General features: G+C 56.4%; 53 protein-coding genes and 1 pseudogene (2 of these 54 only partly in view). 33 read left to right on the forward strand and 21 right to left on the reverse strand.

Annotation, left to right across the window (positions count from 1 at the left end; translation table 11 throughout):
• The 4 genes from speB to betA all read left to right on the forward strand — a co-directional run.
• Window positions 1-283: the 3' end of an agmatinase gene (speB, locus tag ACA079_RS12140; RefSeq protein ID WP_497704313.1), read on the forward strand. Its footprint begins 722 nt before the window's first position; 283 of the gene's 1,005 nt are visible here — the last part of the coding sequence; its start codon lies off the left edge, out of view; it ends in the stop codon at window positions 281-283.
• Window positions 284-310: 27 nt separating this feature from the next.
• Complete coding sequence (locus ACA079_RS12145) at window positions 311-1,819, forward strand: aldehyde dehydrogenase family protein (protein ID WP_497703668.1); 1,509 nt, start codon at window positions 311-313, stop codon at window positions 1,817-1,819.
• Between the two features lie 186 nt (window positions 1,820-2,005).
• Window positions 2,006-3,574, forward strand: coding sequence for a purine-cytosine permease family protein (locus ACA079_RS12150; RefSeq protein ID WP_497703669.1), 1,569 nt, complete (start codon window positions 2,006-2,008; stop codon window positions 3,572-3,574).
• Window positions 3,575-3,576: 2 nt separating this feature from the next.
• The gene (gene betA, locus ACA079_RS12155) at window positions 3,577-5,265 is read left to right on the forward strand and encodes a choline dehydrogenase (protein WP_497703670.1); all 1,689 of its coding nucleotides are present in this window, start codon (window positions 3,577-3,579) and stop codon (window positions 5,263-5,265) included.
• Window positions 5,266-5,353: 88 nt separating this feature from the next.
• Here betA and ACA079_RS12160 read toward each other — a convergent pair whose 3' ends face one another.
• Both ACA079_RS12160 and potE read right to left on the reverse strand, forming a co-directional pair.
• Window positions 5,354-7,639, reverse strand: a complete 2,286-nt coding sequence (locus ACA079_RS12160) for an Orn/Lys/Arg family decarboxylase (protein ID WP_497703671.1) — start codon at window positions 7,637-7,639, stop codon at window positions 5,354-5,356.
• A gap of 2 nt (window positions 7,640-7,641) precedes the next feature.
• Complete coding sequence (gene potE, locus ACA079_RS12165) at window positions 7,642-9,045, reverse strand: putrescine-ornithine antiporter (protein WP_497703672.1); 1,404 nt, start codon at window positions 9,043-9,045, stop codon at window positions 7,642-7,644.
• Between the two features lie 184 nt (window positions 9,046-9,229).
• Between potE and ACA079_RS12170 the strand changes: the two genes are divergently transcribed.
• Window positions 9,230-9,559, forward strand: a complete 330-nt coding sequence (locus tag ACA079_RS12170) for a hypothetical protein (RefSeq protein WP_415773924.1) — start codon at window positions 9,230-9,232, stop codon at window positions 9,557-9,559.
• 102 nt (window positions 9,560-9,661) lie between these two features.
• Here the strand turns inward: ACA079_RS12170 and ACA079_RS12175 are convergent, their stop codons facing one another.
• The gene (locus ACA079_RS12175) at window positions 9,662-10,378 is read right to left on the reverse strand and encodes a glycosyltransferase family 25 protein (RefSeq protein ID WP_497703673.1); all 717 of its coding nucleotides are present in this window, start codon (window positions 10,376-10,378) and stop codon (window positions 9,662-9,664) included.
• A gap of 315 nt (window positions 10,379-10,693) precedes the next feature.
• Between ACA079_RS12175 and ACA079_RS12180 the strand changes: the two genes are divergently transcribed.
• The 6 genes from ACA079_RS12180 to ACA079_RS12205 all read left to right on the forward strand — a co-directional run bounded on the left by ACA079_RS12180 (window position 10,694) and on the right by ACA079_RS12205 (window position 16,938).
• On the forward strand, window positions 10,694-11,347 hold the full coding sequence (locus ACA079_RS12180; protein WP_497703674.1) for a peroxiredoxin: 654 nt from the start codon (window positions 10,694-10,696) through the stop codon (window positions 11,345-11,347).
• 551 nt (window positions 11,348-11,898) lie between these two features.
• Window positions 11,899-12,396 carry a hypothetical protein gene (locus ACA079_RS12185; protein WP_497703675.1) on the forward strand — a complete coding sequence of 166 codons (498 nt, stop codon included), beginning with the start codon at window positions 11,899-11,901 and terminating at the stop codon, window positions 12,394-12,396.
• Window positions 12,397-12,855: 459 nt separating this feature from the next.
• Window positions 12,856-13,413, forward strand: coding sequence for a polysaccharide biosynthesis/export family protein (locus ACA079_RS12190; RefSeq protein ID WP_415768510.1), 558 nt, complete (start codon window positions 12,856-12,858; stop codon window positions 13,411-13,413).
• An 86-nt stretch (window positions 13,414-13,499) separates the two neighbouring features.
• On the forward strand, window positions 13,500-14,555 hold the full coding sequence (locus ACA079_RS12195; protein WP_497703676.1) for a hypothetical protein: 1,056 nt from the start codon (window positions 13,500-13,502) through the stop codon (window positions 14,553-14,555).
• Between the two features lie 20 nt (window positions 14,556-14,575).
• Complete coding sequence (locus ACA079_RS12200) at window positions 14,576-16,138, forward strand: GumC family protein (protein ID WP_497703677.1); 1,563 nt, start codon at window positions 14,576-14,578, stop codon at window positions 16,136-16,138.
• A 68-nt stretch (window positions 16,139-16,206) separates the two neighbouring features.
• Window positions 16,207-16,938 (forward strand): CpsD/CapB family tyrosine-protein kinase, encoded by a 732-nt coding sequence (locus ACA079_RS12205; RefSeq protein ID WP_497704314.1) that lies wholly within the window; start codon window positions 16,207-16,209, stop codon window positions 16,936-16,938.
• A gap of 44 nt (window positions 16,939-16,982) precedes the next feature.
• Here ACA079_RS12205 and galE read toward each other — a convergent pair whose 3' ends face one another.
• Complete coding sequence (gene galE, locus ACA079_RS12210) at window positions 16,983-17,960, reverse strand: UDP-glucose 4-epimerase GalE (protein ID WP_497703678.1); 978 nt, start codon at window positions 17,958-17,960, stop codon at window positions 16,983-16,985.
• Between the two features lie 201 nt (window positions 17,961-18,161).
• On the opposite strand from galE, the gene ACA079_RS12215 reads away from it, so the two are divergent.
• The 3 genes and pseudogenes from ACA079_RS12215 to ACA079_RS12225 all read left to right on the forward strand — a co-directional run bounded on the left by ACA079_RS12215 (window position 18,162) and on the right by ACA079_RS12225 (window position 21,078).
• Window positions 18,162-19,808 (forward strand): phosphoethanolamine transferase, encoded by a 1,647-nt coding sequence (locus ACA079_RS12215; protein WP_497703679.1) that lies wholly within the window; start codon window positions 18,162-18,164, stop codon window positions 19,806-19,808.
• A gap of 174 nt (window positions 19,809-19,982) precedes the next feature.
• Window positions 19,983-20,400, forward strand: a pseudogene (locus ACA079_RS12220) (transposase domain-containing protein); the annotation flags it as partial.
• Between the two features lie 60 nt (window positions 20,401-20,460).
• A complete protein-coding gene (locus ACA079_RS12225; RefSeq protein WP_497703680.1) occupies window positions 20,461-21,078 on the forward strand; it encodes a hypothetical protein in 618 nt (205 codons plus the stop codon).
• Between the two features lie 385 nt (window positions 21,079-21,463).
• Here the strand turns inward: ACA079_RS12225 and ACA079_RS12230 are convergent, their stop codons facing one another.
• Together ACA079_RS12230 and ACA079_RS12235 are read right to left on the reverse strand one after the other, a co-directional pair.
• Window positions 21,464-24,088 carry a glycosyl hydrolase family 5 gene (locus tag ACA079_RS12230; protein ID WP_497703681.1) on the reverse strand — a complete coding sequence of 875 codons (2,625 nt, stop codon included), beginning with the start codon at window positions 24,086-24,088 and terminating at the stop codon, window positions 21,464-21,466.
• Between the two features lie 5 nt (window positions 24,089-24,093).
• Complete coding sequence (locus tag ACA079_RS12235) at window positions 24,094-25,617, reverse strand: O-antigen ligase family protein (protein WP_497703682.1); 1,524 nt, start codon at window positions 25,615-25,617, stop codon at window positions 24,094-24,096.
• 95 nt (window positions 25,618-25,712) lie between these two features.
• On the opposite strand from ACA079_RS12235, the gene ACA079_RS12240 reads away from it, so the two are divergent.
• The 12 genes from ACA079_RS12240 to ACA079_RS12295 all read left to right on the forward strand — a co-directional run bounded on the left by ACA079_RS12240 (window position 25,713) and on the right by ACA079_RS12295 (window position 37,529).
• The gene (locus tag ACA079_RS12240) at window positions 25,713-27,089 is read left to right on the forward strand and encodes an oligosaccharide flippase family protein (protein ID WP_497703683.1); all 1,377 of its coding nucleotides are present in this window, start codon (window positions 25,713-25,715) and stop codon (window positions 27,087-27,089) included.
• Between the two features lie 137 nt (window positions 27,090-27,226).
• Entirely contained in the window at window positions 27,227-27,421 is a 195-nt protein-coding gene (locus ACA079_RS12245) for a hypothetical protein (RefSeq protein WP_415768517.1), read from the forward strand.
• A complete protein-coding gene (locus ACA079_RS12250) occupies window positions 27,418-28,887 on the forward strand; it encodes an FAD-dependent oxidoreductase (protein WP_497703684.1) in 1,470 nt (489 codons plus the stop codon). Before ACA079_RS12245 ends, ACA079_RS12250 begins: the two co-directional genes overlap by 4 nt.
• Window positions 28,888-29,023: 136 nt before the next feature.
• Window positions 29,024-29,641 (forward strand): acyltransferase, encoded by a 618-nt coding sequence (locus ACA079_RS12255; RefSeq protein ID WP_497703685.1) that lies wholly within the window; start codon window positions 29,024-29,026, stop codon window positions 29,639-29,641.
• The gene (locus ACA079_RS12260) at window positions 29,634-30,590 is read left to right on the forward strand and encodes a glycosyltransferase family 2 protein (protein WP_497703686.1); all 957 of its coding nucleotides are present in this window, start codon (window positions 29,634-29,636) and stop codon (window positions 30,588-30,590) included. The genes ACA079_RS12255 and ACA079_RS12260 overlap by 8 nt, the downstream gene beginning before the upstream one ends.
• 8 nt (window positions 30,591-30,598) lie before the next feature.
• Window positions 30,599-31,123, forward strand: a complete 525-nt coding sequence (locus tag ACA079_RS12265) for a serine O-acetyltransferase (protein WP_095132884.1) — start codon at window positions 30,599-30,601, stop codon at window positions 31,121-31,123.
• A gap of 43 nt (window positions 31,124-31,166) precedes the next feature.
• Window positions 31,167-32,144 (forward strand): glycosyltransferase family 2 protein, encoded by a 978-nt coding sequence (locus ACA079_RS12270; RefSeq protein ID WP_497703687.1) that lies wholly within the window; start codon window positions 31,167-31,169, stop codon window positions 32,142-32,144.
• 7 nt (window positions 32,145-32,151) lie between these two features.
• On the forward strand, window positions 32,152-33,087 hold the full coding sequence (locus ACA079_RS12275; protein ID WP_497703688.1) for a DUF535 family protein: 936 nt from the start codon (window positions 32,152-32,154) through the stop codon (window positions 33,085-33,087).
• 75 nt (window positions 33,088-33,162) lie between these two features.
• The gene (locus ACA079_RS12280) at window positions 33,163-34,365 is read left to right on the forward strand and encodes a glycosyltransferase (protein WP_497703689.1); all 1,203 of its coding nucleotides are present in this window, start codon (window positions 33,163-33,165) and stop codon (window positions 34,363-34,365) included.
• A complete protein-coding gene (locus ACA079_RS12285; RefSeq protein ID WP_497703690.1) occupies window positions 34,362-35,549 on the forward strand; it encodes a glycosyltransferase family 2 protein in 1,188 nt (395 codons plus the stop codon). The genes ACA079_RS12280 and ACA079_RS12285 overlap by 4 nt, the downstream gene beginning before the upstream one ends.
• Entirely contained in the window at window positions 35,549-36,304 is a 756-nt protein-coding gene (locus ACA079_RS12290; RefSeq protein ID WP_497703691.1) for a WecB/TagA/CpsF family glycosyltransferase, read from the forward strand. Before ACA079_RS12285 ends, ACA079_RS12290 begins: the two co-directional genes overlap by 1 nt.
• A gap of 82 nt (window positions 36,305-36,386) precedes the next feature.
• The gene (locus ACA079_RS12295; RefSeq protein WP_497703692.1) at window positions 36,387-37,529 is read left to right on the forward strand and encodes a hypothetical protein; all 1,143 of its coding nucleotides are present in this window, start codon (window positions 36,387-36,389) and stop codon (window positions 37,527-37,529) included.
• 24 nt (window positions 37,530-37,553) lie between these two features.
• On the opposite strand, the gene ACA079_RS12300 is transcribed toward ACA079_RS12295, so the two are convergent.
• From ACA079_RS12300 to ACA079_RS12325, 6 genes are all read right to left on the reverse strand, one after another.
• Complete coding sequence (locus tag ACA079_RS12300; RefSeq protein ID WP_497703693.1) at window positions 37,554-38,978, reverse strand: undecaprenyl-phosphate glucose phosphotransferase; 1,425 nt, start codon at window positions 38,976-38,978, stop codon at window positions 37,554-37,556.
• Between the two features lie 441 nt (window positions 38,979-39,419).
• Window positions 39,420-40,604, reverse strand: a complete 1,185-nt coding sequence (locus ACA079_RS12305; RefSeq protein ID WP_497703694.1) for an acetyl-CoA C-acyltransferase family protein — start codon at window positions 40,602-40,604, stop codon at window positions 39,420-39,422.
• Between the two features lie 208 nt (window positions 40,605-40,812).
• Window positions 40,813-42,219, reverse strand: coding sequence for a heavy metal sensor histidine kinase (locus ACA079_RS12310; protein ID WP_497703695.1), 1,407 nt, complete (start codon window positions 42,217-42,219; stop codon window positions 40,813-40,815).
• Window positions 42,216-42,887: a heavy metal response regulator transcription factor gene (locus ACA079_RS12315; protein WP_497703696.1), complete on the reverse strand. Its 672-nt coding sequence runs from the start codon at window positions 42,885-42,887 to the stop codon at window positions 42,216-42,218. The genes ACA079_RS12310 and ACA079_RS12315 overlap by 4 nt, the downstream gene beginning before the upstream one ends.
• Window positions 42,888-42,995: 108 nt before the next feature.
• The gene (locus ACA079_RS12320; protein ID WP_497703697.1) at window positions 42,996-43,253 is read right to left on the reverse strand and encodes a DUF2790 domain-containing protein; all 258 of its coding nucleotides are present in this window, start codon (window positions 43,251-43,253) and stop codon (window positions 42,996-42,998) included.
• A 135-nt stretch (window positions 43,254-43,388) separates the two neighbouring features.
• Window positions 43,389-44,153, reverse strand: coding sequence for an alpha/beta hydrolase (locus tag ACA079_RS12325; RefSeq protein WP_497703698.1), 765 nt, complete (start codon window positions 44,151-44,153; stop codon window positions 43,389-43,391).
• Window positions 44,154-44,370: 217 nt separating this feature from the next.
• Here ACA079_RS12325 and ACA079_RS12330 point away from each other — a divergent pair, with 217 nt between their 5' ends.
• Complete coding sequence (locus ACA079_RS12330; RefSeq protein ID WP_149629672.1) at window positions 44,371-44,592, forward strand: hypothetical protein; 222 nt, start codon at window positions 44,371-44,373, stop codon at window positions 44,590-44,592.
• 17 nt (window positions 44,593-44,609) lie between these two features.
• Here ACA079_RS12330 and ACA079_RS12335 read toward each other — a convergent pair whose 3' ends face one another.
• Entirely contained in the window at window positions 44,610-45,512 is a 903-nt protein-coding gene (locus ACA079_RS12335; protein ID WP_497703699.1) for a LysR substrate-binding domain-containing protein, read from the reverse strand.
• A gap of 148 nt (window positions 45,513-45,660) precedes the next feature.
• Between ACA079_RS12335 and ACA079_RS12340 the strand changes: the two genes are divergently transcribed.
• Window positions 45,661-46,962, forward strand: coding sequence for an NAD(P)/FAD-dependent oxidoreductase (locus ACA079_RS12340; protein WP_497703700.1), 1,302 nt, complete (start codon window positions 45,661-45,663; stop codon window positions 46,960-46,962).
• Between the two features lie 51 nt (window positions 46,963-47,013).
• Window positions 47,014-48,102 carry a polyamine ABC transporter substrate-binding protein gene (locus ACA079_RS12345; RefSeq protein WP_282480488.1) on the forward strand — a complete coding sequence of 363 codons (1,089 nt, stop codon included), beginning with the start codon at window positions 47,014-47,016 and terminating at the stop codon, window positions 48,100-48,102.
• A 3-nt stretch (window positions 48,103-48,105) separates the two neighbouring features.
• On the opposite strand, the gene ACA079_RS12350 is transcribed toward ACA079_RS12345, so the two are convergent.
• The 3 genes from ACA079_RS12350 to chrA all read right to left on the reverse strand — a co-directional run bounded on the left by ACA079_RS12350 (window position 48,106) and on the right by chrA (window position 50,345).
• Complete coding sequence (locus tag ACA079_RS12350) at window positions 48,106-48,618, reverse strand: DUF6644 family protein (RefSeq protein WP_497703701.1); 513 nt, start codon at window positions 48,616-48,618, stop codon at window positions 48,106-48,108.
• Window positions 48,618-48,968 (reverse strand): DUF6152 family protein, encoded by a 351-nt coding sequence (locus ACA079_RS12355; protein WP_497703702.1) that lies wholly within the window; start codon window positions 48,966-48,968, stop codon window positions 48,618-48,620. Before ACA079_RS12355 ends, ACA079_RS12350 begins: the two co-directional genes overlap by 1 nt.
• A gap of 168 nt (window positions 48,969-49,136) precedes the next feature.
• Complete coding sequence (gene chrA, locus ACA079_RS12360) at window positions 49,137-50,345, reverse strand: chromate efflux transporter (protein WP_497703703.1); 1,209 nt, start codon at window positions 50,343-50,345, stop codon at window positions 49,137-49,139.
• Between the two features lie 185 nt (window positions 50,346-50,530).
• On the opposite strand from chrA, the gene ACA079_RS12365 reads away from it, so the two are divergent.
• From ACA079_RS12365 to ACA079_RS12375, 3 genes are read left to right on the forward strand one after another with little or no spacing between them, the layout of a single operon-like run.
• Window positions 50,531-51,502, forward strand: a complete 972-nt coding sequence (locus tag ACA079_RS12365) for a tripartite tricarboxylate transporter substrate binding protein (protein WP_497703704.1) — start codon at window positions 50,531-50,533, stop codon at window positions 51,500-51,502.
• Entirely contained in the window at window positions 51,499-51,993 is a 495-nt protein-coding gene (locus ACA079_RS12370) for a tripartite tricarboxylate transporter TctB family protein (protein ID WP_497703705.1), read from the forward strand. Before ACA079_RS12365 ends, ACA079_RS12370 begins: the two co-directional genes overlap by 4 nt.
• Window positions 51,994-52,017: 24 nt before the next feature.
• Window positions 52,018-53,526, forward strand: a complete 1,509-nt coding sequence (locus ACA079_RS12375) for a tripartite tricarboxylate transporter permease (RefSeq protein WP_497703706.1) — start codon at window positions 52,018-52,020, stop codon at window positions 53,524-53,526.
• 269 nt (window positions 53,527-53,795) lie between these two features.
• Here the strand turns inward: ACA079_RS12375 and ACA079_RS12380 are convergent, their stop codons facing one another.
• The 4 genes from ACA079_RS12380 to ACA079_RS12395 all read right to left on the reverse strand — a co-directional run bounded on the left by ACA079_RS12380 (window position 53,796) and on the right by ACA079_RS12395 (window position 55,761).
• Window positions 53,796-54,215 (reverse strand): organic hydroperoxide resistance protein, encoded by a 420-nt coding sequence (locus ACA079_RS12380; protein WP_462005132.1) that lies wholly within the window; start codon window positions 54,213-54,215, stop codon window positions 53,796-53,798.
• 236 nt (window positions 54,216-54,451) lie between these two features.
• Window positions 54,452-54,958, reverse strand: coding sequence for a peptide-methionine (S)-S-oxide reductase MsrA (msrA, locus tag ACA079_RS12385; protein WP_497703707.1), 507 nt, complete (start codon window positions 54,956-54,958; stop codon window positions 54,452-54,454).
• Between the two features lie 55 nt (window positions 54,959-55,013).
• Window positions 55,014-55,265 carry a hypothetical protein gene (locus ACA079_RS12390; RefSeq protein ID WP_497703708.1) on the reverse strand — a complete coding sequence of 84 codons (252 nt, stop codon included), beginning with the start codon at window positions 55,263-55,265 and terminating at the stop codon, window positions 55,014-55,016.
• Window positions 55,266-55,359: 94 nt separating this feature from the next.
• Entirely contained in the window at window positions 55,360-55,761 is a 402-nt protein-coding gene (locus tag ACA079_RS12395) for a GFA family protein (protein ID WP_497703709.1), read from the reverse strand.
• A gap of 137 nt (window positions 55,762-55,898) precedes the next feature.
• On the opposite strand from ACA079_RS12395, the gene ACA079_RS12400 reads away from it, so the two are divergent.
• On the forward strand, window positions 55,899-56,459 hold the full coding sequence (locus ACA079_RS12400) for a nucleotidyltransferase family protein (RefSeq protein ID WP_497704315.1): 561 nt from the start codon (window positions 55,899-55,901) through the stop codon (window positions 56,457-56,459).
• Here the strand turns inward: ACA079_RS12400 and ACA079_RS12405 are convergent.
• Window positions 56,368-56,664 carry the 3' portion of a helix-turn-helix transcriptional regulator gene (locus ACA079_RS12405; RefSeq protein WP_497703710.1) on the reverse strand. It continues 387 nt past the right edge of the window, so the window shows 297 of its 684 coding nt (coding positions 388-684); its start codon lies beyond the right edge, outside the window — the gene reads right to left on this strand; its stop codon occupies window positions 56,368-56,370. The two genes, ACA079_RS12400 and ACA079_RS12405, sit on opposite strands and share 92 nt — an antisense overlap.

Consider the following 56,664-nt stretch of genomic DNA (forward strand, 5'->3'; position numbering starts at 1 on the left):
CGACATCGACGGTTTCGACCCGTCCATCGCCCCTGGCACCGGTACCCCAAGTCACGGCGGCTTCCTCTATTACGAAGTGCTGGAAATCATCCAGGCCCTGGCCAAACGCAGCCAAGGCAACATCGTTGGCATGGATCTGGTCGAGGTTGCACCGGTCTATGACCCTTCCGGCATGACCTCGATTCTGGCAGCGCAACTGCTGCTCAACAGCATCGGTTTCATCTTCCACGAGCGGGCTAAAGCTCGGCAAGTCACGGGCGAAACCACCACGGCCACGGCGTGATCTGACCGCCGCACAGAGGGTATGAACATGGACACGATCGTTAAGCAGTATTTGCAGAAATTTGGTGTATCCGAAGCCACCCAGACCTTCCTCAGCAAGGTTCAGAAAATGTTCATCGGTGGCGCCTTTGTCGAGGCCAGCGACGGGCAGACATCCGATGTTATCGAACCGTCGACCGAGGGCCTGATCACGCGTATTCCGATGGGCACCACCGAGGATCTGGATCGCGCTGTTCAAGCCGCCCGGGCACAGTTTGACGGTGGCGCCTGGCGTCAGGCCAAACCGGCAGAACGCGAACGGCTGATGCAACGCCTGGCGGACCTGATTCAAAGCAACGCCGCCGAACTGGCGGAAATCGAATCGATCGACATGGGCAAGTCAGTCGCCTTCGCGCGGGATGTCGATATCCAGGGCACGGTCGATACGCTGCGTTACTTCGCCGGTTGGGCGACGAAGCTGCATGGCCGAACCGTTGAGCCGTCGTTGCCCGGCAACTACCTGGCCTATACGCGCAAGGAAGCGGTAGGTGTGGTCGGCGCCATCGTGCCCTGGAACTTCCCGCTGCAAACCATGGCCTGGAAGCTCGGCGCGGCGCTGGCAACCGGTTGCACCGTGGTGGTCAAACCCGCCGAACTGACCTCGCTGTCGGCCTTGCGCTTTGCCGAGCTGGTGAAGGAAGCCGGCATCCCGGACGGGGTGATCAACATCGTGACCGGACGCGGCAGCGTGGTCGGTGCGGCCATGGCCACGCACCCCGGTATCGACAAACTCACCTTCACCGGCTCGACCCCGGTCGGCCGTACCGTTGGCCGCGCCGCGCTGGACGAAATGAAGCGACTAACCCTCGAACTCGGAGGAAAATCACCGGTAATCGTATTGGCCGATGCCGACGTGCCGGCCGCCGCCCAGGCCATTGCCAACGGCGTGTTTTTCAACTCCGGTCAGGTGTGTGATGCCGGTACTCGCGCCTACATTCATCGCAGCGTCTACGACGAATTCCTGCGTGAATTGATCGCTTACACCCGCACGCTGAAAATCGCACCGGGCCTGGATCCAGACTGCTTCATCAGCCCGTTGGTCTCGGCGTTGCAGAAGGAGCGAGTGACCGATTACATCGAAACCGGCAAGCAAGAGGGCGCCGAACTGGTCTACGGCGGCCAGCCTGTCGAGGGCCCCGGCTTCTTCGTCGAGCCGACCATTTTTGCCCATTGCCGCAACGACATGCGCATCGTCCAGGAAGAGATCTTTGGTCCGGTGCTGGTCACCGCACCGTTCGACGATGAAGAAGAGGCTTTGGCCCTGGCCAATGACTCGCCTTACGGCTTGGCGGCCGCACTGTATTCCAATGACCTTGGAAAGGTGCACAGCCTGATCCCTCGGCTGAAAGCGGGTTCGGTCTACGTCAACGCCCACGGCACCCTCGACCCGTCGATGCCGTTCGGTGGCTACAAGCAGTCCGGGTTCGGCAAGGACCTGGGCGCGGAGCAGCTCGATTACCTGCTCGAAACCAAGGCGGTCTGGATCACGCTGCCCTGAGGTTCACAGGAAGTTAAGCGTGACACGGAATCTGTGGCGAGGGAGCTTGCTCCCGCTGGGTCGCGAAGCGGCCCCAAAAAAGGGAATGCTGCGCATTCCAACGGGAGCAAGCTCCCTCGCCACAGGGGCGTCCACCCAAAAGAACGCAGTTATCTCGTCATGATCTTCCAAAAATAAGAGTACATCATGAACATTGACGCCAAAGCCGCCCCAAGCGTGTCGCTCCTCGACGACAAACCTATCGTCGAAGGGCATTCAATCGATTTCATCCCGGAGAGCGAGCGCACCGATAAACTGTCGAGCCAGGGCCCGTTCTGGTTCCTCGGCAATTTCACCTTCTTCACCATGACCATCGGCTTCGTCGGCCCGAGCGTCGGCCTGACCGCGCTCTGGACCACACTCGCCGGCACGCTGGGCATCATGTTCGGCACGCTGTTCATGGCGTTTCACGGCTCGCAAGGTCCGCACCTTGGCCTGCCGCAGATGATCCAGTCCCGTGCGCAGTTCGGCTATCGCGGTGTGATCCTGGTGCTGCTGGCGACACTGTTTGTGTTCGCCGGTTTCAACATCGTCAACCTGGTGTTGATGATGCAGGGGCTGCACACGCTGTTCGGCTTCAACCCCGCGGTGATCGCGGTGGCGGTGACGATACCGGCGGCCGTATTGGCGATCCTCGGGCATGACTGGATGCATCGCAGCTTCAAATGGGCGTTGTACCTGTCGCTTCCGCTTTACGGCCTGGTGACGTTGGCGGTGCTGATGGGATGGGTTCCCGACGCAGCTGTGCCGGTACTCGCGGCCGGTGAAGTGGCCCCGGCGCCATTGGGCTTCAACTGGACCGGTTTCATCGCCCAGTTCGCGGCAGCGGCGAGTTACAACATCGCTTACGCCCCGTATGTGTCCGACTATTCGCGTTACCTGCCGAAGAACACCTCCAGCGGCAAACTGATCGCAGTGGTGTTCCTGGGTGCCTCGTTGTCCGGCGCATGGATGATCTCTGTCGGTGGCTGGCTGGCCGATCACCTGCATTCTACGGATGTGCTGGTGGCCCTTGGGCAAGTGGGCAACACGGTGTCGCCGCTGATGGGGACCGTGGTGGTGGTCGTCACGATCCTGGCGTTCCTGCCGGTCATCGCCATGAACATCTACAGTGCGAAGCTGACCACGCTGACCTGCGTCGACTCGATCAAGCACATCGAGCCGACCCGCAAGGCGCGCATCCTGGCGGTTGGTTTCGTGATCCTGCTGCAACTGGGTGTCGCGCTGAGCATTCAGAGTTCGGGTAAAGGACTGTCAGTGTTGGGCATCTACCTGGTGGTGATGCTGTACTTCCTGGTGCCCTGGACCTCGGTCAACCTGACCGACTACTTCTTCGTCCGCAAGGGTCGCTACGCCATCCCGCACTTCTTCATGCCCCACGGCAACATCTACGGCAGCTGGGGCCTGCGCGGCATCGCGGCGTATGCCATCGGCTTCATCTCGATGATCCCGTTCTTCTACATCTACGACGGCGTTGAACAGCGTGAGGTCTATGTCGGCCCGCTCGCCAAAGCGCTCGGCAGCATCGACATCGCCTGGCTCGTCGGGCTGATCGTGTCGGGGCTGGTGTACTACTGGTTCAGCCGCTCGATCGACCTCAAGCGCGAAGAAATCGTCATCCAGCACATCGAAAAAACATCCCCGCAATACACCACCGGCGACACGTTGACCAAGCCGTCGTTGCCCGTTTTCAACAAATCGGCGGTCCGGAGATAATCATGGCTACGCAAAAGTACGACTACATCATCATCGGTGCCGGCTCGGCAGGTTGTGTGTTGGCCAACCGCCTCAGCGAAGACCCAGCCACTTCAGTTTTGGTGCTGGAATTCGGCGGCAGCGATCGCAGCGTGGTGATCCAGATGCCGAGTGCCTTCTCGATCCCGATGAACACCAAGAAGTACAACTGGCGCTACGAAACCGAGCCGGAGCCGTTCCTCAACGGACGTCGTATTCACTGCCCAAGGGGCAAGGTGCTCGGTGGCTCATCGTCGATCAATGGCCTGGTGTACATCCGTGGCCACGCCTACGACTTTGACGAGTGGGAGTCCCTCGGTGCAGAGGGTTGGGGCTATCGCAATTGCCTGCCTTACTTCAAACGGGCCGAGCACTACGAGGAGGGCGGTGACGGCTATCGCGGCGGCACCGGCCCCTTGCACACCACCAACGGCAATCACATGAAAAACCCGTTGTACGGGGCCTGGGTCGAGGCCGGCGCAGAAGCGGGTTACATCAAGACCGAGGACTGCAACGGTTACATGCAGGAAGGTTTCGGCGCGATGCACATGACGGTGAAAAACGGCGTGCGTTGCTCCACGGCCAACGCTTACCTGCGTCCGGCCATGGGACGTCCGAACCTGACCGTGATCACCCATGCGATGACCCGTCAGATCATCCTTGAAGGCAAGCGAGCCGTCGGCGTCATGTATGACCACGAAGGCCAGACACACCAGGTTTATTGCAACCGTGAGGTGCTGATTTCCTCGGGGCCGATCGGTTCGCCGCACCTGTTGCAACGCTCCGGTATTGGTCCGGCCGAGGTCCTGCGCAAAGCCGGGATCGGCGTCCGTCATGATCTGCCGGGAGTAGGGGAGAACCTGCAGGATCATGCCGAGGTGTACATCCAGTTCGGCTGCAAGGAACCGGTGACGCTCAATAGCAAAATGGACCCGCTGAGCAAGTTGATGATCGGCCTGCGCTGGCTGTTGTTCAAGGACGGACTCGGCGCCACCAATCATTTCGAGGCCGGTGGTTTCATTCGCTCGGACAAGGGCCTGCGCTGGCCGGACATTCAGTTCCACTTTCTGCCCGCGGCCATGCGTTACGACGGCAACAAACCGATCAAGGGCCACGGCTTCATGGTGCTCACCGGGCCGAACAAACCGAAGAGTCGCGGTTATGTTCGGGTGCGTTCCGCTGACCCTTACGAACATCCAGAGATTCAATTCAACTACCTGCAACGCGAAGAAGACCGCGAAGGTTTCCGCCGCTGCATCCGCCTGACTCGCGAGATCATCGGTCAACCGGCGATGGATCGCTTCCGCGACGGCGAGATCGCCCCCGGGCCACAGGTGAACACCGACGAAGAAATCGACGCCTTCGTGCGTGAAAACCTCGAAAGTACCTACCATCCCTGCGGCTCGTGCCGCATGGGCGAGGACGAGATGGCAGTGGTTGATTCCGAGCTGCGTGTGCGGGGCATCGCGGGTTTGCGGGTGATCGACTCGTCGGTGTTCCCGACCGAGCCAAACGGCAACCTCAATGCACCGACCATCATGCTGGCCGAGCGGGCTTCCGATCTGGTTCGTGGGCGCACCATGCTGCCAGCGTCCGATGCGCCCGTCGGGCTTGTCCAGGATTGGGAAACCAGCCAGCGATCATCGTTGCCGGGACGCAATGTGAGGGTTTGAACCCGACGGGTTAATCGCTTAGGAAACATGTAAAACGGGCGCCTTCAGGGCGCCCGTTTTTTTCTTCGCAGCACGTACAGGCGTTAACTCATTTCAACACCAGCAAGCTATAAACCCCGCCCTCGCTTTCGATCCCATGGGTGTCATGGGTGAAACCCGGGAAGGATTTGTCGAAGGCTTCCAGCGCCTTGAGATACGCCAGCAACGGCCCGTCCGCAGGCCCGGCATTTTCACCCGGCATCAGCAATGGAATGCCCGGTGGATACGGCACGATCCCGGTCGCGGCGATACGCCCGGCGGCTTCTTCGAGTGTCACCCGTTCGATGTCGTTCCTGACCAGTTTTTCGTAGGCCTCCACCGGGCTGAATTCGGCTTTCGGCAGTGTGCCGAACGCTTGGGCCATGTTGGCGGTGGTTTTGTGTTTCTTCATGGCAGCGAAGATTTCATCGGCCAGGTCCTTGAGGCCCATGCCGGCGTAACGAGTCTGGTTGGCGGCCAGCAGATCCGGCAGGCACAGTTCCAGTTCGACGTTGTCGTCGTAGTCGCGTTTGAAGTCGAGCAGGGCATTGAGCAAGGTGCCCCATTTGCCTTTGGTGATGCCGATGGAGAACAGGAACAGGATGGTGAAGTCGGTGGTTTTTTCGACCACGATGCCCTGACGTCCCAGGTAGGCCGTGAGCACACAGGCCGGGATGCCCGAGTCGAGCAGGTTGCCGTCGTCGCCCATGCCGGGGCTGAGCACCGAGACCTTGATCGGGTCGAGCATGCAGTAGCCTTCTTCGATGTCGCCGAAGCCGTGCCATACCGCGTTGGGATGCAATACCCAGCAGTTCGGCTCGGTTTTCAACAGCACGGGGTCGACTTCATGGAACGGCACGGTGGCCGCGCCAACCTGCACGGTCGGCGGCTGCCAGCAGGTAAAGAACCAGTCATCCTTGCTCAGCATCTCGTTGTGCATGCGCGAGACGACCTGGCGGAAACTGATGGCTTCTTCGATCGATTCGGTGGTGAGGATTTGCCCGCTGGGCGCTTCCATCATTGCCGAGCTGACGTCGCAGGAAGCCATGATCGCGTAGTTGGGCGAGGTCGAGGCATGCATCATGTACGACTCGTTGAAGCGCCCGTGTTCGATCGGGTTGCGGCCGTTACGCACGTGAATCATCGAGGCCTGGGACAGGGCGGCCAGCAACTTGTGGGTCGACTGGGTGGCGAACACGGTCGGCTTCGAGTCGTCGTGATCGTCCGGGCTGCCGTGCATGGCGTGGCGCTCGCGGTACAGCGGGTTGAAACGCGCATAACCGTACCAGGCTTCATCGAAATGCAGACGATCGACGCTTTGCCCCAGCAACTCTTCTACGCGAGTGACGTTGTAGGTCAGGCCGTCGTAGGTGGAGTTGGTGATGATGGCGTGGACGGGTGTCGGGTCGATGCCTTGCTTGACCAGCGGGTTGCTGGCGATAGCGGCTTTCACGCCTTCGGCGCTCAGGGTTTGCGGCAGGATCGGGCCGATGATGCCGTAGCGGTTGCGGGTCGGCACCAGATAGGTCGGAATCGCACCGGACAGGGTCATCGCATGCTCGGCGGACTTGTGGCAGTTGCGGTCACACAGGGCGATCTGATTGCGCGTGACGCTGGCCATGAGGATGACGCGGTTGGACATCGACGAGCCGTTGGTGACGTAGTAGGTGCGATGGGCCCCGAACACTTTGGCGGCGTAGCGCTCGCCCTGGCCGATGGGGCCGCTGTGATCGAGCAGCGAACCGAGTTCACCGACCGAGATCGACAGGTCGGAACGCAGCAGGTTCTCGCCAAAAAACTCGTAGAAGGCGCGCCCCGCGGTGCTCTTCAAAAACGCTGTGCCGCCGGCATGTCCAGGGGTGTGCCACGAGTATTCATAGGTTCGGGAAAACTTCACCAGCGCCCCGAACATGGGGGGCAGTGCGGCTTGGCGATAACGCTCGATGGCCGCCAGGATGCGCCCGCTGAGAAAGCGGCTGGTGTCCTCGGGCAGCCAGATGAAGTCGTCGGCGTGCTGCATGACCACCAATGGAATGTTCGACGCGGTGCTGCGGTCGCTAATCAAGAAAACCGGCACCCGGGTGTTGCGCTCACGCAGGCTGACCAGCAGTTGGATGCATTCCTCATGGCCTTCGCTTTTGTCCATTTCCCAGCTGAGCAGCACACATTGAATGGCCGGGTCCGAGCGTAGGATCGACGTGGCGTCGCTCAGGGTTTCCGACGCCAGTACGCGGACGGCGCGTTCCTCCACATCGTTGATCAACTGATCCAGGGCGCGACCAAAGACGGTGCGCTTGTCCGGCGGGCTGCTGACCAACAGCGTGAGCATTCCGAGCGAATGTCTATATTCCGTCATGATTAAGCCTCCACTCTTACTGCTTGCAAGTTATTGACCGGCACCGGCTCGCCCGTGATGTGCTGAGCGCTGACGGTCTGTGTCGGTACGCTGTTATTGAGCGCTTCGAGACGGATCAGGCGGTTGTTGACGAAGCCAAACAGCGTGTAACCGAAGATGGTCGCCACGCCGCCGAGCATCAGCGCCTGCGCGCCCGAACTGTAGAGCGCCAGGTAGCTGTAAGCCGCCGCCACCCACGCAATGATGTTGGTTATCAGCGCCGTGCCCGCCGGAACGTTGGAGACCTTTTGAATGGTCATCAACGCAGCCATGGAGAGGATGTAGGGCACCAGGTTGGTGACCACCGCGAGGTTGACGAGAGTGTCGAACTGTTTGCTCAGGTCAGGGCTGATGGTGAGAAAAGCCAGCGCCGTCTGCACTGCCAGTAGCACCAGCATGCCGACAATGGGTGTTCCGGCCTTGTTGGACTTGGCAAAGATCGACAGGAAATAGCCGGTGTCCGCGGAGCTTTTGTAGACCTGAGCGATGGTGAATTGCCAGCCCAGCAGCGAACCGATGCACGCCAGCACCATCGCGGCCATCACAATGTCGCCGACCATAGGGGTGAACATCTTGGCAAAGACCAACCCGAACGGTGCAGTGGAGGAGGCCAGTTCCGGGTTATCGACGATACCGGCGATGACGTTGGTGGAGACGATGTAGATCACCGCCGCACCGAGGGTGCCGCCAAGTACCGCAATCGGTACGTTCCTCTCCGGATTTTCCACGGCATCGGTGTTGGCGCACGCCGACTCCAGGCCGAGGAATGCCCACAAGGTGATCGCCACCGATGCACCTGCGGCTTCGAACCAGCCCATGTTGTGCGGGTTCCAGCCGGCGGCGTAGACACTGCTGTCGAACCAGAACCAGCCAATGGTGGACACCAGCACCACCGGCGCTATCACCCCCCAAACCGTAATCGCACCGATCCGGCCGGTAATCCGCGCGCCGCCGAAGTTGGCGAAAGTGGTGATCCACAACAGAGCGATGGTCGCCAGACCCACTTGCAGTGAGCCCAGTTCAACATGGAACAGCTCCTGGATATAGCCGACCGCGGTAATACTGATCGCCACGTTGGCAATCAACAGCGAGAGGCCATAGGTGTAGTTCGTGATGTAGTTGCCCGCCTTGCCGAAGGTGTATTCGGCATAGCCGCCCATGCCCCCGGTCTTTCGGCTGAGCATGCCGCAGCGCGCAAAGGCATAGGCCAGCGCCAGGGAGCCAGTGGCCGTGATCAGCCAGGAAAGGATTGAAATACCGCCGACTTCGGCAAGTTTTGTGGGGAGCAGCACAATGCCGGAGCCCAACATGTTGACGGCTGTCAACATCGTCAGTTGCCCCACTGTCATTTTCTTTGCGACTGACATTCCGTTGCCTCATTCGTTGGCGGGAGAGAGTGTTAGCTATAGCAAAGGATTGAAATGCCGCAAGAAATGTCCGTAAGGCACTGGAAAAACAGGCTATAGCTTAGTTAAGGCATTTTGCTGGCCCCGAAGTCCGAAGATTTTGACCAAAATCAATTTATTTTCAGATAGTTGGGATCGAAAGCAAATGCGGAATGTGATGGTTGCGTTGATTTCGTTAGGCCTGGCGAGCGTTGCTGCCTCTGTCCAGGCCAAAGAACTGGCATCGAATGATCGTTACCTTTGCAGCTGGGGCGCAGGTACCGCGGCGAGAGCCCAGGAACTCAAGCTGTCCGGGGTTTCACTGTATGCAGCGCGGCAGAAGTTACGTACCTACAAGTTCAGCAAGCCGTGGATGCACATGATGGCGATGGGCATTACCGAGCAGACCTATGACAGTAATTCGCGGATGAAGCCCGCAGCCCTGCGCGAGAGCTTCTACGAGGAGTGCGTCCGGTACAAATTGGCGCGTAAATGAGGAGGGCGGTCCGCCACAATCACCCGGACACGGCTCCTGCGCCGTGCCGGGTTGGTTACGTCAGGCATTGGGTACTTCAGACCTTCCCTGATAGAGAGGAAACTATCGGGTTCTTCTCAGGTTTTTTGCCTTTAACCTCCTGAGCATACCTATTACCGGCCGCAGGAGAGGCACCCTGTCAAAGATGGAAAGCTCATGCAGGTCCGTCCGCGAGGGCCTTTGATAGCCACAATTCCAGGTGAAATAGTAAGCCAGAATTTCTTTATTCTTATGAATAAGCGTATTGAGAGCAGCGTCATAATGCATCGGACCTCCGTCAGGATGTCCCGGTGGCCGCTCCAGAATCTGGAATAAAAAATCCCTCAATTTCCCAAAGCATTTTCCGTTTACAGCATAGAAATGGGCCAGATGTATTGGCCGGTCGACTGCTTTCCAAGCGGGCAAGTTTGAATTTTCTTCAAACGGATGCCCGAAATAGACGATGTCCCACTCCATACCTTCCAGAGACTCGATCGCCGCTCTCCCATATTCAGAAATATGTCTGGAAAACTGTATGTCGTCCTCCATGATCAAGATGTTTTTCAAATTCAGGCGCATTGCCTCTTCCAGCACCCCCAGATGACTCAAAAAGCAGCCTCTGACCCCGACGCTCGGAAAGCCATTTCCCTCACTGGGCGTAACAGCCTCAAAAAAGCCTATTTTTTCATCATCAATGTGAAAGCCGTTGCGAGTGAATTCTTCGACTGTTTCTAAACGGCGATCCTTTCGTGACGAGATATTGATGATTCTTACTCGATCAAAATATTCGATCACATTCATCTGTCAGTCCTTAGCGCAGACAATCAGGGCAGTTGGATTGGGGAACCCGCAGATTTCGGAAAAAATCGTACGTAAACACTGCCGACAGGAGGCAATCCCTTTCGTCTTCTGGGTTGTGTTCGTTTTCTCTATCGACCCCGAATTGCAGTATAGGCAGCATTTCCGGATGAAGTTTCAGTCTCGTAAATCGGCGTGCAGCACCCGTTCGAGAGGAGGGCGCCAGCCCTTCGGCGGGGTGCAAAGCGAAGTCTTCAAGGTCTCCTATACTGGATCGTTCCGATAGTTTCCCTACCCTTCACAGCGAGGAGAACGCACATGACCATTCGTATTGGCGACGAAGCACCGGATTTCACCGCCGAAACCACCGAAGGCACGCTCCATTTCCACGAATGGATTGGCGACAAGTGGGCCATCCTGTTCTCACATCCGAAGGACTTCACCCCGGTCTGCACCACTGAGCTCGGTTATATGGCCGGGCTCAAGCCGGAGTTCGACAAACGCAACACCAAGGTTGTGGGCCTCAGCGTCGACCCGGTCGGTAACCATCAGACCTGGGCCAAAGACATCGAAGAAACCCAGGGCCATGCGGTCAACTACCCCATGATCGGCGACGAGAATCTGGTGGTGGCCAAGCTCTACGACATGATTCACCCGAACGCCAGTGGTGGCGCTCGTACTGCCGTGGACAACGCCACGGTGCGTTCAGTGTTCATTGTCGGCCCGGATAAAAAGATCAAGGCGATGCTGGTCTACCCGATGAGTGCCGGGCGCAATTTCGATGAAGTGCTACGGCTGCTCGATGCTATTCAGTTAAACGCCAAGCACACGGTTGCCACGCCGGTGAACTGGCGTCCGGGTGAAGACGTGATCATTCCTACGTCGGTATCCGACGACGACGCAAGGAAGAAGTACCCGGATGGCTTCAAGACGGTGAAACCTTATTTGCGTACGGTGGCGCAACCGAAGTAATGGTCAGTCATTCATCCTGTCTTCAATCGCGATGCCTTTTACGCGCATTGCATTGATCTGCTCGGCGCGGGTGCCAGGGAGGTTGAGCATGGCCGCCCTGGCGCAGCGCCGAGACTTCTACAGTGTTCAGGACTGGGAATGCTCGGGAAGCCTTTACCTGGCATGCCGTCTTCATGCGTCAAAAACTCTCGTCAGCCGGGTGCTATCAGAAAGTTGCCGATAAACCCCGCCTTTACAGGCGTCGGCGGCGGTCGAGCCCATGCCATTGCCCAGGTCCTCGTTGCCCGGCGCAAGGCGCTGCGCCGGGTCGTCAGCTAGCATCCTGATGCGGGCTGACGCCCATGCGTGAGGCTATTTCACATAGATAGAATTCACTGGGCTGATGTGCTTGTTGTGGCGTTATTTTGACGCCATCCTCCCTAAAATGAAATTTCAATTTATTGTTGTGACGAGCTATTGACGTAATGGCGATGTGCTTATAGGCTCAATTTAGCCGAAACAGATTCCTTCAACCGACAAAAGAATAACCCCCTACGCAAGGAGGCGGTGTTATGCGCTCAACACTTGTCATTAAATTCGTGTTGTTGTCTGTGATCCTGAATGGTGCAGCCGTTGCTAGTGCTCAGGCGACCAGTTTGGCCTATGAAATTAGTCGCATAGGCAGCGCTTGCGAGGAGTTAGGGCCTCAACTTTGTACGGCTCTCAAAGAGCACACGGGTGGCGCACTGCTTACCTTTGGAAAGAGCCTTGGCTTGCCTTCATTGATCACTGATATTTACGTCGATGATGCCCATTCTGCGAAAGTTAACAGTGTCATTCATCACGCTGACTCGGGCGTCGATGTCTCCGTCAATTCTTCTTCGCGTGACGGATTAATGGCGGCGGTTGACAATAAGCCATTCAAGATTGATTCATCTCTCCAGGATAAAAGTCTGGTGGGGGTATCTGATATCAACCAACCCAATGCAGTACCGCTTTCTGCGGCAGCATGGTTATTTTCTTCCGCCTTGTTTGGTTTTATTGTGGTCGCCAACCGACGGAAGATATAGGTGGTAGTTAACGTTTTTGGCAGTAAGGGTTATTTAGATAGTCACTCTGGTGGCTGGGTAGATGCACAGATTTATGTATTGTTTTTGCGGATGATGTCTGTCTTGCAATGATACTTGGTTTGTAATGGTTGATATCAGTTAGTTGCGCTGGCAAACGTAATCATAGCCAGGTTGACAGTGTCGCAGTTGAGCTGGCTCAAGCGGGCCTGGTGTAGTTAATATTGGCGCGAAATACATCGGGGGTGGCTTGCTTGCTCCAACCTATTGTTAAATAACACTATTTTGCTGTTTTGCACTAACGTTCCGGTTTCAGGTGTGTTGCATTGGCGGAATTGACCGCCCAGAAGCTCAAGGTGATTGCTGTTTAGTAGTTTCTTTGGCGTGAAATAGGCTAGAGTCATTTGACTAGGTTTTTTTGTTCTAAACTCCTTGCATGGCTACTTAGACGGAGGGATCCCGATGTTCCGTTCATTGATACCTGTGCTGTGCGCGCTGGCCGTTTGGCCCAGCATTTCCAACGCCGTCGAAAACGACCCGACTTACCGGCTGAGTCCGGGAGATAACCTTTCTGTTTCCGTGTGGGGCGAAGACAAGCTCAAACAGGATGTACGCGTACTCCCCGATGGCAGCATTACCTTCCCGCTGGCAGGGCAGGTCAATGTCTCGGGGCTTGATGCCTCCGCTGTCGCGAAGCTAATCGCTCTCAAGCTTGAGGCTTTCATACCTGATCCGCAGGTGAGCGTTGTCGTCACCGGCACCGAAGGTAATCTCGTCTACGTTCAGGGCAAAGTGCTGAAACCCGGCAGCGTGCATATGTCAGGTCAAACGTCAGTGCTGCAGGTAATAAGCATGGCGGGTGGGCTCGACAAATTCGCCGATAAAGACGACATTAAGGTCGTTCGGCTCAATGGGGCTAGACAAGAGATCCTGCGCGTCGACTATAGCGAGTTGATGTCAGGGAAAGACATGACCACCAATTTTCTACTTAGAGCCGGCGATACGCTGGTCGTGCCTTAGCCTTGCGCGAGGCACTAGGGATTACTTTGCTTGGATTTCGAACTACCGGGGTTGCGACGGCAATCCTGGCTTTGTCGTGTTCGGACATGGCCTATGCTGCTACTTGGCAATCAGCTATTGCAGTGCCTTCGACGGTCGAGTACGACAGCAACCCACTGCTGCTCACGAGTGGTGAGAAGGGGGTGACCCGTACCATCATCGCCCCCGATTACAGCCTCGTGGGTACTTCCGGACGGGATGAGTTCCAGTTCGGTCTCGGGGTAAATGTCGTGCGTTCGTCGGATACGTCCATCGTTTCGGACCGTGAAGACCCCAGGTTAAGGTTAGGGTGGCAGCGTGAGACCGAAACGGGTGCTTTTGGACTCACGGCCAGATATGAAGAAAACTCTACGCTTTCCACGGTGGTTCAGGAAACCGGCGTAGTTGCCTCCGATGGCACGCAAAAGATGTATGTGGTGGGCGGCAACTGGAGCACTGCTCTCAGCGAGCGAAGTACCCTGGTTAACGAGACTGACTACACTCATGTCACTTACGATGTCGATACACTGACCGACTATGACGAGCTGGCGACCCGCTTCAGCTGGAACTATGCATGGAGTGAGCAGGTCGAGCTGTTCACCCGTTTGAGCATAAGGCGCTATGAACCGGAGGAGGGGTCTGCGGTGGCTTCCTCAAACAGCTACACCCCCACGGTCGGCTTGAATGTCCAACTCTCCGAGCGGCTTAAGGGGACGGCCTATGCGGGTCTCAACCAAACCTCCGGTACAGATAGCGGACCCAAAGGCCAGGGCGGTTTAATGTTGCAATATGCCGGTGAGCGTATTGATACCAGCATCGACGCCAGTCGTAGCACTCTCGCCAGCGGGGACGGCGGTTTCGTCGAGGTTGATGCCTTGAGGGGGACATGGGGTTATGCCATCGATGAGACCCGGCGCACCGGTTTCGATGTCTCCTGGCAAGACTCCAAAGGCCGGACGCCTAATACCCTGCAAAATTACAGTGCCTGGTTTAGCCAAGAACTCTCGCCTTTTTGGATTGCACGCCTATCCTACACATACAAACAACGCCAGCAAGATGGCTTGCCGGATGCCACTGCAAACGTCGTCGGGCTGACGCTGACTTATAGTTATCCCGGTCTCTGACATTCAGCTGTGTGAGAAATATGGCCTCTGACTACGAAATGTCGTTCAACGACTACCTAGCTATCATCAAGCACCACGCCCTGCTGTTGATCCTGAGTTTCGTGGTCATACTCGGCGTGTGCATAGCGGTAGCGATCTCTCTCCCGCCTACCTACGAGTCATCCGGCACCATTCTGGTGGAGTCTCAGCAGATTTCGCCAGACTTGGTGGCGGCCAACAACAATACCTTCGCCGATGAGCGCATCGAAGTCATTCGCCAGCGCGTGATGACCCGTGAGCATCTGGAAGGGATCATCAACAAATACAATCTTTTTGCTTCGCAAAGTCGGCAACTGAGCGTTACCGAGAAGATCGAAGAAATGCGCAATGCGATTGTGGTCTCCCTGGTCAGTGCTGCCGTCAAGGGGCGCGGAGAGGTGACGATTGCTTTCCGTCTTTCCTTTGAACACAGGCAGCCAGAGATTGCGAACAAAGTCGCCAAGGAACTGGTGACGCTGTTTCTGGATGAAAACATCAAGCAGCGCACCGAACGCGCCAGTGAAACGACAGAGTTCCTGACGCAGGAGGCGGACAAACTCAGGGTGGAACTGGAAGCCCTTGAGAACCGGTTGGCGGACTTCAAGCAGGCACACAGCAACGCGCTGCCCGAGCATCAAGAGCTGCGCATGAATATGTTGACGCGCGCCGAAACCGAGCTTAAAGAGGTCGATCGTGACTACAAAACTGCCCGTGAGGAGTTGCGCTTCAATGAGTTGGAGCTTTCCGCCGCGAATGCCGGGCTAGCGACCAAGCCTGGAGCACCCGGTGCGGCAGTTGATAAACCACAGGATCTGGCTAGCCTCAAAGCGGAATACACTCGGTTGCAGTCGCTGTATACGCAAGCCCACCCCGACGTGCGTGCCGTCAAACGCAAAATTGCTGCACTTCAGGCTGGCAAAGGTGCTGATGGTGCAGCGGCTTCGGTCAATCTGGACGTTGCAAAGGCCCAGGCGCGGATCTCCGCAGCAGAAGCACGTATCAAGTCCCTGGCCGATCAAAAGCAGCAAATACTCGGAAAAATAGCCGAATACGAAGCACAAATTCTTGAGACGCCGCAAATCGAGCGCGGCTTGGTCACGGTGATGCGTGACCATGATAACGCTCGTAAAAAATATGAGGAAATTCGCACGAAGGAAATGAGTGCGAAAATTTCCGAAAGCCTGGAGCAGGAAAACAAAGCCGAGCGTTTTGTTCTTCTGGAGTCACCGCTGATGCCAGAAAAGCCAGTACGGCCGAACCGTAAAAAAGTGGTTGCCATGGGCTTCTTGCTTGCCCCAGTGGGTGCTGGCGCACTGGTGATGCTCCTCGAGATGATGAGTCAGCGTGTGCGCGGTGCCCAGGCCTTGGCCAGCGTGCTGGGTAGACGCGTATTGGTTTCCATTCCCTACATTCACACCAAGGCTGAACTGGCACGCCGCAGGAAGTGGCGAATGCTATTGATCGTCTGTGGAGTCGCGATAATGGCGATCTTTCTGGTGCTCCTGCACTTCCTCTACATGCCTCTGGATCTTCTGATATTTAAAGCTCTGGGCCGGTTTGCATAAGGAATATAGCCATGGAAATGTTCAATCCCGATACCGAAAAAACCGAGCAACAGACCTCGTCAAAAGCCATGACACCGACCGCGCAGTCCACAGGTCTGAATGCACTCAGTTATGTGCAAACCAAGGTTGTACCTTTGCGACCAGATCACCTTGAGCGCAACCGCATTGTGGCTTACAACAAAAATTCGAATGTGGGCGGGGCATTCGATCTACTGCGTACACAAGTGCTAAAAATCATGGAAGAAAATGGCTGGCGCACGCTCGCCATCACCTCGCCGACTCCAGAGGCAGGCAAGACGGTGTTGGCTATAAACCTGGCAATGAGTATCGCGCATCACACGACCAAGACGGCATTACTGGTGGACTTCGACTTGCGTCGTCCGAAGGTGGGTGAGTATCTGGGTCTGCCGATGGATAAATCGCTTAATGAATTGTTGGCAGATGAAGCTGAACTGCAAGAAGTACTGGTCAATCCGACCTTGCCGCGATTTGTGGTCCTGCCAACGCGTGAGCCGATTCCTCTTTCCACCGAGGTGTTGTCATCGCCTGCGGTGAGCCATTTGATTGCTGATCTGCGCGAGCGCTACAACTCACGCATCGTGATTTTCGACTTGCCGCCGTTGTTGAGTTCGGATGATGTGATTAACGTCCTGCCCAGGTTCGACTGCGTCCTGCTTGTTGTCGCTAATGGATTGAACAGCAAGAAAGAGATCGAGGAAAGCCTGCATCATCTTGGGACCGCCAATCTGATTGGCACGGTGTTGAACAAAGCCGAGCCCGAAAACCGCTCTTACTACTAGAGCATCACCCGCAGGAGATCGGCGCTATTGGCTAGCGCCGACGGTCAGTGCCAAGGGTACTTCTGCTCCCAGCTCCAGGCGTGCGCCACTATCTGTTCAAGTGAGCCAAATTGCGGTTGCCAGCCAAGTAATGTGTTGGCCCTGCGGGGATCGGCCACAAGGCGTGGTGGATCGCCCGCGCGACGTGGCGCTTCGCTGACAGAGATATCCTGGCCGGTCACGTGGCGCGCGGTATCTATCACTTGCTGTACTGAGAAACCTTGACCGTTACCGAGGTTGAACGCCGTGCTTGCACCCCCTGCCAGCAAATAATCCACGGCAAGCGCGTGAGCGGCAACGAGGTCGACAACGTGGACGTAGTCGCGAATGCAAGTGCCGTCAGGCGTGTCGTAATCACGGCCATAGACGGTGATGGTTGCGCGCCGTCCGGAGGCGGCTTGCAGGATCAGGGGCAGCAGGTGGGTTTCCGGTTCATGGCGTTCACCTAACTGTCCTTCAGGGTCTGCTCCGGCGGCGTTGAAGTAGCGCAGGCAGACCGATTTCAGCCCGTAGGCGCGGTCGAAATCTTCAAGCATCTGCTCCACCATCCACTTGCTGCGTCCATAAGGGTTGATCGCGGCCTTGGGATGCTCCTCGTCGATGGGTACATACACCGGGTCGCCGTAGACGGCTGCGGTCGAGGAGAAAATGAAGTTTTTAACCCCGGCGCGAACCATCGCCTGGAGCAGCGTCAGGGTGGCGGCGAAGTTGTTTTGATAGTACTTGGCAGGTTCAGCGACGGATTCGCCCACCTGTATAAAGGAGGCGAAGTGGAACACGGCATCGAAGTGGTGGTCCGCAAACAGGACGTCCAGCGCCTGTTCGTCGGCTATGTCCAGTTCGACCAATGTCCCGCCCCTCAACGCGCTGCGATAACCCGTTGAGAAATTGTCTGCCACCACAAGTTCGTGACCTGCACTCAGTAGCTGCTTCACCATGTGCGAGCCGATATAACCCGCTCCACCCACCACCAAAAATTTCATCCTGATCTCCGATTTCCTGGGCGCTATTGCTGTGCAAGCGCAGATTGCAACGTGAGTGCGATCCGTCTGACCATTAATAGCCGAGACTCACTACGTTTGGAACGCCAAAGGAGAGAATATTTCGAACAAGATACAGCGAGCGCGCCAATTGGAGCTACCCTCTGAGGAGGCATATGGGTAACCCGCGAGAATAATTATCAAATGAAAAACTCTGCCAAAGTTATCGATTACTCATTAAAAATATTTAAAGCAGAATGGCCAAATTTAGTGTTGTGGTCATATCTGTTATCGCCGTTGATTGTTAGGACGCTAACAAACTATCAATACTCTAAAATTGATTTACTGGTCGTTTACACCCTTGGCATGTCGGTGTTGTGGCTTTTGGCAATTAGATTTATTTCATCCAATCAATTCAAGGTTCACCTCATTCTACTGCCATTCTATTTGATAGCAGCTATTGATCTCTTTTTGGTTTTGAATTTCAACTCGAGATTAACAGCTGCCTATATATTTATTGGCTTGACAAATCATCAGGAGGCAAGCGAATTTCTACCGACCTATTGGCAGCCCATCAGTATAGTTTTGGTGATTTTCATATTTTGCTACGGGGTTGGATTAATTGGCCTGCATAAGCGCGAATTATATAAAAACAAAGGTATTTTTGTTTTGGTTGTCAGCGCCTTGCTAGTGGGGTATGGGGCGTATTTTTATAAAACCGTCAAACTTAATTCTTTCGGGAAATCTGCAGTCATGGATCTGCTTGCAAAGGATCAAAGTACTCCAGCAGGTTATTTGTCGCAAGTTGCCCTTACTGCAAACTTGTATTTTGGGACGGAGGAGCTGATCAAGCGCCGTCGGGAATCTGATGTAAAAATAACCAGCCTGTCGGATCAGTCAAATATAGAAACCGTTGTTTTTGTAATCGGTGAGTCATCACGGCCGCAAAACTGGTCCCTCTACGGTTATAACAAGGAAACAACCCCAAATCTCGGCAAGCAGGCGGGGCTTTTCAAGTTTAATCAGATCTGCACGACAGCCCCCTATACCTCGTTTGCGGTTCCTTCAATGCTGAGCCTTGAGCCTATATCGGATTGGGACGCCATTGCGTCAACCAAATCATTGGTGGGTATATATCGCGCAGCCGGGTACATGACCTATTGGCTGTCTGTACAGGAGGTTGATAGTTTTGGCGGAATAATTCCACAAATAGCTGCAGAGGCACAATACCGTCAATATTTTGAGAGAAGTTATGATGGCGCATTGATTTCAGAATATGAAAAAATACTAAATAAAAGCGATACACAAAAGAAAGCCATATTCATTCATGTCAAGGGTAGTCATTTCGAGTATTCACGTCGGTACCCGGAAAATTTCGATAAATTCAAGCCTTCAACAGGCAGCTTCAAAGACAAAATTACCGCAGAATATGATAATAGTATTTTATATACGGACTGGCTATTGAGCGCAATTATTGATCAATTGAAGTCAAGCAAAAAACCATCTGTCTTGTTTTATTCATCGGATCATGGTGAAAACATGATGGATGACAGTCGAGGGCTCCTGGGTCATGGAATTGGCAATAAATATGACCTCCCGGTCTCGGCATTTATCTGGGCATCCGATAATGTTTCAAGCCAGCAATCGCTCAAGCTTTTAAAGTTGAAGGAGAGAGAAAGTCAGAAAGTCAGCGTATCCTCCTTGCCCCATACTCTTTTAAGTATCACAGGGGTTTTAACGAGCAAGTATAAAAGCTCGGATGATTTATTAAGTGATGATTTTGTATCGTCGAAATGTCCACATCTGCTCGGCGCAGGCTATGTTCCATCGTTTGATTTTGACGCCCTTTAAATAGCCCTCGCGGAACAACGCCGCAAGGCGTTGTTCCATCAGGTTGACTTCCTGATTTCAGGTTGCTGAATTTGGAATGGCAATGAATTCTGGACATTTGATTTCTTGGAAGTTTCTCCGTACCCGTCCGGTCAAGTCATCTACCCAGCCCTTCAAAGCCCAAGTTATCCAAGAGTGCGCCCAGCCCGGGGCATGAGAGATGAGGATCGCTGGTGAATACAGCAGGTAAAGGCAGCACCGATAATCGAAACGCTGCATGACTGGATGCTGGCCCAGAGTGAACTTGTGCCCAACGGATCAGCAACGGCCTTAAATGCTGGATAGCGCTGACACGCTTCCTGAAGGATGGGGCAGTGCCCATCGACAAGTCGAGAACCCAATCCGGCCGTGGGCACTTAGGTGCTCAAACTGGTTGTTTGCCGGGTCGCTACGCAGCGGAAAACGTGCGGCGGCGATTATCAACTTGATCCAATCGGCACGCACGAATGGGCACGATCCGTATGCCTATCTCAAAGATGTGCTGGCGCGGCTGCCGGCGCAGCGGGCCAGCAAGATCGACCAGCTACTGCCTCATCAGTGGATGTCTGCATAAGTCACACGGACGCCTGTAAGCTTACAAGAGCGTAATGAATTTTGCAGAGTAGTCAGAACGATGATTTTAGTTGTCGACGGTATCAGCGCTAGCGGGAAAACCACCTGGTGCGCAAAGCATGGAGGGCAACATGTCATTCCCGAAAATGGACGTTTCAAGGACGAGCCGGATCGACTACAAGACCCAGTCGGAGCGGCAACTTTCTGGGCAGAGCGAAACGTAGATCGATGGCAGGCAGCACTCGCCATGGAAGAAATGTCTTCATGGGCTTTGTGCGACAGCGACCCGCTCAAGCTCCACTACATTTGGAGCCTCTGGCAGATCGGCGAGGCAAGCGAACACGACTGGCGATTGGAGTTGGCGGCTACACGAGAAACGATAGCCGAAAGGCGGATTGGCTTCGCTGACTATTACATTGTTGGCAGCATCGATCCGCAGCTCGCGCGACAGCATGCTCAAGCAGACACGAACCGCCGACGAGGTAGATTCGAGCTACACGTGCGCCTCCAAACCGCTCTTTTGAACTGGTACTCAGCCATCGAAAAGGTACTTCCCGGCCGAGTGCGATTCAGTTTTCCTTCAGAAATGCCGACCTTGAAAAGCCTTGATGGAAGATATGCGGTAGCGGCCTTTGATCAAATGATCGCATCGCTTCCACAACCTACTCACAACTCTTAGCGAGACTGAGAGTTATATAGCAGGGGAAAGCGGATCGATGTGAGAGCGCCATCCGCTTACGTTTCTACGAGGTAGCGAAGGTGCACCCGCAAGTTCAGGTTGCCCCAGGCCGCCGATATGTTTGTAACCGCGCCATAAAGTGCAGCAGGGTTTTATTTATCGTGGCATCTCTGGCGTGCAGTTCCACGGCAGTAAGGCTTCAAAGTCCTCTCACGACACAGCCTGTGGCAACATCATCCAACGCTCCTGGGAGCTATCGATGTGTAGGCGCAGATTGCAATGTCAGCGCAATCTGCCAGACCATTATTTTAAAATAGACGGGCTGGTTATTGGCTCGCCGGCGTGCGTGATGATGCTGTATTGGCAGGGGTGGGCTGCGCATGGCTTAAGGTTGTGCTTGCGTGACGTCTTTTCTCAAGAACAACCAGTTCGACGCCTGCAAGCCGTCAAACTTGATTGTATAGCGGCCATCAAGGTAGGTCGCGGGCAGCTTCTTCATTTGCTGCAGAATGCCGTGGGTGAACAGTGTCAAGCCTTGCGGCGCCTGGATGGTTAGCGTGCCCTCGAGGGGCTCAACGTAAAAAGGTATTTTGTCGCCGTCCTGGGGGATGGCACGGGTGCCTAACGAAATCAGTAAATCCTGTGATCGGCCCAAAGGCGAGTCGTCCAGGCTTTGCACCACCACACTGGCGTTGGCGGTCTTCACTTGAACCTTAATGTTGCCAAGGCTGATCGACTCACCGCCGATCCAGCCGGTAGCGGCCTGGGTACGCGGTGTATTGATGGTGTAGATGCCTTGTTTCCAGTTGCGCTTTAGCTCACCCGTGTCTGTCGTGGACTCGATGGCATTGGCGTCCAGCAGCGACTGGTCAGGGTCATGAAATTCCTGTGCATTGCTTGGGATAACGCTCGGTTGCAACCAAGGCAATTCCGGCGTCTGTGGCATCGCGATTTCCAGCTTGCCTTTCTCCATGGCTGTGCGCAGGAGAGCAGAGCTGGCCGGTGTGATCATTTGGTTGAACAGGGTGGCTGGCGTCGGCGCGAAGACGTAGGTCGTTGTTGCTTCGCGTACGTCTGCACGGCGATAAAGCAAGGCGGCGGCGGGCAGGGTGGCCAGCATTGCAGGGTCGTTATAGGCGTGCCAGTTGTTGGCACTCATCCCTTGGCCCCCCAATGGCTCCTGGCTGTAGGCATATTGCATCAGTGCATCCCAGCCTTGGTGGCGGGCGGTGCCGGCGATATAGAGTGGCAGCGAATGACGGTCTGGTATCGGGAAGGGCTCATTGTTCCACTCGGTGACGGTCAAGGGTTTGCCGATGACCTGGCCGGCGGCAATCCAATTCACTATGCCGTCGCTGTAGAGCGGGTTTTTCTCTATCTGTCCCGAGCCACCGTAGCTATGCACATCTATTACGTCGCCGGCAGTAAGGGCCGGCAGGGAGTTCAGACCATTGCGGCCCCAGCTACTGGTCGTGGCGATGGGGACCTTCACGCCTATTCCACGCAGGTGTTGAATCATGTCGACGTTGAAACGTCGCTCCAGATCGTTGAGGAACATCTTGGAGGGGCCTGGCTCCCAGGAGCGCCAGGTCTGGTCTGCAGACAGATTGTGCTGTTTGGCAAAAGCCTCGGCCTCCGCCATATAGACGCGGTTGTGCTTCGGCAAATTCTTGTCTGGCAACAGGGCGTTGCCAAAGTGGTTGGTGACGTCGTTTTCGTTGGTAATCAGTACGGCGGCGATCGCCGGGTCGTCTTTGTAGGCGAGACCGGTGTAGCTGTTTACATGGGTCAGGTAGGCTTCGGCAAAGCGCTTCATGGCTTTCTGAATGGTGAGATTCACATAGGAATAGCCCTTGAGATAGGTAAAATTCTGCGCTTCTTTTGGCAACTCATCGAAGCCATAAATGTTGTCGTTTTCAGTAAAGACTCGCTGGACGTGCAGATCGAGCCACACATAAATGCCTTCGTCTTTCAGGCACTTGATCCACCAGTCGATTTTTTTCTGCGATTCCGGGCTCAGTTGCTGGGTGCTGCGCGTGACCCTGCCGTCGCCAAAGATGTTCGGCAAGACCCATGGCGAGTCATGGTGGTGCAGTCGAACAAGATTGAAGCCCAGTGCCGACAGGCGTTTGGCCTGCAGCTTGATTGCATCGTCTGACGTTTGGAACAGCGTGTAGGCCGAAAGGTTGGTGCCCCAGAAACGCGCCGCCGTGTTGTCCGCAAATAGCAATTGCTCGCCGGAGGCTTTGATGAAGCCGCGCTTGCCTGCAGGTTTTTCCTGAGCGTTGAGAAAGGACAGGTCGACCGGCGAGGTTTTCCAGTCGAGCTTGTCAGTCGGCCAGCTCTTTGGGTCCGACAGCCCGAAGCGCTCGGTAGTGGTTGGGCCGATCGCTACATCGCCAGAAACGCTCAAAGTGGCGGTGAAATCCAGGCGGCCAGGTTTGATCGTGTTCTTGTAGAAAAAAGCACGCACCTCGGATTTACTGCCCGGTTCTAAGTACACACTCGCCAGTGCGGGCTCGAAGCGCATTTCGATGCGTCGCCCTTGTGCATTGCCCCAGGTCCAGCCGCGGTTGTCGGGTAGCAAAGTGGGCTCGCCCATTTCTCCAGCAAAAAGAGCGGGGTCGAATTCGAAGACGATGCCGCCACCTGAAACGCCCGACTTCCCGCTGTGTGCATCCACGGAAAAGTTCCAGGTCAGCTTTTGCTCGTCTTGCTTCTGAATCTGCGCAGTCAAGTCGAAATCCAGCGCTTGGTTTTTACCTGCAAGGGAGTATCGATAAGGGGTATTTACCTTGAATTCGGTCTGCAAATACGTCCAGTCCCAGTTGCGCCCAAAGAACGAGAATGTCGTAGCAATTGCCGGACTGCCTCCACGCTCCATCATTGGCAGGCCGTTGCGCTCATCCACACTGACGACCCAGTCCGACGCCCAGGTACGAAGCGGCCAAATAGCAAAAAACAGCAGTGGCAGGAGCAGTATCCGGGGGCGACGAAACAACTGGACCATGGGTTCTACCTGAGTTGGAGGTGGGCGCTCGCCGTGACGGCCGTGGAGGTCTGCTTGAGCCTGCGTGCCATCTGAGCGTAGGCCACGCCCAGTCCAGCCACCGACCAATACACCACGGGGATGACCGTGATACTGCTAACGGTAACGATGGTGATCAGGATCCCGGCCAGTGTCGCCAGCAGTGCACGTCCGAGTCGGCGTGCCTCATCGTCTTGGTTGGGGAACGAACGCATCCCCTTGCGGATGCCCTGCAGAACACTGGCGAAAAAAACCACGAAAAGCGTCAAGCCAATCAAACCGAACGACAGCGCTATGCCGATATAGGTGTTCACGATATCGATGATCCCCTGGCCCTGAATCATGGACTGCATTTCCGGTGTGCTGCGGAAATTGAAAGAACCCAGCAAAGGGTTGCGCTGGATAACGATCATGGCGTTATCAATCAAGCGCTGCCGGTAGGTGATATTTTCCACTTCCACCGTGCCGATAAACGGTAGCAGATCAAGCACTTTTTGCCCGCCCGGAACGATGGCCAGCAAGGGAAGGGCGAGCGCCCCGGCGGCGGCCAGCAGCATCAGGCGCTTGATCGCTTTACGGCCGGTGCCGATGAACACGACGATGATGACGGCTGCACCGATCCAGGGGCCACGCGACAGCGGCGCGAACAGACCACCGGCGAGCAACAGTGCGCCGAGGCTGCGCTGCAATTTGCTACGTACATCCTCCTGCAAGTACAGGTAAAAGCCGATGGCCACGCTGATGACAAAGCCCAGCGCAATAGCCTGGCCGGTAGTGGCGCTGGCGCGTAATGAGCCACCACGGCTCAAGTAGCCGGGATCCCATTGCATGCCCATGGCGTAGACAACCCCGCTGTACAACAGCCAGTGCTTGGAATATTCGAAGAGAGCTATAAGCGACAGCACCATGGCGGCGAGTACAAAACCGAACAGAGCGTCCTTGAAGTCGCTGAGGTTCTTCAGCGCCCGGCTGGCAACGTAGTAAGGCAAAAAAACTTCGAGGAACAGGTAGAGCATTTGGCGCAAGGTGTCGGTGACGGTGGTTTCGCGCAGGAACAGCAGACTCGTCAGCAGGAGGTAGGCGGCTAACAGTTTGTCAGGCCAGGTGCGCCCGAAAGGGACCGTGTCGGCGCGCTTGCGCAGAGTCAAATAAGCCGGAAGCAACACACACAGTGACAGCAGACGAATATGGTTAAGGGCAAAAAAATAGTTGATCAGGCCGAAGCCCGGAATCTCCGCCGTGGCCGGCGGGATGAGAAACACCAGAAGGAAAAATAGCGCCACGGGATTGCGTTCGCGATTTCGTGCGAAGGACAAAACGATCGCGGCAATGCCTGCGTACACCCAGAAACTGTGCGAAAAAAATGCAAGTAGCGTCAATACGAACCACAGATTGCGCCGACGAGTGAAATTACGGTCGGGAATCAGGTCTGCTGCTGGTCGACGTGCCATGGCAAAAACGATACCAGCAAGGACCAGAATGACGATTAACGCTCGGAAGTGCTCAGGCATGGATGATTGGACTTATTGATTGATGAGCGACGGCTAGTGGAATGGCCAAACGCGACTATAGTTCCTTTTGAGCCATTGAGTCCGGGGATGATGCTATGTCGTTAGTTAATTTGGCGCCAACGTTTAGCCTTCGTAAGCGAGCGATCTCTGCCGGGGCATGGAATCTGGGGGCGCTGGTTACGTCTCAAGCCTTTCGCTTGGGCGGCAACCTGATCATGGCCCGTCTGCTGATGCCGGAGATGTTCGGCATCATGATGATCGCCATCACTGTTTCTCTGGTTCTGCACATGCTTTCCGATGTCGGCTTGCGCCAGAACATCATCCAGAGCCCGCGTGGCGAAGATCCGGTGTTTCTCAATACCATCTGGACCGTGCAGATCGTGCGCGGCTTTATCCTTTTTGCATCGACACTTCTCCTCGCGGCGCTCGCCTGGTATGCACAGACCATTAATCTGTGGTCACCCAATTCCACCTACGCCGCACCCGAGTTGCCGCTGGTGTTGGCCGTGACCGGTTTCTCGGCAATCATCGTTGGCTTTCAGTCGACCAAAATCGACCTGGCAGTGCGCGCTTTCCAGCAAAAGAAAGTGGTGCTCACCGAGTTTGGGTCTCAGCTCGTCGGGCTGGTGGTCATGCTGGCCATCGGTTACTTCACCCGGTCCATCTGGTCGCTGGTGATTGCAGGTCTGGTCCAATCGATGGTCAACACGCTGCTGGGGCATTTCTGGTTTGAGGGCCCGTCTAACCGTCTGCAGTGGGAGCGTTCTGCGCTCGATGAATTAGTCGGCTTCGGCCGTTGGATACTGTTGTCGTCGGCAGTGGGCGTATTGGCCCTGTACGGTGATCGTGTCTGGTTCGGCGGCAGCATGACGCCCGCTGAACTGGGCGTTTACTCCATTGCCGTGCTGATTCTGGGAGCTGTTCAGCTTGCGTTGCAAAAGATAGTCGGGGCCGTGGCCTTGCCGGCTTTCAGTGAGGCCACTAGAACTAATGACACCGTACGGCTCCACGCTTTGTACTACCGCTTGAAATTGATGCTCGATCTTGCCTGCCTGTTCCTCTGTGGACTGTTCCTGACCGGCAGTCCTCTGCTCATCAGCATCTTGTACGATGAGCGTTACGCTGAGGCCGGCAACATGATGGCCATTCTTTCACTCTCTTTTTTCACCATGCGCTACCTGCTGGCGAATCAGGTCTGGATTGCCTTGGGACTCACCAAGTACCAGGCCATCGATAACATTATTCGCGTGGTCTCGTTGTGGGTGCTGCTGCCTCTGCTGCTGGCGATTGGCGGGGTTAAATATGCGATTTGGGGCGCTGCCCTGTACACGTTTCCAACGCTTATCCTGGTTTTTTATGTCAATTGTCGTCTGGGGCTGTTCAGTCTCAAGCGTGAGCTGGTAGTGCTGCCAATGCTGGCGGTGGGGGCTTTGTGTGGGGAGTTATTGACGGATCTTTTTAAATGGCTTTGATCTGATCTATTTCTCTTGATGTTTCCAAAGCTGTGGCACAGCGTCGCCATTGAGGTATTGATGGCGGTCGCCAAAATGTGGCCTTGATATGTAGTTGAAAATTCCAACGTAATCTCGGTGTCGTGGAGCTTTGAATCATGAGAAAAACTGATTTGAATACCTCTGTGATGGGGCGCAGAGGCTTCCTCCAGGCTTCTGCTCTGTTGAGTCTTGGGGGGCTAATGTTCGGATTTTCCAAAGCCGTTGCCCGACCATCTGCTGCTAAATCCGAGTTTGTTGTCATCAACGGATGGGTGCTGCCTGCCCGGCATTTTCGGCAAACACAAGCATGATCAAAGACTACCAATCGCAGAAAGAACTCCGCGACCACTATGACGTCTGCATCATAGGCGGTGGGCCAGCCGGCATAACGCTGGCTTTGCGTTTAGCCGGTAATGGTCGGCGTGTGGTGCTTGTCGAGGGCGGCGGGCACGAGTATTCGCCGGCCTCGCAGAATCTCTACAACGTCTCATCGTCGGGCCTCGAGGTCTACGCTCATGAAACACGCCTGCGCTTTCTTGGCGGGACCTCCAATCACTGGGCCGGGCGATGCCGTCCATTCGAAAAGTCGGACTTTACCGTAGGCCCTCCGGTGCCCGTGCCCGGTTGGCCCATCGCGTTTTCCGAGATCGAGCGCAATCTGTCGGCGGCCATGGATATTGTTGATCTTCCGCCGCACTCCGGATTCAAGGCTATCAATGCGACTTTGGACGGCACCGACTTTGACGCTGATCGTTTCCTGCTAAGCCCGCCGACGCGATTTGCACAAAAATATGCCAGGGAACTGAATGAGACCGAGGGGCTGGATGTCTTCATCCATTGCAATTGCGTCGATCTTGAGTTCGACAGCAAGACCGGCCGCATAGCAACGATAGTCGTCTCGGACTACGAGTTGCATCGAGAGCGAGTCACGGCAAAACAATTCATTCTGGCGACAGGCGCGATCGAGAATGCCAGGCACCTGCTCAACAGCGAATCCCTGGCAGCTGGCGGTATCGTAAGCAAGGATGGTTTCGTCGGTAGATGCTTCATGGAGCACCTGAACGTCGAAATGGGAAACTTCATCCTGAAAGACGGGCAGGGTACAGATGCTCGGAAGGAGTACTTCACGACCGATGCATTCGTGATGGAGCACAAGTCAGGTAAAGGGAATGTGACGGCCACGCTTGTAGCTGAAGTGAAATCCTATGGGCGAATGGCTTCCATCAAGAGCTTTTTCGAGAACCTGGTTTGCGATGTGGGTGCGGAGCGCAAGGTTGAATTTATTGCCAAGTTCGATTGCCCTGGAGATGGGGTGCTCGGCACGCTGATCGAGCAGTTTCCCAACCCTGATAGCCGCATCTCATTGCTCGACGAGCGAGATGCGTTAGGGATGAGGAAGGCAAAGATTCATTGGGAGCTAACTCCTGCAGACAGGGAAACCGTCAAGTCCATAGGGCTCGAAGTGGCAAAGTGTTTTGCCGACACAGGGCTGGGCTTCGTCAAGTTGGAAGAGTGTGTGTATGACGTCGATTTGCCACTGAAGCTCAATCCCCATGCTCATCATATGGGGACCACGCGGATGGCGACTTCGCCTGAGTTTGGTGTGGTCGACGAGAACTGCAAAGTGTTTGGTGTCGAGAATCTGTACGTTGCGGGCAGCAGTGTTTTCGCTACAGGCGGTGCCTGTAACCCCACGATGCCTCTTTTGCAACTTGCTCTAAGGCTGGCAGATTATCTCAACCATCAGATGGGGCCCGGGGTGGGCAGATATTCATGAAGGGGGGAGCATGTGTGGATTATTTGAGTGTTGGATTTTAGGGAAGCGTCTACGCTTAGGGTAGTGGTAATGAAGAATCAGGGTGTATCTAACTCTGGCACAGGTGTCTATCGCTGAAATAATTGAGGCTGACAGGATGATTGGTCTACTGAAACGTACGATTGCTTATATTGCAAAAACAACGGGGTATGGGACTCCGCTCTATAAAAAATTCTGTAAACCGGACGGGTATGAATGGGCTAAACATATGGTTCGGTGGGGAGGGCTGCACTCCATCGGTAAAGGCGTATGGATCAATCCTGCTGCCAACATACCTGACCCTTCACTAGTACGACTCGGAAATAATGTAGGTTTATCTTGTTGCACGCTGTTCGGCCACGATGGAGTAGTCGGCATGCTCGAGGTGGTCTTTGATAGAAAACTTGATTCTGTCGGTCCTGTCGACATTCTTGATAATTGTTTTATCGGCTATGGCGCTATGATCTTGCCGCGTGTGACTGTTGGCCCTAATTCGATTGTCGCAGCCGGTGCTGTAGTCGTAAAAGATGTTCCGCCTGGGGTGGTGGTTGCGGGTAATCCAGCCAAGGTTATTTGTACGCTGGAAGAGGTGTTGGCGAAAGTCGAAGAGCGTAGTGCCACTTATCCGTGGATTGACCTTATCAGGCAGCGCAATGGTGTATACGACCCGGCATTTGAGCCGATGCTTATAAAAATGAGAGCGGAATACTTTTTTGGCGTGCAACCCAATGGTTAGTGCTCCCCTTGATGTGTTGGTGGTTAATTACAATACAGCGGAGTTGTTGCAACCGATGTTTAATGCGTTACGCCAGTCAAATAGCGTGAATCGCACGCGCTATTTAGTGGTGGATAATGCCTCTGCCGATAATTCGCTGGAGTGTCTGGCAACTATTTGTCCAGAGGCATTACAACTGGCCAATGAAAATAATGTTGGCTTTGGGCGTGCCAATAATCAATTGGTTGAACACCTGCAGGGCAAGTATGCGTTGCTGCTCAATACCGATGCCTTTGTTGCTGCGGATACCCTGAGCAAGACCCTCGAGTACATGGAGAGTCATCCTGATTGCGGTGTCCTCGGCGTTCGGTTGGTTGGACGAGAGGGAGATTTACAGCCCTCTTGTCGCTATTTTCCGACGCCGTTGAATGTCTTCCTCGGGCGTACAGGGCTTGAACGTTTTTTCCCTGCGGTGAAGAGAGTCGACGACATGGCCTGGGATCATGCTTCGGTGCGTGAGTGCGACTGGGTGCCCGGGTGCTATTACCTGATCCGCCGTGAAGTCATCGACCAGGTTGGCTTGTTCGATCCGCGCTACTTCCTTTACTTCGAGGAGGTAGATCACTGCAAACGCGTTAAACAGGCGGGTTGGAAGGTGGTTTACTACCCGCATACCACAGTGGTGCATATCGGCGGTGAAAGTGCCAAGTCTGTCGACAAACTCAATGCGGTTAGTCGTCAGCTACCCACGTTACAAATCGAAAGTGAGCTTCTGTACTTCCGCAAGCACCACGGTCTGCCTGGTTTGGCCTCACATATGCTACTGGTGAGTCTGGGTGATCTGATTTTGGCGCTCAAGGCGATATTGAAAGGCCGCGGCTGGGCCGCTTTAGGGGCGTGTTGGCAGCATACTCGTGTGACCTGGGCGTTGCTGCGTGATACCAAATTCGCTAGCCAACCAACACGGTAGAGCCAGTTATGTTCGAAAACATACGTGCGGACTTGCGTGCATACGCCGGAGATTGGGGGGCTCAGGGGTTTTGGGTGATGGTGGTTTATCGCTTTGGGCGCTGGCGTTACGGTGTGCGACCGGCACTGTTACGCAAGTTGTTTTCCTTTATATACAAAGTGCTCTTCAAACTGGTGCAGATCGTCACGGGTATCGAGTTGCCGTGTGAGGTGGTGGTCGGGCGCAACTTCGTCATCGATCATTTCGGCGGAATCGTGATCAGTGGCTATGCGCAGTTCGGCGATGATTGCCGTATCCGCAATGGCGTCGTCGTGGGCCTCAAGAATGTGAGTGAGCCGATTGCTCCGGTGATGGGTAACAATGTTGATATCGGTGCAGGGGCCAAGGTGCTGGGCAATATCCGCATTGGTAACAATGTCGTGATTGGTGCCAATGCGGTGGTGCTGACCGATGTACCGGACGACTCGGTGGCCGTGGGCGTGCCTGCGACTATCAAGAAAAGGAAGTACGCAGAATCGAGGGAATTCTCATGAACCACCCGATGGATTACTTCAATTGCGTCGCTGAGTGAACGCCATGGCTATGGGGATTGGTGTCGTTGTTATCGGTCGCAACGAAGGCCTACGGCTTGAACGTTGTCTGACTTCCCTCGTCGGTTCGGCGGAGAAGGTCGTTTATGTCGACTCTGGATCAACCGACGGTTCAGTGCAGATGGCACTGAGGCTTGGGGTCGAGGTGGTCGAGTTGGACATGACTATTCCCTTCACTGCAGCGCGCGCGCGCAATGAAGGATTTGCCTGCATGCAACGCTTATTGCCGGCGATGCGTTATGTTCAGTTCGTCGACGGTGATTGTGAGGTTGTCGGCGGTTGGTTGCCCCGGGCGCAGGTCTTTCTTGATACGCATCCTGACGTCGCGGTGGTCTGTGGACGGCGCCGTGAACGTTTTCCGCAGCACTCTGTTTACAACTTACTGTGTGATTACGAATGGGATACGCCGGTAGGTGAGGCCAAGGCATGTGGGGGCGATGCGCTGATGCGGGCTGACGCCTTTGCCGAAGCGTCCGGGTTTCGACCGGGCCTTATTGCCGGGGAAGAGCCTGAATTGTGCGTGCGTCTGCGTGGGAATGGTTGGAAGGTCTGGCGTCTGGGTGAGGAAATGACCTTGCACGATGCAACCATGACCCGGTTCGGCCAATGGTGGCAGCGTACCCTGCGCGGTGGTTATGCCTTTGCCGAGGGTGCATTTTTGCATGGGGCCGCACCGGAGCAACATTGGTTGCGTGAGTCGCGCCGTGCCTGGTTCTGGGGATTGGGCGTCCCGCTGGCGACTGTTATCGCGAGTTTGGTGCTGGGATGGTTTGGGCTGCTTGTGCTGCTGGTCTATCCATTGCAGGTCGTGCGCCTCGCTCGCGGGGGCGATAGATCCACGCGCGAAAACTGGCTGCGGGCTTTCTTTCTCGTGCTGGGGAAATTTCCCGAGATGCTCGGGCAAGTCAAGTTTCTACTGAACAGATTCGGCGCCGGCAAGACGACGTTGATCGAATACAAGTGAGACTTATATGAATAATTGGGTGATATTGAAAAGCGTGTTTTTTTTACATGCCGGGTATTCTTTAAGGGCATTGAATAATAAATTTAAAATGCTGGTTCTGGTTGCAAAAAACTGGTCCGAGCTAAAGTTGTTTTGCGGGCGTATGTCGAACGCCCTGGGTAAGTCCGGTGTTGAGAAATTAGGCGGGGATTGTGTGGGCGTTGTTCATTGGCCATACATCAGTAAAAGCTGGAGCCCCAAGAATAAACTTAGTGTTTTAGCCTCGCATTACGAAGTGGTGACCAAAAGCTGTCCGCAGCTATTGCTGTTGGGGCGAAGTGACAGTTTGCTGCTGAGTGATTTGTCAGAGTTTGCTGCTGGCTGTTCCCTGGTGCTGGATCGTCCCTTCTGGTTTATGCGTGAAGGGGAGTTGGTGCTGAACTTGTTTCAGGGGGATCTGCGCGTTGCTTCAATAGCCTTCACCTTGTGTCGCACGGACACTGAGTTATGTATTTTTATCGGCGCCGTTCAAGGGATACATAAAGGCGTCGAGAGCGAACTGTCGTTGAATATCTACAGGGACCTGACAAAGGACTTTGAAGGCCTTCGGCCAAGAAGCTTTCTGATCGAAGTCATTAAATACATTGCCATCAATATCGGTGTTGAAAAAATTTATGCGGTAGGGGATGGGTATCGCCACCATCGTCATCCGTATTTTGGCGCTCACAAAGCTCTAGAGCTGGCGGCAAACTATGATGTGATCTGGTTAGAGCATGGAGCGACTCCATCAGAGCGCGAAGATTTTTTTGAGATTCCCATGATTCTGTCCAGGAAACCGCTCGACAGTATTGCTTCAAAAAAACGTGCCATGTATCGCAGGCGCTATGAGCTGCTGGACGACACCTTTAAAAAGATAGATGGCGTGTTGATAGCTAGTTATAGCAGCAGCCGTGTGGCTAGTTGACGTTCCTGATACCTGTACTACTGTGGGATTACTTGCAGTAATAATCCACCGCAACGACAACTAAGTCTGGTTCCTATGCGTATCGCTTATTTCATCAATCAATACCCCAAAGTCAGCCATAGCTTCATTCGTCGCGAGATTTTGGCGTTGGAACGTCAGGGGTTTGTGGTGCAGCGCATTGCTCTGCGTGGCTGGGATGCCGAATTGGTGGATGCCGAGGACGTGTCCGAACGCGATAAAACCCAGTATGTGCTGCAGGGCGGAGTCAAAGAGCTGTTAGTGCCTGTGCTTCAGGTACTGCGCGCCCAGCCGCGACGCTTTTTTTCGGCGCTGTGGCTGGCGCTACGCATGGGACGGCGTGCCGATCGCCCCTGGCCATACCATTTGGTTTATTTGTTCGAGGCGTGTCGCGTGCTGACCTGGTTGCAGGCGTTCGGTGCCGAGCATGTGCATGCGCATTTCGGCACCAACTCAACCGAGGTGGTGATGCTGGCCAATGTACTCGGTGGGCCGGCGTACAGTTTTACCGTGCACGGGCCGGAAGAGTTCGACAAACCTCAGTTTATTCATTTGGGCGAGAAAGTTCGGCGCGCAGCCTTTGTCGCTGCTATCAGTTCTTATGGGCGCAGCCAGCTGTTTCGCTGGGTGGCTCATGCGCACTGGCCAAGGGTAAAGGTGGTGCATTGTGGCCTGGAGCGCGCGTTTCACGATGTGCCGGCCGTTGCCGTGCCATCCACGCCGCGGTTGGTTTGCGTAGGTCGTTTGTGTGAGCAGAAGGGTCAGCTTTTGCTACTTGAAGCCGCCCGCATCCTGGCGGCTCAAGGTGTGGAGTTCGAGATAGTACTGGCCGGCGATGGAGAAATGCGTGCGGAAATCGAAGCCCTGATTGCACGGCATGGCTTGCAGGCGCGGGTGCGAATTACCGGCTGGATCAGCAGCGATCAGGTGCGGGCGGAGATTCTTGCGGCGCGGGCCTTGGTGTTGCCGAGCTTCGCCGAGGGTTTGCCGGTGGTCATCATGGAAGCCATGGCGTTGCGCCGGCCCGTGCTGACGAGCTATGTGGCGGGCATTCCCGAGTTGGTGCGACAGGGTGAGAACGGTTGGTTGTTTCCCGCTGGAGCTGTGGATGAGTTGGCGGCGGCACTGGCGGACTGCCTCGCGCAACCTGTCGATGTGTTGCAGCGGATGGGCGAGGCGGCTTATCAGAGAGTGCTGGAGCGACACGACATCGATATCGAAGCGGCCAAGTTGGCTAATTTGTTTAGGGCGCAAGCATGATCACATTACTTGGTTGGCTGTTCAGCTCACTGCTGATACTCATCCTCCTGCCGGTGTTGGTGCTGTTTGTGCAGGTGCTGATGGCCTGCCTGCCTGCGCGGTCGCGCTCGTCGACGCAAGGATCGCGACCGCGGGTGGCGGTGTTGATACCGGCACACAATGAATCCTCGGTCATCGTCGCGACGTTAAATAGCATTCAGCCGCAGTTGCTTTCGGGTGATCGCCTATTGGTGGTGGCGGATAACTGTTCTGACGACACGGCGGCGCTGGCCCGCACGGCGGGTGCCGAGGTGGTGGAACGCAGCAATGATCAGCAGCGTGGCAAGGGTTTTGCGCTGGACTGCGGGGTGCGTCATTTGGCGAGCGATGCGCCGGACGTCATGATTGTTATCGATGCGGATTGCCAGGTGGCCGCGGGTTCTATTGAGCGTTTGGCAATCTGTTGCATCGACTCAGGGCGGCCAGCGCAAGCACTTAATTTAATGCGTGCTCCAGCAGGTTCCGGGCTAAAAGTGCGGCTTGCCGAGTTTGCCTGGTGTGTGAAAAATCGGGTACGGCCGCAGGGTTGGACCCGACTTGGTTTGCCCTGTCAGCTAATGGGCACGGGAATGGCTTTCGTCTGGCGGGATATGTCGTTGATCAATTTGGCCAGTGGCCACATCGTTGAAGATTTGAAGATGGGCCTGGATTTATGCCGAAGCGGCAAGCCGCCTGTGTTCTGCCCCGATGCTTTGGTAACCAGTTACTTTCCGCGCAGCGATGAAGGTTTAACTACCCAGCGCACGCGCTGGGAGCATGGTCATCTAGGGGTAATCCTTGGGGATACGCCAAAGTTACTGGTGGAGTCGATTGGCCAGGGTAACTGGCGTCTGTTGGCGATGACGCTGGATTTGCTGGTCCCTCCGTTGGCCTTGTTGACGTTGGCCTTGGCGGCGGCATTTGGTCTGTCATGGTTGGTATTTATGCTGTCGGGAGCTTGGGCGCCAGCATTGATCGCTTCTTCCGGGGTGGCAATATTGGGTGTGACTATCTTGCTGGCATGGAGCCAATTTGGTCGCGGGATTATTTCTTTTTCAGCCTTGTTGTATGCGCCGTTCTACGCGGTGAAGAAAATCCCTCTGTATCTCGGATTTTTGCTTAAACGCCAGGTTGAATGGGTGCGTTCGAAGCGAGATGACAGCTAATGCGTGCTTTATCCTGGCAGCACAGCTGGCAAACGATTACCCGGAAACTCAGGGTGGTCAGCGATGTTGATGACGAGCAAGTATTGATTGATGCGTTATCCACACCTGACGTGACGACAGTGCTCGGGTTCGCGAATGCCCATGCCATGAATCTGGTGGCGGCCAATACCGACTACTTTAACGCGCTGCTGGCTGCTGACGTGTTATTACGGGATGGCTCCGGCATGGCCATCCTGTTTCGTCGCCTCGGCCTGGAGCCGGGACTGAATATGAATGGCACCGATTTCATTCCCAAATTGCTGGCCGCGTTCAAGGGCCGGCGCGTGGCTTTCTGGGGGACTGAAGAGCCCTTTCTAGCCAATGCGGTGCAGCGTAGCGAAGCGCTATTTGCGGTCAATGTTGTCTCTGCTCACCATGGTTTCGCGCCGGTGGATGCTTACATAAACCTTGCCCGACAGTTTCAGCCGGAACTGGTTGTGCTGGGTATGGGCATGCCCAAGCAAGAAGCCGTTGCCGCCAGGTTAGCCGTCAGTGGCGTGCCCTGTCTGGTCGTGTGCGGAGGGGCGATTCTGGATTTTCTCGGCGGCAAGGTCACTCGTGCTCCGCAATGGGTGCGTCGTCTCGGTTGTGAGTGGGTGTTCAGGCTACTAGGTGAGCCAAAGCGATTATTCAGACGCTATGTAATGGGTAATCCGATGTTCTTGCTGCGCACATTGATCTACAGGGATAAAGGAAAGGTCACGTGTTCAAAATAGATCGCGGATTGTGTCAGTGTCGTAATCAGGGTTCACCGCACTCAACTCAAATGCCCCTTCCTTGAATTGTGCTGATAACCAAATGAAAAAATACATAGCAGAGTTGATGCGTAAGTTCATATCTCCTTCGATGCGATTTGAGCTAAGGAAAGCGGCTGCCTGGCTGCGGGATATACTTGGGCGAGCCTGTTTTTGGCGCTGGGAAATTATCAGGTTCAGACTGCGGGAAGACAGCCTTCACGACATTCTCTATGTAGGCAGGAAAACACAGCGGGAGTTTGTGAAGGTTCTACTGGGCGCTGAATCTCAAGCGATTGATAGTCAGTTGAAGTTGGACACGTCAGACCGGACGGTGTGGGTCAGTGAAATGCCGACCTTGGGGGCATTGTATGTGCCTCAATATTTGAGTGCTGTCGTTCCGCTGAGCAGGTCAATTGAGGATATTACGGCCAGATACAACACCGAGTTACGTCGAAATCTACGCAAAAACCGGCTGCGCTACCGTATGAAACAAGCCTTGAACGATGACGAAATTGAAATCGCAGATCGGGAAATGCTTAAGCCCTATGCCAGAGCAAGGCATGGCGCATCCGCCTCTCAAATTGAATCGCATGAGGTTCAAAGGGTGGCAAAAAATGCCGGGCGGCTCGATCTGGTACTGCTGGAGGATGAAATTGTTGCATGCCATCTTGGGTGCATCATTACCCGGGCAGGAAAACGCTACTGGAGCACGATCCGTTTCGGCTATCCCGACGTTGTATTTTCAGATGCCAAGAAGTTACGTGAAATCAACTCGATTACCACGTTCATGGCGCTTGAATGGGCGATAGAAAATGGTTTCGACTATTACGATATCGGCACTTGCCTGGCACGCCCGGACGATGGACTTCTTGAGTGGAAGAGAAGGCGTGGCGGTGATGTTGATACGCTGGGCAATCACGGCTATTTGTTTGTTCGACTGCCCAAGGTGGGCGCAGCGCAATTTCTTTGGGAGACGCCTCTATTTGCTGTCGAAGGCAAGAAGTTGACACTTCATCTTGGGTTGCCGGACGGTCCGAGTGACGATGAAGTCGCTAATCGATATCGCGAAATGGGTTTTGGCGGCCTTTTCAAAATATACCTCCATTGTTCCAGGGAGCCGGGAGAAGCGCTTCTCGACACCTTGCGTAGTCGCTACGCTCATCTGAAGTCACCGCCGGTCCTGGAAAGTATCGTATCCATCTGAACGGGTTTCTGATTTTAGGAATGGCTAGTAGGCATGCTTGCCGGAGAAGGCAAACACCGTTCGTACAAGGATGACGAAATCGAGCCAAAGCGACCAGTTGTTGATGTACTCGATGTCCGAGTCAACGCGCCGGATCATCTGCTCTATATCCCTCGTTTCACCACGATAGCCACGTACCTGAGCCAGGCCTGTGATGCCCGGCTTAATGTTGTGACGCGCAAAGTAGCCCGAGACATCGGGCGAGTACTGCACATCGTGTTGAATAGCGTGCGGACGAGGCCCCACCAGAGACATTTCCCCCATCAAAACGTTGAACAACTGCGGTAGTTCATCGAGGCTGGTCCGCCGAATAAAGGCGCCAACCCTGGTCATGCGTGGGTCATTCTTTTGCGCCTGCTTGACGACGCCGTCTTCCGGCTGGTGGACGACCATGCTTCTGAACTTCCAGATCCGGAAAGCTTCTCCACTCCACCCCATGCGTTGCTGACGAAAGAATATGGGGCCAGGGCTATCGAGCTTGATGGCAATGGCGACGGCTACCAGGACTGGCGCTGCAAGAACCAAAATGAGAAAGGCCAGGACTTTGTCTTCAAGGTTCTTCAGAAACAGACGCATGCCCATCAGCGGAGTTTCAGACAAGGTCAGCACGGGAATGCCGGCAATCTCGCGAACACTGTGGTTGATCAGGCGCAACGAGAAAATGTCAGGCACCCAGTTAACAGAGATGTGTTTATCGAACAGCCTTAAATAAACATCCTGGATGACCTCGGAGCCACCCAGAGGGGTCACGAAATAGACGGTACGAATGGCATGTTTAACAACTAACTCATCAAGGTCGGAGATATCGCCCAGTATCGACAGACGTTGCGCGCCTTCCAGACTTTCCTTTCCCCGCTCATCGTCCGCGCCAATCAACACACAGCCGACTATGCGCTCACCGAGCCAGGGATTATTGCTGATTTTCTTGTGAAGATAGTTGGCCAGTTCGCCCGAGCCAATGATGAGCGAGTTTTCCAATTGAGTCGGGTGGGCCAAAAACTTCTTCTGCATCTCGCGTGTCGCGAGGTGCAAAAGCAACTGAGCAAAATATCCACCAACAAATAACTGCGCGACCAATAAACGCGAGTACTGTTCGCTTTGCTTGGTAAGAAAGGCCATGGCAACGAGAAAGCCAAACGTGGCAGTCCACGCTTTCAAAAGCTTGAAGGCTTTGACGGTAAAACCAACGTTGCTGCGGTAGATAGCATAGTGGTCGTACACGACGGCCAACGCCCCCAGTAGCAACAGGAGCAGGATGACATAGGACTGCGTTATGAAGCCGATATGATAATTGATCAAAAACCACGCAACACCTGTCACTGCAACACAATCGAGACCAGCCTGAATAACGATACTGGTACTGCTTCTTCGCTGGAGAACGGAACGGGTACTGTTGGGCTCAAATATCATATTTAGACCTCATGTCTGCTGCCCCTCGCGCTCGATGATGACGCGATTCAGTTCATGCTGCCCTCGCTTGAGAGCGTTGGCGTCACCGTGATTAGCCACCCACCTTCGAAATTGCAGGCTTTGGGAGCATGTGGCGACGCGTGCTATCACTTTAGCAGTACTGTGAAATCATTCACTGAATCTGCGTAGTCCTGAGTAGTTTAGTAGAACCTCCGGGCCTGAAAAAATGAAGCCCATCGAGATACCGACCGGCCTGCAGCGGGGCCGTCCGCGGTGTCTGCAGCAAGGTCGTGCCTGGTCAGTAATCGGGTATGGGTCGCGAGTGTGGTCGCGCAGTGATCGGGGCTTACACCGAGCTGAAATCTGAGTGCATTGCGCACTGACTCCATCGCGGTAAAACGAGACGGCGCCCAAAATGGGCGCCGTCTTCGATTGGGGCAATCAGACGCGTTCGAACAACACGGCGATGCCTTGGCCGCCGCCGATGCACATGGTTGCCAGGGCATAACGACCTTGAATACGGTGCAGTTCGTGAATCGCCTTGGTGGCGATAATCGCACCGGTCGCGCCCACCGGGTGGCCCAGAGAAATCCCCGAACCGTTCGGGTTGACCTTCTCCGGGTCGAAGCCCAGTTCCTGCGCCACGGCACACGCTTGGGCCGCGAATGCTTCGTTGGACTCGATGACATCCAGGTCGGCAACGGTCAGGCCGGCGCGTTTGAGGACCAGGCGGGTGGCGGGAATCGGTCCCAACCCCATCAGCTCTGGCTCCACACCGGCATGGGCATAACCGACCAGTCGGGCGATGGGCTTCAGGCCTTGGTCGAGAACCATCTGGCCCGTGGCCATGATCAATGCGCCGGCACCATCATTGAGGCCGGACGCGTTGCCGGCGGTGACGCTGCCGTCTTTTTTGAAGGCCGGTTTCATCTTGCCCAATTGCTCGGCACTGACCTCGGCGCGGACATGCTCGTCCGTCGCAAACGTCACGGTACCTTTGCGGGACGCCACTTCGATCGGCACGATCTGGTCGGTAAACCGCCCTTCAGCAATCGCCCGGGCCGCTCGTTGCTGGCTGAGCAGCGCCAACTCATCCTGAGCCTGACGAGTGATGCCATAGCGCTCGGCGATGTTTTCCGCAGTAATGCCCATGTGGAAACCGCCAAACGGGTCTTGCAGAGCGCCGAGCACGTAGTCGATGGCTTGCATATCACCCATGCGTGCGCCCCAGCGCGCCTGCGGCAAGATATAGGCCCCGCGGCTCATGGATTCGACGCCGCCCGCCAGCGCAGCGCCGGCATCCCCCAACATCAAACTTTGAGCGGCACTGACAATGGCCTGCAAACCAGAACCGCAGAGGCGGTTGACGTTGAAGGCGGGCGTCTCTTTCGGCAGGCCGGCATTCATCGCCACGACACGAGAGATGTAGGCGTCACGTGTTTCCGTCGGGATCACATGCCCCATCACCACGTGACCGATGTGCTCAGGCGCCAGCCCCGAACGTTCAATGGCGGCACGGCAAACGTCAGTGGCCAGTTGGGTAGGTGGCACATCTTTGAGCGAACCGCCAAAGCTGCCGATGGCCGAGCGGACGGCGCTGATAACAAAAATGTCGGATGGGTTCATGCGGGTTCCCCTGGATTCGATTGCGTTTCAGTATTTTTATTGGAGGCGAGTCTAGAGTCGGCAACGTTATTGGCCTATGCCGAAACTGCTCAAGGGCGCTGGTGTTTTTTGCCATTTCAATTGAAGTAGATAGTAGATCCACTTGAACAGATCGAAAGCGCAGAAGAGGTAAAAAAACGGAACGATCATGCGACAGGCCGACCCGGCATCATTCATCCAGTTGCCGCGCCGGAAAGAACAGCTCAAAGCACGTGATGCCCTCGCTGCTGCTAACGCTGTAAGCCCCATTGTGCAGCTGCATGATCGTCGCCACGATCGACAGGCCCAGGCCGTTGGAGTGGGCCGAGCGTTCGCGGGATTCGTCGACGCGGTAGAAGCGCTCGAACAGTCTGGGCAAGTGTTCGGCGGGGATGGTCTGGCCGTGGTTGCTCACTTGCAGGCGGATGCCGTCGGCTGCGGGCGTGGCGCGGATGAACAGCTCGGAGTCAGGCGCGCCGTATTTGATCGCGTTGGCGCAAAGGTTGGCCAGGGCGCGGCGCAGCAACATCGGTTCGGCCCAGATCACGCCGCTGCCCTGGGCATCAATGCTGATTCCAACATCCGCCGCCAGCCCTTCGAAATAGTCGGCCATGCGTTCCATTTCATCAGCAGCATCCAGTTCCTGCCGTTGACGCAAAGCGCTGGCCGGGTCGGTGCGGGCCAGAAACAGCATGTTGTCGAGCATCCGCGCCAGGCGCTCCAGCTCTTCGACATTGGAGGCGAGCAGTTGCTGATAGGCCTCAATGCTGCGGTTTTGCTGCAGGGCGACCTGGGTTTCGCCGAGCAGGTTGTTGATCGGTGTGCGCAGTTCATGGGCCATGTCGGTCGACACCTGACCCAGTTGCACGAAGCCCTTGCCGAGACGGTCGAGCATTGCGTTGAACGCTTCGATCATCGGCAGCAGTTCCCGCGGTGCGCCCTGGCTGTCGAGGCGCTCGGTGAGGTTGCCGACGCCGATGCCTTGGGCGTGTCGGGCCAGGCGTCGCACAGGCAAGAGCCCGCGATGCACCAGCAGATAGCCGGACAGGGCCAGAAGAATCGCCGCCACGCTGGCGAAGAGGTACACGTTGAGTCGGTAGCTGGCGAGGACGGCGGTGCGCTCGGTCATCAGGCGCCCGGTGACCACTTGCAGGCTGCCCAGGTCGCCGGAGTCGATGGTCGCCGCCAGCGCCGCAAAGGGTACGCCATCCACACTTGGGTAGTGCTGCACGTCGGCCAGCGCCAACGGATGATCCATGGCCACCGGCGCCAGCGACGGCACGGCGAGGTTTCCGGGGTTGACCACCAGCAACGGTTTTTGTCCGGGTGCGCCGATGGTCAGCAGCGCCTCACGATTGCCGAGCATGTTCTGGAACAGCGCTGGTTTGGTCTTGATCAGGTCCAGCGTGTTGCTGTCGTTGAGGAAGGTGCGCAGTTGATCGATGCGGTTCACCAGGGCGGCGTCGTCGCGACGGATCAGCTCGTGTTCCAGATCCCGGTACAACGCCACACCCAGCAGAGTCAGCGAGACAAAGGCGAGCAAGGCAAACACCAGGGCCAGGCGCAGCGTTAATGAGTGGCGAAGGCGTGATGTCATGGTTGCGTATCGAAGCGGTAGCCGATACCGCGCACGCTGTGAATCAATTTGAGTTGGAACGGGTCGTCGATTTTCAACCGCAGACGCCGCACCGCGACATCCACGACGTTGGTGTCGCTGTCGAAATTCATGTCCCAGACTCGCGAAGCGATCATCGTGCGTGACAGAACCTGACCCTGGTGTGTGGCGAACAGATGCAGCAGGGCGAACTCCTTGTTGGTCAGGGTAGTCCGCACGCCGGCACGGGTGACGCGGCGTTTGAGCACGTCGATTTGCAGGTCGGCGACTTGCAACTGTTCTTCTTCCCGGGTGGGACCGCGCCGGGTCAGGGTGCGCAGGCGCGCCACCAGTTCGGCGAAGGAAAACGGTTTGATCAGGTAATCGTCGGCGCCTAGTTCCAGGCCCTTGATGCGGTCGGCGATGTCATCGCGGGCCGTGAGAAACAGCACCGGGGTGTCGGCTTCCTTGCGCAAGCGGCGCAGGACTTCCCAGCCATCCATTTTCGGCATCATGACGTCCAGCACAATGACGTCGAAATCGTGCTCCAGGGCCAGGTGCAAGCCATCGACGCCATCGCGGGCCAGGCTGACGGAGTAGCCGAGTTCCTGCAGGCCATTGAGCAGGTAATTACCTGCTTTGGGTTCGTCTTCGACTACGAGGATGTTCATGGGATCTGCCTGGTTCGGTGTCGGCAACATAGATGTCGCGGCGGCGGGCTACAGAGGTCAGCCAGTGGCGCCAGTGTAGCCCGATCCTCTGTGAGTACAGGCGTCTGATCAGTTACCACCAAGGCAATCCATGCCCTGTACCTGGTAATCCAGCACGTGCTTGCGACCCTGATGGTCGAGGTAAATCAGCTGCGCGGGGACGATGCCGCAATCTTGCGTGATGATATTGCTGGACAGGTCTTTGGCGATGTCCAGGTGGACGAAGAAACCGGTCTTGTCATGGATGACAGGTTCGGCGGTCTGGGTATCGGCAAACGCCGAACCGGTGGCGAGGAGAGCAGCAAAACCGAGGATTAACATTTTCATGATGATTCCCTCTATTCAGAGGCGGATTGGCTGCCGACGGGTTGCCTGGCAGTGGATTCAGGTTAACCAGGCGATCCGCACAGCCGACCCACAGTTGAATGACAATTTTGTAATGAAACGGCGCCGACGTTACGGTTAGCGACCAGCGGCTTCGAGGATCAGGTCAGCGATTTCTTTGGAGTGGGAGACCAAAGACAGATGGCTCGACGGCAGCTCGATGGTGGTCGCGTTCATGCGCTTGGCGAGGAAGCGTTCCAGGTCCGGGTTGATGGTTTGATCGAGGCTGGAGACCGCGTACCAGGACGGTTTGATGTGCCAGGCGGCAGCGGTGGTGCGGTCGGTGAACAGGGTTTTGGCGATCGGTTGCTGGACGGCGAACAGTTCCATCGCCTTGTCGTGGGGCACGTCGCTGGCGAAGTACTTGAGGAAGGCGTCTTGCTTCAGGCTGATGAAACCATCGTGTTCCTCGGTGCCGGCGCGCACGGGCATGGTCGGGTACTTGGCCGACAGCGCGACGAAGTCCTCGCCCGCGTCCGGTGCTCGGGCGGCGACGTAAACCAGCGAACTGACTTTCGGATTGACCCCTGCTTCACTGACCACGGTGCCGGCGTAGGAGTGGCCGACCAGTACGGTCGGGCCGTCTTGCTGATCGAGCACGCGTTGCGTGGCGGCAACGTCGTCGGCGACCGAGGTCAACGGGTTTTGCACCGCAGTCACGTGCAAGCCGGCGGCCTGCAACCGGGTGATCACGTCCGACCAGCTCGAGCCATCGGCCCAGGAACCGTGCACCAGCACGACGTTGTTGGCCTTGACCGGTGCGATGTTGCTGGCCATGGCGGAACCGGTGCCCAACATCAACAGGCTGGCGGCGATCAGGCAGAGTTTGCTCATTGCTTTCATGGTGTCGACCCTTGTCATCAGTGTGAGGTGTGTCACCCGCAGTGGGTGACTGACGACGCCACTGTAGGAAGCGAGGGTGCTGGCTACGCTGACAACTCAATGACAAGTTTGTAATGCACGGCGCGACTGGCTTTATGCCTGACTGCCGTATGTCGGGCGCGAGGAACGCCACCCATGGAAAAACTTCAAAACGAAGAGTGTCTTTGGGAGTTTGAGCATGAGTGATGATCAAAAGAGCGAAGCCCTGGCGGCCTGGTATCAGCTCCTGAAAGTGCCCGAAATCCGGATGGATGCTGAAGAGCAATATGACGAGTTGCTCAAGGCTGCCGATGAGATGGAGCGCACTGGACTCATCAACAGCGTTGAATGGCGCAAGCTGGTTCAAGAGGCGAGCGCTGCTTTTGCCAATGCGACACAAGGGTTGGGGCGCGGAACGTAGTGTTCAAACCCTGGTGGTCAAACTTCGCCTGCTGGCTGTTCGGCCTGTTGGGCAAACCACTGCATGATCAGCGAGCAGGCTGGATGAGCGGCGGCGGAAGGTTGCAGGATCAAGGCGTAAATGCCGCGGGTCTTCAAGGGGTGGCCGAACGGAACGACGAGCACGCCTCGCTCAAGTGATTCGCCTGCCAGGGTCAGGTCAGTCATGGCGACCCCCAGCCCTCGCGCCGCCGCATCGAGCGCCAACTCGTCGAGGTTGAAGGGGATGTGGCGGTAGTCCTCGAGTGACTGGCCGCCATTGGCTTGCAGCCACCGGAACCAGTCATGTTTGTCCGCCGAGCGATGCAGCAGCGGGAAACGCACGAGATCGGCCACCGACTCCAACGGCTCGGAGGTGCTGCCCAGGCCTGGGGCGCATACCGGCACCAGCGCCTCCTCGAACAACGTCAGGCAGTCAGGATCGCGGGACGGCTCGGGCAGATAGAGGATGTAGGCGTCGCTGTCGATGGCCGGTTCCACCACTTCCGTGGCCACGGTTTCGATCGACAGCGAAACCTGCGGATGACTTCGATAGAACTCGCTCAACTTTGGCAGCAACCATCGAACCGCCAGCGACACATGCATGCGAATGCGGAAGGGTCGTTTTTGCGGTGTCAGCCGATCTTCAAGGGTTTTCAGTTGCGCCAGGATACTTCGGGCGGTCGTAAGTACCTGTTCGCCTTCCGGTGTCAGTCGAACACTGCGGCTATTCCTTACGAACATCGGCAAGTCGAAGTGGCTCTCCAACTGCTGGATTTTTCGGCTCACTGCGCTTTGGGTCAGGCACAGCTTTTGCGCCGCTTGCGTGAAGCTGCCCGAGCCTGCGACCTCGACCAGCGCCTGCAAGGCCTGGAGAGAAGGAACGTGGTGAATTTTATCCATGCGTTTATTGAATAGCTCGATGATTTTATAACGTTGGTTGTATCACTACAGGCCTTATAGATTCTAGCTCTAGCCAGCGCCAGCCGGAAATACTCATGCGATGACGTCATGTGCGGTGCTTGCAGAACGACAGGTAATGAGGTGATGCATGACCAATGTATGTGGCTGGATTGCGCAGGCGGGGAGTTCTCCCGCTCGCGATGCTCTCAAAGGCACGCAAAAAGCCGATTGGCTGATTGTCGGTGCCGGTATCACCGGGCTGTGCGCCGCTCACACCCTCGCTGAAATGCACCCTCAGGCGCGGATCGTGATTGTCGACAGACAACGGGCCGCACAGGGCGCCTCGGCGCGCAATTCGGGCTTCGTGGTGGGTCACGAACATCCGGCCAAAGATGAGTTGATCGGCAACCCGGGGTTCGCCGGTTTTGAAGTCGATACCTCGATTTCCCGTGCCGCCAGTGACGAAGTGCGCCGGCGCATTGCTCGTCTGGGCATCGAATGTGAATTCAGGGAATCGGGCTACTACTTCGCCGTCAACGATCCCGGCAAGTTGACCGATGTCGCGGCCAAATTGGCAACGCTACGTGCTGTTGGCGCCTCTGCGCATTTTCTGGAAGGTGAGCCGCTGAGCAAACAACTGGGCACCGCGCATTACCAGGCCGCGATCTGGTGCGGCAATGGCAACGCACTGCTGCAACCGGCGAAATACGTGAAGGGCCTGCTGGATACGCTGCCAGACACGGTGACCCTGTTTGAGAACACCGATATCACGGGTCTGGAGCGCTTGGGCAAAGGGCGTATTCGCGCCAATGGCACCGATGGAAGCATCGAGGCCAAGCAAGTTCTGGTGTGCCTGAACGCGTTCATCCCGCGCTCCGGAATAGAAGACAGCGGGACGTTCCCGATGGAACTCAGCGCCAGCCTGACACGGCCGCTCAGCGACGCCGAGTTCAAGTCCATCGGCGCGGTTGAACCTTGGGGCGTGCTGTCCACCCGACCCCTGGGCGCCACGGTGCGACTGACCCCGGACCGCCGCGTGATGATCCGCAACACGGCGGAATACCGTTCTCGGGATTTATCCAACAGTGAGCTGCTGCACCGTCGCAAACATCATGTGCTCGGCTTGCAACGACGCTTCCCGTTCTTGAACGAGCAGGACATTCAATACACCTGGACCGGACACTTGAGCGCTTCGCGCACCGGGCAACCGTATTTTGCCAAGGTCGACGAAGGTGTGTTTGCGGTGGCCGGCTGCAATGGTTCGGGCGTCGCACGCGGCACCCTTTGGGGACGCTTGCTCGCCGAACTGGCGTCGGGCTCCAGCTCGCCCATCCTCGAGTCGGTGATGCGCAGGGCCCAACCGGGCTGGCTACCACCGCGCCCCTTGCTCGATATCGGTGCCATGCTTCGAATGCGCGTGGAGGCGGTCAGGGCCAAAACAGAAATCTAGAACACCCGGCGATCAAAGAATAAAAACTCATCAAACACACGGTGATTGAACATGCGCGTCAATAACATTTCCCTGATGGTCGTGCTGACGACGTTGTCGGCAGCCACTTACGCCGACGAAGTCGTCAATATTTCAAACTGGAACGGCTACATCGCCGACGACACCCTGACCACGTTCACCAAGGAAACGGGGATCAAGGCAACGTACGACATTCACGACAGCAACGAAGTGCTGGAATCCAAGCTGATGACCGGCAACACCGGCTATGACGTGGTCAGTCCTTCGAACCATTTTCTGTCCCGATTGATCAAAGCCGGGGCGGTGCAGAAACTCGATAAAAGCCAGCTGCCCAACTGGAAAAACCTTGACCCGGCGTTGATGAAAAAACTCGAGGTCAATGATCCGGGCAACCAATACGGTTATCCGTACATGTGGGGCACGGCGGGTATTGGCTACAACGTCGAGAAGATCAAGGCGATCTTCGGCAACACCGATGTCACCCATTCGTGGAATCTGTTTTTTGATGAAAACAACATCAAAAAGCTGAGCCAGTGCGGCGTGGCGATTATCGATAACCCTACGCAGATCTTGCCGATCACCCTGAATTACCTGGGGCTGCCGCCGCATAGCCACGAGCCGGCGGATTACAAGAAAGCCGAGCAGGCGCTGCTCAAAATCAGACCTTACGTCCAGTATTTCCACGCCTCCAAGTACATCAGCGACCTGGCGAACGGCAATGTCTGCGCGGTGATCGGTTTCAATGGCGACATCGTGCAGGCTGCCGCCAGCGCCAAGGAAGCCAACAACGGCATCGACATCGCCTATTCGATCCCTGACGAAGGCTCGACGCTGTGGTTCGACATGGTGGTCATGCCCAAGAGCGCGCCGCACGAGAAGAATGGCTACGCCTACATGAACTACCTGCTGACGCCGCAGGTCATTGCCAACATCAGCAACAGCATCCATTACGCCAACCCCAACCTTGCGGCGGATCAGTATGTTGTTCCGGCTGTGAAGCAGGATCTGGCGATTTACCCGCCGACACGTGTGTTGGACAAGTTGTTTACCGTCGAGGAACTCCCCGCGGCCATCGCACGGTTGACGACCCGCCTGTGGACCAAGTTGAAAACCAATACCTGATGATCAGGTGTACGCCAATAGCCGGCCGCACATCACCACGCTGACCCATAACCCAATCGAAAGCAGCGCCTGGATTTTTGCGATTCCAGGCGCCGCAGTGCGCGTGTTCCACTGGGTGACCGAGCGGTATACCCCGACGTGGAAAAGAGCAGCATTGAGCCCGGCAGTAGCGATCAGGCATAGCTTCAAGATGAAGATGTCATTCGATGCGAAGTCATGGGGATGGGCCGAAAACATCATCAGCCCGGCGGGCACGATCAACAGCAGGGCCAGGATGGACCAGGTCAGGAGGTGGCGAGCCAGGGCCGTTACCGCAATGTCTTTCGACAGCCCGAGCACCCGCAGATCGAACATCACGACAGAGCCGACCAGCAGCGTAAATCCAATGATGTGAACCACCTCGACCATCGGATACAGCCACAGATCGCCGCGCATGGCCGCGCCAAGCTGCGAGTCTCCCACCCAGTCCAGCCAGCTGTCCGGACTCGATCCTGCGCTGGCATCGATGGCCTGCATCAGCGTAGCTCTGTGGTTTTGTCGCCGACCGTGATGCGTTCGGCGCGCATTTCATCGGGTTTGTTTCGATTCTGATAGCCGACCACAGTGGCTGTGTTCCCCACACTCAGCATGTCCCGGGAAAGGCCGCGGTTCTCCATGCGCGAGGGCGGTGCGAGGACGACGTTCCAGGTTTTGTCTTGTGTTTTTAGACGCACGAAGCCGTGCGGATGGGAGTAACCGGATTCTTCTATCGTGCCGTTCAGCTGCAGGGGGTTGCTGGAGTCGTATTCACTCCAGCCGTGATGCGCGAACGCCGCCGTTGCAGCCAGTAACAGTGACAATCCAATGCTGCCGAGCATGCCTTTCATGACAAGTCTCCTGTTGCAGATCATTGATCAACGTGAGTCCTGACGTGTTTTCACCACAGAGGGTTTTTAGAATAGCCCGACATTTTTCAGCACCGCGCCGAGCAAATGTTTCTGAAGAAGTAGATGTTTGAATATCAATAGCTTGCTTGTCGGCTATTTTCTTGTTCCTCACAACAGGACACTCAACAGCCACCCCACGACCCCGCAGCCGACCACCACCAGCCACGGAGGGAGTTTCCAGAACATCAGTGCAACCAGGGCGACCAGCGCCAAACCGAAGTCTTGCGGCTTGAAAATGGCACTGGTCCAGACAGGCTGATACAGCGCCGCCAACAACAGGCCGACCACCGCTGCATTGACGCCGGCCAGCGCGGCCTGTGTGCGCAGACTGCGGCGCAAGCGCTCCCAAAAAGGTAAGGCCCCCACGATCAACAGAAAGGACGGCGCGAAGATCGCCAGCAAGCAAATCATGCCGCCGATCCAGCCCGACGGGGCGAGGTTCATCGAGGCGCCGAGGAACGCGGCGAAGGTGAATAGGGGACCGGGAACGGCCTGCGCGGCGCCATACCCGGCAAGAAAGGTTTCGTTATTGACCCAGCCAGAGGGCACCACCTCGGCTTGCAGCAATGGCAAAACAACGTGCCCCCCGCCGAACACCAGTGAGCCGGACCGGTAGAAGGCATCCACCATCGCCACGGTTTGACTGGGCAGCAGCTGTGACAAGAGTGGCAAGCCAACCAGCAATACCAGGAACAGCGACAGCCAGAGCGCCCCGGCCCGGGGGCTGATCGTGATCGGCAGTGGATCGTGCTCGACACGCTGATCGGGTTTGAACAACAAGAGGCCGGCGAATCCCGCGGCGACGATCACGCTGACCTGTCCCCAGGCGGACGGTTCAAGCAGGGCGACGCAGGCTGCAATCACCATGAGGGTGACTCGCAGCACGTCCGTGCACAGGTTGCGCGCCATGCCCCAGACCGCTTGCGCAACCACCGCGACGGCCACCACTTTGAGGCCATGCAGTGCGCCGGGCGCGAGGGCCGTGCCGTAATGGGAAATGCCCAGTGCAAACAGGATCAGCGCAATGGCCGAAGGCAGCGTGAAACCCGTCCAGGCAGCCAGTGCCCCGCGGTATCCCGCCCGAGACAGACCCAGCGCAATGCCAACCTGACTGCTGGCCGGCCCCGGCAGGAATTGGCAGAGCGCGACCAGGTCCGCATAGCTGCGCTCGGTCAGCCAGCGCCGTCGTGTGACGAACTCATCGCGGAAGTAACCCAGGTGCGCAATGGGCCCGCCGAAAGAAGTCAGCCCAAGGCGCAGGAAGATCAGAAACACCGACCACGCGCTGCTGCGGCCATCGGCATGAGTGTTGGCCATGTGTTTACCTTCCTGGTTCGAGCGGGCCCGGTTCATAGGCGAGTGACGATAGCGAATTGGTTAAATGCTGTCTCCCTAACCATGGCCTACGCTTATCCGCAGGCCAATGTTCATTGAGCAGGGTTTTTCGCCCTGATCGACGTTCATCCGGCACCTATAAAAACAATGCAATCGGGAGACAACTTATGTCCGCTTTGTTCCGTCGATTCAGCCGCTGCATCGCAACGGCCGTTACCGCAGCTGCGCTCGCGACACCGGCCTTTGCGCTGGACACCGTCAAGTTCATGGCCCCGGGTTCTGTGGGTGGCGGCTATGACCAGACCGCCAGGGTCCTGGGCAAAGCCTTGATCGAGGCCAACACGGCCAAATCCACCACCTTCGAGAACAAGGGCGGAGCAGGGGGGACGTTGGGGCTGGCGCAGTTCGCCAACAGCACCAAGGGCGATCCGAATGCGCTGCTGGTTGTCGGCGCGATCATGGTCACTGCCATTGAACAGAACAAACCGCAAATCACCTTGAAAGACGTAACGCCGATTGCCCGGCTGTTTACCGAATACAACGTGATTGCCGTCCGCAAGGAGTCTGAATTCAAAACCCTGGAGGACTTGCTGAAAGTCTTCAAAGACAAGCCGACCAGTATTTCCTGGGGCGGTGGCTCCAAGGGGTCGATCGATCACATCGGCATTGCCGAGTTGGCCGCGAAAATGGGTGTCCCGGTCAATAAGGTGAATTACGTCGCCTTCGCGGGTGGGGGTGAAGTCGTTGCTCAGGCATTGGGCGGGCAGATCAAGGTGATCACCGGTGGTTATGCCGAGCTTGGCCAATACATCAGGAACGGCCAGTTCCGAGTACTCGCCATCGGTGCGCCAGAACGCATTGAAGGCATTGATGCACCGACCCTCAAAGAGAAAGGCTACGACGTGACCATCGGCAATTGGCGGGGTGTTTACGGCGCCGCGAACCTCACGCCCGAGCAGCGCAAAGAAGTGATCGACGCCGTCGTGGCCGCCACCAACAGCAAAGTCTGGAAAGACAATATCGACACCAACAAATGGGCACCCAATGTCCTGACCGGCGATGAGTTCGGCAAATTCGTCGACGAAGAGCATTTGCGGCTGCGTGCGATGCTGGTCGAGGTCGGGCTGGTTTCGAAATGACTCAGCCTCGCGCAATAGTGCCGGTGCAACTGGCGATCGGCGTCGGAGTGATTGCCATCAGCGCCGTGTTGGCGGTGGGCGCATTCCGGTTTCCACCCGAGATGGGCTTCGTCATCCTGGGAGCCCATGTCTATCCGTACGCCGTCGCGGTGTTCCTGGGCGTTGTCGGTCTGTTGCTGTGTTATCAGGCCGTCACCGGTGGTTTTCGCGAGCTGGCAGACCACAGCGACGAAGCTGCCCAAGCACTGCCCGGCGGTAAAGCCGGCGCAGCCTGGGTGACGGCGGGGCTTGTGGGGGTGGCCGTGCTGATTAACCTCATCGGCTTCGTATTGGCCGCAGGGCTGCTGTTTGCCTGTTCGGCGCGGGGGTTTGGCAGTCGTCGTCCAGTGAAGGACCTCGCTATCGGCATTGCCCTGACCCTGCCGATTTACTGGCTGTTCAACGCCGGGCTAGGGGTTTCCCTGCCGCCCCTTGTCAATGCCTGGATCTGACCCGGGCCGAAGGAGGTAAACAAGGTGGAAACTCTCGCGAACCTGGCCATTGGTTTTTCCGCTGCGCTGACACCGATCAATTTGATGTGGGGCTTTATCGGCTGTTTACTCGGCACCGCCATTGGTGTCTTGCCGGGTATTGGCCCGGCGCTGACGGTGGCGTTGCTGCTGCCGATCACCGCCAAGGTCGATCCTACGGGCGCCCTGATCATGTTCGCCGGTATCTATTACGGCGCGCAGTTTGGCGGCTCGACCACCTCTATCCTGCTCAATACGCCCGGCGAATCGTCCTCTATGGTCACGGCCCTGGAAGGCAATCTCATGGCGCGCAACGGCCGGGCAGGACCGGCCCTGGCAACGGCCGCGATAGGCTCATTTGTTGCCGGCACCATCGCGACGGTGTTGCTGACGTTGTTTGCCCCGATTGTTGCCACGCTGGCGCTCAAGTTTGGTCCTGCCGAGTATTTCGCGATTCTGGTGCTGTCCTTCACGACGGTGTCTGCGGTACTCGGCGCTTCAATGCTGCGCGGTTTTGTCTCGCTCGGGATTGGACTGACCATCGGGTTGATCGGCCTGGACTCGACCTCGGGCATTGCCCGCTACACCTTGGCGGTGCCGGAGTTGGTTGATGGCATCGAAGTCGTGCTCGTGGCGGTCGGGTTGTTTGCAGTGGGTGAAGCCTTGTACAGCCTGCTGTATCAAAAAGAAGAAGAGTCCGGTCGGCACCGCTTGACCTCGTTGTGGATGACGCGCTCTGACTGGAAACGCTCGGTCCCCGCCTGGCTACGGGGCACGTTGATCGGTTTTCCATTCGGGTCGATTCCAGCCGGTGGCGCTGAAATTCCGACGTTCCTGTCCTATTCGGCGGAGCGCAAATTGAGCAAGTACCCGAAAGAGTTTGCGGGCAACAAGGGCGAGGGTGCAATCGAGGGGGTTGCCGGTCCCGAGGCGGCCAACAATGCGAGCGCGACGGGTTCTTTGGTGCCGCTGCTGACGCTCGGCATCCCGACGTCCGCCACCGCGGCGATTCTGTTGGCCGCGTTCCAGAACTACAACCTGCAGCCGGGGCCGATGCTCTTCCAGACTTCAGGGGAACTGGTTTGGACCTTGGTGGCCTCGCTGTATGTCGGCAACGTGATTCTGCTGGTGTTGAATCTCCCGTTGGTGGGGCTGTGGGTCAAACTCCTGCAGATTCCCCGGCCGTACCTGAACGCCGGCATTCTGGTGTTTGCCACCATCGGCGTGTACGGCATGCGTCACTCTTCCTTCGATCTTTTGCTGATGTTGGCGATTGGTTGGGGCGGAGTGCTGATGCGTCGTTTCGATTTCCCCGTCGCCCCCGTGATCGTCGGCATGCTGCTGGGGCCGATGGCTGAAAAGCAGCTGCGCAACGCGTTGTCCATCAGCGAGGGAGACTGGCTGGTGTTTGTGACGCAACCGATATCGGCCGCGTTCCTCGCGCTGACGCTACTGGTGCTGGTGGTCCCGCACCTGCTTCACGCCCGCGGCATCAAGTTGCATGAGGACGATTGAGCAGAGTGGCCAGCGCAGCCTGCCGGGAACGCAGGCTGCGTGGGTAATGCTGTTCACTTAAGCAATTTCAGCCGCGACGCATTCTTTGTAGCAGCTGCCGAAGGCTGCGTTCGGCTGCGCAGCAGTCGTGAGTCCGGCTGCCGTGGTGTACCTGACGCATCGCAATTGCTGATTTTACGACTGCTTCGCAGCCGAACGCAGGCTTCGCCAGCTGCTACAGATCGCATTACGGCTTAAGTGAACAGCATTAGGCTGCACGGGTGCTTTGGTTAAACCAGATTGATCGTGACGTCGATGTTGCCACGGGTCGCTTTGGAATACGGGCATCTCTGGTGGGCGCCATCCACCACTGCCCGTGCGACAGCAGGGTCCAGGCCCGGAAGGCTGACATTGAGGCGCGCCTGGAGGAAAAAGGCGTCTTCGGTCTTGCCCAGGTCCACTTCGGCATCGACGGCGACGTCGCTCGGCAGGGTCACCTTCAACGCGACAGCCGCCTTACCCATTGCACCGATGAAACAGGCCGACCAACCTGCAGCCAGCAGCTGTTCGGGATTGGTGCCACTCCCTGACGAGCCAGGCGCGGAAAGCTTGACGTCCAAACGTCCATCGTCGCTTCGCGACTCGCCGTTACGGCCTCCCGTCGTGTGGGTCTTGCCGGTATAAAGCACGGTATCGATTTCATTGATCATGAGGTGGCTCCTGCTGGGGTGTTGGGCTCTTTAGCCTGGGTTCATCGGAGAACGCCAGGTGTTCGACGCCACCCACTTTTTCACCTTCATGTACTGCGTATGTGTCCTGATCCGGCGATTGTGTATCGCTGTGTAAGATCGCCAGCGAACATACAGAGCGATACAAATCTGCCGGCCGGGGCTGGAAATGACGGCCAAACGTTGGGCCTCCACAACAGGCTGGACCGGCCGAGACATCACCCTCGTTTAGGCAGTTTCCAGTTTGGCCGAATGAAATGGCAGGTGTAACCGTTGGGATAGTGTTCGAGGTAGTCCTGATGTTCCGGTTCTGCCTCCCAGAATGGGCCTGCGGGCACGATTTCAGTCACGACCTTGTCGGGCCACAAGCCAGATGCATCAGCGTCGGCCACGGTGTCCTCGGCCACCTGCTTCTGTTCATCGTTGAGATAGAAGAGTGCCGAGCGATAGCTCATACCCACATCGTTGCCCTGACGATTCTTCGTCGTCGGGTCGTGGATCTGGAAGAAAAACTCGAGGATCTGGCGATAGCTGATCTGGTCCGGATCGAACACGATCTCGATCGCTTCCGCGTGCGTGCCATGGTTGCGGTAAGTGGCATTGGGTACATCGCCGCCCGAGTAGCCTACCCGCGTGGAGACCACGCCGGGGTAGCGTCTTAGCAAATCCTGCATGCCCCAGAAGCAGCCACCGGCCAGGATGGCAGTTTCAGTTCGCGTCGTCATAGTACGGTCCCTCCCATCAGTGAATTTAGCGTCCGGCCGCGGGTCGTCGCATCGGTCATAACCACGACTCGGTAACACGGCGGTCCAGTTCTTCCCAGTCCGCCATGCCCAACACCCTGGTCGTGTTGAGGCCCCGCAGGTAGCCCCTGAGCTGATTGGCTGACGCCCGCCGCTCGTCAGCGCGGGCATTGTCGTCGTGAAGCGCTTCCTCGTAGAGCTGCAGGTACTCGGCGACCCGGTCGCGGTACTCCGGCAACACGGCCTCAAGAATCAAGTCGAAAGTCCGTAGCTTCTGATTGGCGTTCACGGTGTCATCCCAGGAGGTTTTGAGGGTTTTTGTCTGGTTTGGCGGATCAGGTATCAATGTACCTCAAGTGGTTTCGCCTTTTGGCCGAAAAAGCTCACTCAATTCTTGGCCAGCGATCCTCAATCTCATACCACGGCGCTTTCGATGCAACACACACGTGTTTCTGTTTTTCACTCAAAAACGGCGTATCCAGCGTGCCTATCGCCACGGACATCCAATCCGAAAACTCACCTTTGGAATCAGACCAGAACAACGAAGAGCCGCAATCGCCACAGAACTGTCGGGCGACACCTTCAGACGAGTTAAAGGTTTTCAGCGTTTCGACACCCGCAATGATCGTAATTGCTGACCTGGGTGCGCTTGCATACGTCGCGAACGCTGCCCCGTGACCCTTGCGGCATTGGCTGCAGTGGCAATGGGTAACCGCTTTCAACTCGGCGGCCACTCGATATTTCACTGCGCCGCACAGGCAACTTCCTTGGTGAAGTGCATCCATGTTTATCGTTTCTCAGGTGTCGGTCGCGCCACTTTAGCGGTCTGCCGAGTGGAGTGAAACCCAGGCGCCCGGTCTTTCGTCAGGCGGTTTTAATGTATCGTCAGCCCCCAGGATTTGATGCGTCCCATGGAGAGAGCATGACGTTAACCGCTGAAACGTTGATTGAGATCGCGATGGCCAATCCGGCAAATGCAGAGATTGCCCGGCGCTTGCCTTCACTCGGCCTGGACCAATGCATGTTGACGGCGGGCTGCCTTTTTCAGGCGGTCTGGAATCATCAAACCGGGCTTCCCGCCGCTTGGGGCATCAAGGATTACGACGTTTTCTACTTTGATGAAGACGTGTCGTGGGAGGCCGAGAATGAAGTCATCGTTGCCGCCCGGAAGCTCTTTCACGACGTCGACGTAAACATCGAAATCAAGAACCAGGCACGGGTTCACCTTTGGTACGGTCAGCGATTTGGCAGGGCTTATCCCAAGCTTCAGTCGGCAAAGGATGGCATCAATCGGTATCTGATTGCGGGGACGTGTATCGGTCTGGATGTGGTGACTGGCGAGGTGTACGCGCCTTACGGTTTGAGCGATGTCGAAGAAGGGCTTTTACGGATCAATCCGGTGAATCATCAGCCTGATCTGTTCGATCAGAAGGCCCGGAGTTATCAGGCTCGCTGGCCTTTTCTACGAGTGGTCGCAGTTTGAATCGACAGACATTGCCGCCGCGCACCATGCACTCCGTGTGATCGACTTCACCACCGCCTAACGCTCCGATCAAGGCCAAGTCCAGTTCGCAGACCACCGGGTGGGCTGCGGCCAGGCGGTGGAAGACGCAATTATGCGCGACGATTTCCTTGTCGTCGGACGAGCGAAAAAACACTTCTGCTTCGTATCCCGCCTGGTTCATGTG

This window comes from Pseudomonas sp. LBUM1645 (genome assembly GCF_059716185.1).

Excerpts from the sequence above, each read along its gene's own strand:
- ACA079_RS12145 (WP_497703668.1), top strand. The coding sequence starts at position 311 with ATGGACACGATCGTTAAGCAGTATTTGCAGAAATTTGGTGTATCCGAA.
- ACA079_RS12150 (WP_497703669.1), top strand. The coding sequence starts at position 2,006 with ATGAACATTGACGCCAAAGCCGCCCCAAGCGTGTCGCTCCTCGACGAC.
- betA (WP_497703670.1), top strand. The coding sequence starts at position 3,577 with ATGGCTACGCAAAAGTACGACTACATCATCATCGGTGCCGGCTCGGCA.
- ACA079_RS12160 (WP_497703671.1), bottom strand. The coding sequence starts at position 7,639 with ATGACGGAATATAGACATTCGCTCGGAATGCTCACGCTGTTGGTCAGC.
- potE (WP_497703672.1), bottom strand. The coding sequence starts at position 9,045 with ATGTCAGTCGCAAAGAAAATGACAGTGGGGCAACTGACGATGTTGACA.
- ACA079_RS12170 (WP_415773924.1), top strand. The coding sequence starts at position 9,230 with ATGCGGAATGTGATGGTTGCGTTGATTTCGTTAGGCCTGGCGAGCGTT.
- ACA079_RS12175 (WP_497703673.1), bottom strand. The coding sequence starts at position 10,378 with ATGAATGTGATCGAATATTTTGATCGAGTAAGAATCATCAATATCTCG.
- ACA079_RS12180 (WP_497703674.1), top strand. The coding sequence starts at position 10,694 with ATGACCATTCGTATTGGCGACGAAGCACCGGATTTCACCGCCGAAACC.
- ACA079_RS12185 (WP_497703675.1), top strand. The coding sequence starts at position 11,899 with ATGCGCTCAACACTTGTCATTAAATTCGTGTTGTTGTCTGTGATCCTG.
- ACA079_RS12190 (WP_415768510.1), top strand. The coding sequence starts at position 12,856 with ATGTTCCGTTCATTGATACCTGTGCTGTGCGCGCTGGCCGTTTGGCCC.
- ACA079_RS12195 (WP_497703676.1), top strand. The coding sequence starts at position 13,500 with ATGGCCTATGCTGCTACTTGGCAATCAGCTATTGCAGTGCCTTCGACG.
- ACA079_RS12200 (WP_497703677.1), top strand. The coding sequence starts at position 14,576 with ATGGCCTCTGACTACGAAATGTCGTTCAACGACTACCTAGCTATCATC.
- ACA079_RS12205 (WP_497704314.1), top strand. The coding sequence starts at position 16,207 with ATGACACCGACCGCGCAGTCCACAGGTCTGAATGCACTCAGTTATGTG.
- galE (WP_497703678.1), bottom strand. The coding sequence starts at position 17,960 with ATGAAATTTTTGGTGGTGGGTGGAGCGGGTTATATCGGCTCGCACATG.
- ACA079_RS12215 (WP_497703679.1), top strand. The coding sequence starts at position 18,162 with ATGAAAAACTCTGCCAAAGTTATCGATTACTCATTAAAAATATTTAAA.
- ACA079_RS12225 (WP_497703680.1), top strand. The coding sequence starts at position 20,461 with ATGATTTTAGTTGTCGACGGTATCAGCGCTAGCGGGAAAACCACCTGG.
- ACA079_RS12230 (WP_497703681.1), bottom strand. The coding sequence starts at position 24,088 with ATGGTCCAGTTGTTTCGTCGCCCCCGGATACTGCTCCTGCCACTGCTG.
- ACA079_RS12235 (WP_497703682.1), bottom strand. The coding sequence starts at position 25,617 with ATGCCTGAGCACTTCCGAGCGTTAATCGTCATTCTGGTCCTTGCTGGT.
- ACA079_RS12240 (WP_497703683.1), top strand. The coding sequence starts at position 25,713 with ATGTCGTTAGTTAATTTGGCGCCAACGTTTAGCCTTCGTAAGCGAGCG.
- ACA079_RS12245 (WP_415768517.1), top strand. The coding sequence starts at position 27,227 with ATGAGAAAAACTGATTTGAATACCTCTGTGATGGGGCGCAGAGGCTTC.
- ACA079_RS12250 (WP_497703684.1), top strand. The coding sequence starts at position 27,418 with ATGATCAAAGACTACCAATCGCAGAAAGAACTCCGCGACCACTATGAC.
- ACA079_RS12255 (WP_497703685.1), top strand. The coding sequence starts at position 29,024 with ATGATTGGTCTACTGAAACGTACGATTGCTTATATTGCAAAAACAACG.
- ACA079_RS12260 (WP_497703686.1), top strand. The coding sequence starts at position 29,634 with ATGGTTAGTGCTCCCCTTGATGTGTTGGTGGTTAATTACAATACAGCG.
- ACA079_RS12265 (WP_095132884.1), top strand. The coding sequence starts at position 30,599 with ATGTTCGAAAACATACGTGCGGACTTGCGTGCATACGCCGGAGATTGG.
- ACA079_RS12270 (WP_497703687.1), top strand. The coding sequence starts at position 31,167 with ATGGCTATGGGGATTGGTGTCGTTGTTATCGGTCGCAACGAAGGCCTA.
- ACA079_RS12275 (WP_497703688.1), top strand. The coding sequence starts at position 32,152 with ATGAATAATTGGGTGATATTGAAAAGCGTGTTTTTTTTACATGCCGGG.
- ACA079_RS12280 (WP_497703689.1), top strand. The coding sequence starts at position 33,163 with ATGCGTATCGCTTATTTCATCAATCAATACCCCAAAGTCAGCCATAGC.
- ACA079_RS12285 (WP_497703690.1), top strand. The coding sequence starts at position 34,362 with ATGATCACATTACTTGGTTGGCTGTTCAGCTCACTGCTGATACTCATC.
- ACA079_RS12290 (WP_497703691.1), top strand. The coding sequence starts at position 35,549 with ATGCGTGCTTTATCCTGGCAGCACAGCTGGCAAACGATTACCCGGAAA.
- ACA079_RS12295 (WP_497703692.1), top strand. The coding sequence starts at position 36,387 with ATGAAAAAATACATAGCAGAGTTGATGCGTAAGTTCATATCTCCTTCG.
- ACA079_RS12300 (WP_497703693.1), bottom strand. The coding sequence starts at position 38,978 with ATGATATTTGAGCCCAACAGTACCCGTTCCGTTCTCCAGCGAAGAAGC.
- ACA079_RS12305 (WP_497703694.1), bottom strand. The coding sequence starts at position 40,604 with ATGAACCCATCCGACATTTTTGTTATCAGCGCCGTCCGCTCGGCCATC.
- ACA079_RS12310 (WP_497703695.1), bottom strand. The coding sequence starts at position 42,219 with ATGACATCACGCCTTCGCCACTCATTAACGCTGCGCCTGGCCCTGGTG.
- ACA079_RS12315 (WP_497703696.1), bottom strand. The coding sequence starts at position 42,887 with ATGAACATCCTCGTAGTCGAAGACGAACCCAAAGCAGGTAATTACCTG.
- ACA079_RS12320 (WP_497703697.1), bottom strand. The coding sequence starts at position 43,253 with ATGAAAATGTTAATCCTCGGTTTTGCTGCTCTCCTCGCCACCGGTTCG.
- ACA079_RS12325 (WP_497703698.1), bottom strand. The coding sequence starts at position 44,153 with ATGAAAGCAATGAGCAAACTCTGCCTGATCGCCGCCAGCCTGTTGATG.
- ACA079_RS12330 (WP_149629672.1), top strand. The coding sequence starts at position 44,371 with ATGAGTGATGATCAAAAGAGCGAAGCCCTGGCGGCCTGGTATCAGCTC.
- ACA079_RS12335 (WP_497703699.1), bottom strand. The coding sequence starts at position 45,512 with ATGGATAAAATTCACCACGTTCCTTCTCTCCAGGCCTTGCAGGCGCTG.
- ACA079_RS12340 (WP_497703700.1), top strand. The coding sequence starts at position 45,661 with ATGACCAATGTATGTGGCTGGATTGCGCAGGCGGGGAGTTCTCCCGCT.
- ACA079_RS12345 (WP_282480488.1), top strand. The coding sequence starts at position 47,014 with ATGCGCGTCAATAACATTTCCCTGATGGTCGTGCTGACGACGTTGTCG.
- ACA079_RS12350 (WP_497703701.1), bottom strand. The coding sequence starts at position 48,618 with ATGCAGGCCATCGATGCCAGCGCAGGATCGAGTCCGGACAGCTGGCTG.
- ACA079_RS12355 (WP_497703702.1), bottom strand. The coding sequence starts at position 48,968 with ATGAAAGGCATGCTCGGCAGCATTGGATTGTCACTGTTACTGGCTGCA.
- chrA (WP_497703703.1), bottom strand. The coding sequence starts at position 50,345 with ATGGCCAACACTCATGCCGATGGCCGCAGCAGCGCGTGGTCGGTGTTT.
- ACA079_RS12365 (WP_497703704.1), top strand. The coding sequence starts at position 50,531 with ATGTCCGCTTTGTTCCGTCGATTCAGCCGCTGCATCGCAACGGCCGTT.
- ACA079_RS12370 (WP_497703705.1), top strand. The coding sequence starts at position 51,499 with ATGACTCAGCCTCGCGCAATAGTGCCGGTGCAACTGGCGATCGGCGTC.
- ACA079_RS12380 (WP_462005132.1), bottom strand. The coding sequence starts at position 54,215 with ATGATCAATGAAATCGATACCGTGCTTTATACCGGCAAGACCCACACG.
- msrA (WP_497703707.1), bottom strand. The coding sequence starts at position 54,958 with ATGACGACGCGAACTGAAACTGCCATCCTGGCCGGTGGCTGCTTCTGG.
- ACA079_RS12395 (WP_497703709.1), bottom strand. The coding sequence starts at position 55,761 with ATGGATGCACTTCACCAAGGAAGTTGCCTGTGCGGCGCAGTGAAATAT.
- ACA079_RS12400 (WP_497704315.1), top strand. The coding sequence starts at position 55,899 with ATGACGTTAACCGCTGAAACGTTGATTGAGATCGCGATGGCCAATCCG.